The following is a 54,184-nucleotide window of genomic DNA, read 5'->3' as shown; positions in this document are numbered from 1 at the left end:
GCTCTATTAAATAGAGAAGCAGCTTTCCGAATTTTAAAATTTGCTTGGCGACCATAGCATTGTGGACCCACCTGATTCCATGCCGAACTCAGAAGTGAAACACAATAGCGCCGATGGTAGTGTGGGGTTTCCCCATGTGAGAGTAGGACATCGCCAGGCTTTAAATTAAATCTTTAGGTTGACCGACCTGGAGATATGGACGCTCACTTAGTGAGTTGACCACTGCGGAGTGGTAGTTCAGTTGGTTAGAATACCGGCCTGTCACGCCGGGGGTCGCGGGTTCGAGTCCCGTCCACTCCGCCACTTATTCGATAACCTCGCCTAGTGCGAGGTTTTTTCGAATCTGACGTAGTAAAAAATTTTAGGGGTGTAGCTCCAATTGGCAGAGCAGCGGATTCCAAATCCGCGTGTTGGGAGTTCGAATCTCTCCACCCCTGCCATCTTCAAAGTGCATTTTTATGCATGAAAAAAGGCCACTCATTGAGTGGCCTTTTTGCTATCTGCAATTTATTTTATCGACGTTTTTTTCGCTTCTTGGTGATGCTTTTTGCTTTCACAACACGCCCACCTTTGGCGAAGCGATACCCCTTTTTTAACGTGCCGTTTCTTTTGACCCCTGTTTTAGCCATTCTTTTTACCCTCTAAAATTGTTTCAATGATGGTCAAGCGTTTATCTTGCTTCCATAACACAACGAGTAACGCTATCCAGGTCGGCGATAAGCCCATGCTGTTCAGTGAGACGAGTAGCTCCATTACTTACCCCTGAATTTAAATGAAAAGAACTCCAGTAAGTAACGCACCATAGAGCGAAAACCAAACGTGTCGATGACCACTGCGCCCACTATGTACCAATAGTATTCGGGCACAAATTCCAACGCTTTGAAGCCTTCTTGCACATGCTCGGCATAGTCTGGAATAAACGACAAGATGAGAGGAACAAACACCACTAAGAGAATGAACTCATCTTTAAGGCCGCGATCTTTGAGGCTCACCCTATCTAAATCGGCGGCCTTTTCATCACCAGACTGTAAACGCTTCACTTGAGCTTGGTGACGCTCTTGTTCGAGCTCATCTTGTCGCTTGAGGGCATTCGCTTTATTGAGGCCATGCTGCTTATAGGCATCAATACCGCCGGTAATGAGGTTGGCGATGGCGCCTATCATGCGTAAACCCGTTTATCGAGTTCCACATGAGGCCCATCTTTAAAGCTAACCCAATCCCCACCCCAGACAATAGGGACATTCAGCTCTTGCGCCGCTTGTTTAAACGCCCAACTGACTTGCTCGTAATAACTAAAGCCCCATGTGACTTTGTTGTTTTCGTCATACACGACAAAATCGATGGCATGCCCCGTTTGGTGCCGGCTTTTTTTGCTGTAGCCGTCTAATTGGCTGGCGCCTTTTTTGAAGAGGGCGTTTTGCTCTTCGTCCGTTCGCTTTCCCGAGGTAATCCCAAAATCAAAAGGGGTTAACTCTATCGCCCTGCGAACCACGCGCTTGAGATCGCCATGAACCCCAATCATGCGTGACTCACTTCTTGCTGATAACGCAAACTGACTAAGTGCCTTATCCACGGTTTTTTTGTTCATGAAATACACTCCTAGTAAAGTGAAGAGCACAGCGAGCGCACTCAACTTTTTAATGGCCATTATTCGAAGTCCGGTAACTGGGTCACCAGTAGCGCTCTGGCTGTTGCTCGCTTGGAGAGAACCTCTTGAGGCACGTCAGCACCGGTTTCTACTTGGCGTACTAAATAAAAATCGGTGGCTTCAAGATAGTGCTTTGCGAGCTGTTGGCGAGCGTAGCTCATGTTTTCCCGTACAAGAGCCTCGTTAAGCACCACCTCTCCGTCTTGAACAAGGTAGTCATCCAAATTGCTTAAGACGTTGTCGGTTAACTCAATATCAAGCGTCTCACAATCCTCTCTAGGTTGCGGCGCATTAACGGAGACAATGAGTCCCATGCGATTAACTTGTACTTTCATTGAATGAAGCCTCACTCTCTTTCATTACCCTTAAATCGACGCCTGAGCCCATTCGAACTTTTATTTTTGTTGCTCCTTTGGGGACAACAATCGTGTGTATTGGGGAGGTTATGGCGTCTCTAGTGGTTGATTCACCTAACTGATAAGTGCATTGCTGATTCATTAGCATGTCATTCTCATCATTGAGAGCCTCAATGTTATACCTTAGATAGGTTCTAAACTTCTCAATCGTAGATCGTCTTGAAGTTTCAACGTTTAGAGTGACTAATGAAAGCTCACAGGGTTGCAAAGGAAACTCCACACTATGGATTTGCAAAGCACTGTCTGTGTATGCCACTGAAAGAGTGCCATCTACATCAACAGATAGACCTTTGCCGCCGAGCGATGGGTTATAAGTTGGGTTATAAACGCTAATCATACGAACTCACCTAGGCGAACCTTGTCACCTGCCAGACCTTCTAGCATCACGGCCTTGTTACTTTTAATCAGCACATGACCACCGGCGACAACCTCAATAAACCCTTGAACCAAAACAGAGCGATCATTATCTTGAGAGGCTTGAATAAAGAGTCCTTTTCGCTCTTCATTTCCCGCAATGCTTTGCTCGTCTCCCGTCAAATCCAGATGGCCCGTATCGACCTTTTGCAAGGTGTAAAGGTCAGCGAGCTTCTCCACAGTTAGCGTGTCATTTTGAATGCGCGTCTTCACTTCTGCTTGAACGGCACTGACAGTGATGGGGGTTAAGATTTCGCTAATCGCGACGGAATTATTAATGTCGATGTTTTGAGATTTGGTGCTGATGGGAATGTCTGCCACTTGATATTCAACCGTGACCGATTCCTCTTGATGGTTAAAAAGTTCAAGCTCATCAAAACGAGTGATATCCACCGTATCACCTCGCCCGATTTCTGTAGGACGTAACGCGTCTCCGCGAAGCATCAGGGAATGACTGGCTTCACGAATGATGAGATATTTGCCCGCCTGACCCGCGTTAAACTGAATGCTTTCGCCAGCGTTTAAGGTATGGAGTTGTTTCATTTCTTACGCCCCGAGACTAAATAGGCCATGGTCATTAACGTACCGAGAATACCTACCATAAGAGACACGTTTTTCAACAGCTCATTATTGCTTTCGTTCTCACCCGTTTGCTCTCTTGCTTTGGAAGCGTTTGCCATGGCAATCGCGGCTTTGGTGGTTTCCGTTTGTTGACCCGCCATGGATTTAATCGAATCTATCGCGTGCTCGCTCAGGTTCGTGTTTGCCCCTATCGCGTACTCACTCAGATCAGCATTGGCCCCTAATGCACTCTCACCAAAACTAAACGCGTCATCCAGTGCGTTTTCACCAAAATTAAGCGACGCATCCACGCTATCTGACGCCAGATCTAAGGCGTTATGACCAAAGTTAAACGCCTCTTCTGCGGTCTTACCCGCCACCGCCATGGCACCGTGGTCAGTCATGCTTAAATTAATGTCAGAGTTTTCTATCCCTGACAGAGCAAAGCCGTTGTTATCACCACCAATACCCAGACTGTTGTTTTTGTTGGTGGTCGTGGTGATGGTTTTCGCATTGCTATTTGATTTACTCCGTCCACCCATGTCATCAAACCTTATTTGTAATACGTGCTCATTCTTGTGGGTCTCAATCTCTCGCACGGGCAATTGCAATTTACGCTGAATGTAGCGATAAGCGCCGCGCTGATTAAAGTGAGCGCGAATAGAATCAAACCCATTCGCCACTCCGTGATTGAGAGCACTGAGCGTCCCGATGGCCATGTCACCCGCTAAAGCGACCACAACCAGCTCCTTAGTGCCGGAGGGGGATTGCTCACCGCGTAGCAACATAAACGTGTCTTCGACTCGATAGAGGAACTCTCGCCCCGCTTTCACTTCAATTTCAGCTTGCTTGAGGTAGTCACCAAGCGCTTTACTTAACTTCGGCTTAGCGTTTCCCCACGTTTCAGGAATTAAGTTACTTTCGAGTAAAAACATACAGCGCAAAAAGAGCGACGAGCGCTATTCCCCACCACGGTATGCCGTTATGACTGCCAAAGTTCATTGCGCCGGCCGTAAAGCCGCTGTTATTGGTAGTGTTGGAGGTGTTCCCAGACGTTGCTGGTCCCGAAGACCCGCCCGTCAAACCACCGCCACCCGTTAAAGAAGTCAATGAACCTAGCATTAGCGAAATACTCCCAATTTATAGGCAAGGTAGAGCAAAGCCATCACCGCAATCGCGGTTAGGGTTTTGTTAAGCCCCTGGCTCACACCAAATCCGAGTGCTGTTCCAAGCCCAAGACCGCCTAAACCGATAAAAAGTAATGGCATGCGCTAATCCTTGAATAGAACAATGAGAAGAACCACCACCAAGAGCGCCGCTATCCCGCCACCGATATAAAGCAAGGTGTTATCTTTCACTACGGCAGAGCTACCTTGTGGGCTCGTCACGGCATTGCCGTTATTGTCGACCACTGGGGTGTTTGGCTGCTGCGTGGTGTTGGGATTAGACGAATTTGCGTTGTGACCAAATAACCAATCGGCATTTTCTCCCACGCTATCGAGTGCCCCTTCACCAAACTCCAACAGGTCATCAAAAAAGCTCATGCGTGCTCCTTAGTATTTACCTGCGAGCATTTCAGGGCGAACCACTTTGACCGATTCAACCAAAATAGGAATTGAGCCGGCGACGTCACTCGTGGTCACTGAAAACTTCAGATTAGAGCTGTGCTGTGTTGGGAAGAGCTCATCAATAGAAAAGCCACGCACAATCGGATCAAAATGAAAATAGCCCGCTTGTGGCGTACGTTCGTTCCGTTTGGCGTTCGCATTATTGATGAACTTGTTGGCTTCGTACTCTTTCACAAAGTCACGTTCAATTTCGAGCTTGGTGATCCCCGCGTGCATAAAGTGTGCACGGCGCAAACTGATTAACGGACTTGATACTAAGCTCGTAAACTCGTTTACCCCTGCGGCGTTCGCTGGCATGGTTTCACGCTTTATCATTGGAACCAAGATACGGGCAGGTTGCGCATTGGTGACCCAAGCATGAACCTGGATAGACAATGGCTCACCGCTGGCTTTCGCTTTGAACTGAATATCCAAATGAATGTTATCGCCCGCCTCCGTCACGAGTCCTGTGTAGCGAACCCCATTTTTAGTGCGAGCGGTAATGTCACTGAATGGGATCACGTAATGGCCATTCGTATGAGCACGTTGCTTGTAGCGCTCTAACATCAGGATTTCACTGCCCGTTAAGACATAGATTTCCTCTGCATTCAGCGTAATCGACAAGCGTTCAATCTCGGCGGCCTCGGCATTCGTCTCTAGCACTAACTCATGGTAAGTCGGCCCAACAGGAATAGGCAGCGTGCCTTTTTGTCCCCAAGCGGCCCCGACCATGGAATTCAGTTTGATTGGTTTTACTGACATGTTTGTCTCCCCTTAAAACCAGCCACGTTTGCCGTTGATGAGTTGTTTGACTGCTTCTAACGTTGAGACGTTATTAATGATGGCAATCATCAGTAAGGTCAGTACAACAGCAATCAAGATGTTTTTATGCTGAGCTTTCATAAACTCCCCTGTCTCTCGACGTTGGATTTCGAACAGATACATTGAGTCTTTATAGAAGTGGAGTTGCGTTTAAAAAGAAAGGGGAGTTAACCTATAGGTTGGACGGGTAACCTATAGGTTAAAAAGGCTGATTATCGATAGTTCAAATTGAGTCTTGAGCCTGACTGACAGTTCAGCGCCTTATGCTCAATATTACCGATACCATCACGGATCAATAGGTATTCCGCGATCGGTTTTCCAATACGTTGCTTGTTGACCTTAGCGGATTTCAACGTCGCAATAGTATTCACATCCAACCCGCGTTTATCCGCGATCCATTGAGCATCACTCATGGAATTAACCGCGCCCACCCACCAAACGCTGGATTGTTCGGTCACGGTTTTCGGCACCTCTTGACCTCGTTGAAATATGGAGTGCACCACAAGGCCATACTGACGCCCGCCACGCAACAGCTCACCCGCACGACCTCGAAGTTTGCCAGAGGTTTCTACGCAGGAGGCTAACTCTTCAATCACCGTATAGAGCCGGCTTGCGCGGCCGTTACCGACCGACCACACCACTGACGCGAAAAATTCCAACTCTTCATAGGTTGCCCCATTGGCTGGAATGTACGCCAACTTAAACGAGCCGCCACGACGACGCGCCATCACCAGCGATTTCACAAACGCTAGACGTGACTTCGTGCCGTGGCACATTTGCCCTTGAAATTTACTCCCCGCGTAGTTGGTGTAGGGGTCAAAAAAGACCGCTTGTGCGGTTTTAGGGATTAACCCTAAATACTTAACGGCTGAGGTTTTCCCCCCTCCCGTTCCCGCTACATAAAGGGTGTGTTCAGCATCAAAGGATGGGTTAGCGTTAATGGGATTCGGTAGGGCTAGGGGGGTTGGTTTGTTCACTCTCGACCTCCTTGGCTTGCATCAATACGGCTATTTGTTGTTTAGACGAATAGATCAAGCCCAAAACAGCAAGCAGTAGCGTGGCCTCTTCAATGTAATCCCCAAACACTCCCATCAAGGTTGAACCATGCTTTGCAAAGACCGGTTGCGCGGCATCAATGACGGCTTGTTTACCTTTACCGTCAAATTCAAACTCAACCCCTGAAATAATGGACGTGGCTTGTTCGGTCAAGGCGAACACAATATCCAGTAACCCCGCCATGGCTTCGGTTTTATCTTCGGTGACGCTTTCGGTTGACTCGGTTAGGCTAACCGAGTCGGTCTCACCTTGCTCTTGCTGTTCGAGCTGATCAATGACCGCCCCAAAATCCCCCCAATCATCCACCGCCGCAGGCTCATCCAACAAGACTTCGTTAGTTTGCTTCATGCTCCCCCCCTTGCACTTGTTCGGTTGTGGCTTTCGGTTTGGGTAGCAGTTGAGAAAATGCCCAGAAGAGGAAGATAACCGACACCAACGCTGTTATGACTCGTTTAAAGGAAAACGTGCTTTGGGTGTTTTCAGCTTCTTCATCGTCGGCGGTTTCGGTTACCTCTCGGTTGGAAACCGCGTCTTTACTGGTTTCCTGTGTTTCTTCCTGTTCGGTTAACCCCTCGGTTAGCTCGGTTACCTCTGTTCGGTTAGGTTCGGTTATCAAAACCGGATCAACCACCAACGATTTCTCGGTGACCGTCTGTTGAAGTTCGGCTGAGTCAGCGACAAGATTCGCTTTAATGAACTTGGTCACTTCATGGCTATGTGAGCTGTTACCGCACTTCGGGCAACGGTAATACATCAATCCAATGTTGCGGCTGTTTTTAGGCGGCTCCCCTGTAGCGATGAGCTTCCCTTCCCCCACTTGATGGGCGCTGGCGACCGACTGACAAACTGGACAAGATATATACCCACGGATTGGGTTTTTATGTTCAGCCATGATCCACCTCTGCACTTTCAATCTCATCAAGCTGCTGCTTTTGAGCCTCTACAACTGAGCGGTATTTCAGGCGAGCCACCCCATTGAGCTTTTCGAGGTGTTCAAGCTGCTCAAACAAGTTAACGGGAAGGCCTAGCGCCTCCAGTGAAAGGTTGCCGCTCATCAACATTCCCATGGCTTTTTTCATGAGTGCGCCGGTGTCCATTTCTTTAAAACGGTCAATTTCCACTTTTAGGCTGGCTGTCAGCTTATCAGCCGCATCGAGGGCGGCTAAATCTCGTTGACACTCCTCAAGCGATAGTCTTTTCATTGTCTTCCTCTGTCTCTCGACGTTGGTATTGGATAAAGGCCCCTGATTCACATCGTTGGCGTGGGTTAAGTCACTCCCAGCCGTCCATTTATCAGGCTGAGAGTGGTGTGCTTATCAATGGGGATTTTCGCCCCCATCGATAACGGTTTAAGCAAGCATTGAACCCCTTTTACGCTCCAACCCGTCACGTCCATCAACGCTTTTTCGAGCGGGGATATCTCCATTTCCGGCGGTGGGTTACACTTATTTTCAGTGCTCCAAGGGACAGCGCTCCGCGCTTTTTTCCACGCGTCCACATCGCACTTCGCCACCACTGAAAAGTGATCGCGGCAGGTTTCAATCACGTGACCTAACCATTCCAATCCGATCACCCGCTTGGTGGTTTCGCCGTACTGGTTAATCTGCGTTTCATGGGCGAGGCGTAAATCCCCAATGTGCTGCGTAAATTCTTTCCATCGTGATTTATCCGCATGCTCATGCAGGTCGATTAATGCTTCATCAATCGCCACATCGGCTTTGTTTGCGCGTCGGAGTTGTCGCCATAGACCCACCGCTGGGGAGCCCGATTGAGAGAACTGTTTGATGCCCCACGCACTGGCCCAAGCGCGTACAGAAAGAGCCTTACTGGCCGCGTTACCCTCTGGGAGGTGCGCCCCGTTGATGTTCTTAGAGATGTATTTGATGATGTAGCCAGTAGCGCTGCCTTTCTTAGGGTTGCAAGGTTTCGCGTGAAAACGGGCTTTGCGTTTCTTTTTGTTGTAGAGCTCGTCGGCATCTTCACTTCGGGAAATCTTCGCACAAATACGCATGAGTTCGACTTTGTATTCTGCAGGGCAATAGACAAACGCATGCAGGTGAGGTGTGCCGTCTTTGTGGGGCTCGGCCACCCGTAGGCCAAACCAAGGAATGTCTTGTTTGGCGAAGTGGGCACGGGCGAGCCTCCATTGTTCCATCAGGTTTTGATGCGCTTCTTTGACGGTGCAGCCGTTCCACTTAGGCGAATTGCGGTGATATTGGGAGGGCAACGTCCAAGTGATGAAGACCCCTTCGAATCCCATATCGATGGCCCGCTCTTCATCCCCGCGACTGCGAACCACCAACTCAATGTATCGATTTTCTGGATTGGCGGTCGTACGAGAGGCCACCTCATCGAGATTGAATTCTTGCAGGGTCTCGTGGTTGATGACCACCATGCTTTTCATGAAGGCTTCGGACTCGCGTAATTGCTGCTTGAAGTTGGAGAGAGTCAGGCGCGACACATTGCAATGTTGGCTGGGTTTTTCCCCGACATTGCCAAGGGTGACTTGAGCGTGTTCAATGTAGCGCTTGCGAAGGCGTTTGAATTTACGTACTAAGTTTTTAGGGTCTATACAACGACGAATCGCGCACTCTAATAAGATCTCAGCGTCACGAACCGTGAGTTTTTTACCGATATCACGCGTGTCGGCACTCGGAGGCTCGATGAAGACCTTGAGCATCAAATCTCGGATTTGTTCAAAGGCATAGTGCAGGGCGTGATAGTAATCGGTGGGGCTCTCAGGAATGCCATCAATACGCGCTTCGGTGTCGGTCACGGCAATATCATTGATGATATCGACAAAGGCCACGGTGAGTTGAATGGCGAAATTTTTAAGCGCATCATCGCCCATCAAGATGTCGTGAGTCAGTTCGAGCGGTTTGGGCTCATGGCTGACGAAACCAAACGGGAATTTTTGGGTAAAGTGGTGGACGACGTTATCCACAAAGCTCACGCGTTCGGTGATGAATAAGGCGAGATTACGGTCGGTCGGATTGCTGCGCTTTTTCCTCAGCCCTAATTTAATTTCCAGATCTTGACGCATCATCACCGGCAGGTGCGCTGTGAGATTGGAGACATACTGACTTAACGACAGATTGATGTTGGGTTGATGGAATCGTTTGTAAGTACTCATAGTCCAACCTTAAGTTTTTCCTTTACTCACTGTTCCCCAAGGCTCGATACAACCTCGTTCGGTGCAGGTGTAATTCAAGGGTTTAGGTGTCGGTTTAACGCGCTTTTTAATGCCGTGCTTTTCTCTTAGCTTCGATATTAAGAAACGCGCTCTCTCGGTTTTTTCTGGGTCAAAGTTTTTGAGCCCTTCCATGTCGGGGCAGGGCTTGTGTATGGGGTCGGTGATAGGCAGCTCTGCGATAGACACTGCCTCTTTGTAAGTAACGTCACTCATACTTATTTTTCTAAGTGCTTTAGTACATTCATGGCTTCAAGCGATTGATTGCGAACATGCACCCAAAAGCTTTGATTTGCTCGCTTTTCAAGAGACAAGCAAGCGTTAACTTTTGGCGTGACTCTTCGTGTAGCGTAATCAAAAAGCTCTTTAGCTTCTTCGTAGGTGTTAGCGTCGATATTGATAGAGTAAATTTGTGTTTCCATGACTCCCCCTGCACAACAATGCGCAAATCATCTTCAAGCGGGATGATGGCAAGATGGTAAGTCAGGCCATGGACTGCCTGAATTCATGATGCGATAAACATCCGCTTCATTCTCTTTTTCATCAAGAGAGTCGGTATAGAATCCCCAGTAACGCTTAACCCTTTCCGCTTTACCGTCTAAGCCGGTATCGAGGCATTGAATAAACGCAAATCCGCGCCCGTGGGTTCGGGCAAAGTGGAGTTGGCATTTTGGGTGTTTGCTGTCATAGACAAGGTTGTTCTCGGTTTGGACTTTCATTGGGCTAACTCCTTGCAGGGTGCTTCGTTGAACAAGTACATCTTTGTGCAAGCGTTATCGATGGATTGGGCTAAGCGGTGTTCGCCGCTGGTTTCGGCGTAGACGCGCACTTCATGTAAACGCTCAAGAATCGATTCATGAATGAGCTCAGATTGCGCTTGAGACACCAAGCTCGATGGGGCACTTTCTTTTAGGCAGTGCATATCTTGGTGGTACGCCTCCACCCAAAAACGGTAAAGGTGTTGAGTGACGTCGGCGTGAGTCATGGGCTTATCCTTGTACGACTATGCGCAAATCACCCTCAAGCGGGATGATGGCAAGATTGGTTGCCATGAACGACGCAGGGTGACCGGCTCGGTCTTCCATTTCTGACACGGCATGCGAGAAATTCGAGGAGTGCTCATTGGCTGGCACGACTTCCACCGGTAGGCATTTTTGGTTTGAAAAGATTTGAATGAGAGGAGTCATGATTTCTTCCTCAATATCGACAGTTTGAATTGTCCTGCTTCCATACGAGCGGCGAGTTCAACGAGGTCGACATACCGCTTTCCTGCATCGAGTTCTTTTTCTATTTCGGGTAAATCAGCGTTATCAAGACGATCGAGTACCTGTCTTTCACTCATTCCGTGAGAACGTGCAAATAAAGGCACAGACATGAATAACGCGGGCAGCATTGGCATGTGATATCCTCGTATGTTTGATGATTTTCGTGAAATACACGGAAATAGAGTTACTTATTCTACTGCGTCATTTGTAGTAGTTAGTGTTTAAGCTACGTCATATGTAGTAGTGGGGTCAAGTGTGGAATTAGGAAAAAAAATCAAAGCGATACGAATTGCGGAGAGGTTAAGTCAGGAAGAAATGTCACAACTTATTGATATATCAGTAGGAGCTCAGCGAAATTACGAACAAGAAAGAAGAGAACCAAAAGGTGATTTTTTGATGAAGATCACAAAGCATGAGCGCTTCAAAAAATATACCTATTGGTTGATGACCGATGAAGTTCTCCCTGAGTCGGGCCAGATTAGTCCCGACTTCTCTATACTATCAGAGCTCGGAATTGTCGAAAAAACAACCAGCAACAAGAAGCTTGCCTAACGGTTTGTTTGCTTAAATATTACAGATGGAGGAAGAATGATTTTAAAGAAGAATGCGAATTATTATTCAAGTCTGGCCCCTAATCAGGTGTTTGAGAGTGAACGAAAGGCCATGCAACTTGATAAGCGGTTAGCCTTAAAACTTGAGCGAGAATGTGCGGGTAAGGACTTTCGGACGCTGGATGAATTGATCACGCTTTGGTATCGAATGCACGGTAAGACGCTACGCGATCATATTCGGCTGAGAAAGAGTCTTTATCGAATATCAGAGCGTTTGGGGAACCCCATTGCGAGTGATTTCACCAGTAAAGATTTTGCGCACTATCGAGAGCAACGAAGTATTGAAGTGACCACCACTACCATAAACCGAGAGCATGCCTATCTTAGGGCGATTGTCTTAAAAATCCGATGGGGTGTTAGTTATAAGGCTCTTATATATAGAGCTGCCAAACTCGGTTTGATAACTCAGGAAAAAGCTAAGTCCGGTTTTACATTTCTTAACCGAAGTGGTCAAACTAAAGTAGAGGATAATGATGAAAAAATAGCTATTGAGCAACCTCTTATTATACAAAATGCTATTAATATGCTTGATTCATATACTTGGGCTAAGATTCTAAGAGAGTGCGGCTTATCGGAAGATATTCTTATTAAAAAATATATGCTTAGTGTTCCGAAACCCCATTTAAAGTCGATTTGAATTAACTCAAGGCGAGAGAATAATTAGCCTTCCCCCCTTATCAATCAAAAGAAAGTTGTCGTTAGTTACGGAGATCTACCTCGGTTATACTCTGTACTATTTTATGGTGACTTGAGTCCACTAGGGCTGCATAGCTGTATCAAAAAGGTGGAATTATTATATTTATATCCTGGGTTCTGAGGGTTTGAGTTAAAATAAAATACTGAAATAAGCGGAAATACTTGTATTTACGTTTTACTTTAAGTCTAACAATCTGTTTTTAAAGCTAGTTTTTTAGAATTCCAAATCCGCGTGTTGGGAGTTCGAATCTCTCCACCCCTGCCATATTTAAGGCTCTAGCAGAAATGCTAGAGCCTTTTTGCTTTCTGAATCTAATTTACATACGCCATTAGCAAAGCAGCGGATTTTCCGACTTACCAAAACAGCGTGTGTTGGGAGTTCGAACCTCCCCACCCCTACCATATTTAAGTCTCTAGACTGCGCGCCCAGGTAGAATTACTATGCCTGTCACCTTTAACGTAACGCTAGAAATATTAAGTGTTCCTCTAGCTACACCTATTTAATCGAACCGCTTTAATACCTACTTAGTACAATCTTGTCGCATTTAAGTACTTAGTTGAAAACTAGAGCTTCCTGTTCAACACTCACCAAGCTCCGAAGTTTCCGCTAACGACAAAATCAATTACTGCTAGACGTTGAGTCTCATTATTTTTATTTCAATCATCGGATGCTGAAGCCTTGCGAGTTATGCTTATACAACTGAAGATTGGTCTATTGGGAGACTCGCTAGTACGTAGAAGAAAGGGTTTTTTACATGGTTTCAATTCCAGTGAAATTTCTGGCTAAGATCGCTATCGCTGTTTACATGTCGTCTTTATCAGGATTAAACATCCTTTGCCTTCACTTTGGTACTAACCAAATCCAGTGTTCAATCTACATAAGGTTTTTGATTACTCTAATAATAGTGCATCAAATGTCGAGATAGGCTCTATGTTTCACGTATACCTTTCAGCTAGAGCTTCAGTTAGGAAATTGGTGAACCTGACTTTCATCAGGCACAAAAAAGGCCACCTAAATTAGGCAGCCTGGTTAATCTTTTTAGATGCTAATCCAGCTCTTTCTCAGCTTGTTTCGCTTTCTCTATCATTGGAGTAATTGTTGAACCTTGAACTAAGATTGAGAACACAACAACAGCGTATGTCATGACGAGGATTATCTCTTTAACATCTATTGCCTTGTCTTCAATCACCCAGATACCTGAAGGGATTGAAAGTGCCATGGCTAGAGCTAGTCCACCACGCAACCCACCCCAAGTTAAGATCTTGATTGACCAAGGGTTGTAAGTTCTAAAGCGTTTGAATCCGATATAAGACAAGAAAACACTTAGGTAGCGTGCGCTTAGCACTAGAGGTACTGCGAACGCCATTAAGATCCAGTCTTCTTGGTGGAATTTGAATAACAACATCGACATACCGATCAATAAGAACAAGACGCCATTTAAGAATTCATCTATCAATTCCCAGAAGTGGTCTAGGTGATCCTCACTCTCTTTCGAGAATCCAATAAAGCGCGTCCAGTTACCAATCATGATACCTGATACCACCATTGCTAACGGTCCTGATACATGTAGGACTTCAGCAAAGGCATAACCAGCTGTCGGAATACCTATGGTTAATAGCAACTCCATCGAGTGGTCATCGGTGTTGCTGATTAGGTAATGGAATATTAAACCTAGAACAAAGCCATAGACGATACCACCGATAGCCTCTTGGACGAATAACATGGTCACGCTACCTACAGTCGGTGCTTCTGTACCGAACGCAATGGTAAATAGGGTAACGAAGATCACTAGGCCAAAACCATCGTTGAATAGAGATTCTCCCTCGATTTGAGTAGAGATTCGTCTGGGAGCATCGAGCTTCTTCACTATAGCTAATACAGCGATTGGATCGGTTGGAGAGATTAGAGAACCAAAAAGTAAGCAATAAATTAGGTCAAATTGAATACCGATAAACTGACAGAATCCATACAGTACAAAGCCAATAAAGAATGTCGAAAACAGTGTAGCGCCAAGAGCGAGTACCGTTATTTCCCATTTCTGATCTTTTAGATTAGGTAACTTAATCCCCAAACCACCTGCAAAGAGTAAGAATCCCAGTATTCCTTTCAGGAGGAAATCTTCAAAGTTGATACTGGCAACTGTTTCTGAGGCGATGTCAGCCAATTGGAACCAATTGTTTTGTCCCGCAATGATAATTAATAGAGATAACATCATCGAGCCAGCTGTAATGGCGATGGTTGTCTGCATTTTACCAATTTTGGTATTCACGAAAGCAATAAGCATGGCAGCTGCGGACAAGAAGCATAAGGTGTAATAGACCGACATTGGGATCCCAACATGTAACAAAGTATGAATATGAATTTTCGTTGTCTCATGCTCAAATAGCAAACATTTTTTTGTCATGACTTGGTAATCAATTTCATCTTTTAGACGTCTAGACTCCTTTTTAATGTGTGGTAGGATGGAGAGATAATTAAAGGAATGAGGTTGTACCGTGGGAAGTAATGTAAGGCAAAAGATTGACGCTCTGTTGAAGCAACGAATTTTACTGATTGATGGTGGCATGGGTACCATGATTCAGGATTATAAATTGGAAGAGCAAGACTATCGTGGTGAGCGCTTTGCTGATTGGCATAGTGATTTAAAAGGTAACAACGACCTTTTGGTACTTACACAACCTAAGCTTATCAAAGATATCCATATGGAATATTTGGAAGCCGGTGCTGATATCCTCGAGACTAATACCTTTAACTCTACAACCATCGCTATGGCCGACTACGATATGGAAAGCCTTAGCGAAGAAATTAACTTTACAGCTGCAAAATTAGCTCGTGAAGCGGCAGATGAATGGACGGCAAAGACCCCAGACAAACCCCGTTTCGTAGCGGGTGTGTTAGGTCCAACTAACCGAACGTGTTCTATCTCCCCAGACGTTAATGATCCGGGCTATCGTAATGTTAGCTTTGATGAGCTTGTTGAAGCTTACTCCGAATCGACACGAGCACTTATCAAAGGCGGCTCAGATCTTATTCTTATCGAGACTATCTTCGACACGTTAAATGCAAAAGCATGTTCTTTTGCGGTTGAATCTGTTTTTGAAGAGGTAGGCATCACGCTTCCTGTGATGATCTCCGGTACCATTACTGACGCTTCAGGTCGTACGCTTTCAGGGCAGACAACAGAAGCCTTCTACAACGCCCTTCGTCATGTTAAACCTATCTCATTTGGATTGAACTGTGCATTAGGCCCTGACGAACTGCGAGAGTACGTTGGTGAGATGTCTCGTATCTCTGAATGTAACGTTTCCGCTCACCCTAACGCGGGTTTACCTAATGCATTCGGTGAGTATGACCTTTCTCCTGAAGATATGGCTGAACACGTTAAGGAATGGGCCGAGAGTGGCTTCTTGAACCTAATTGGTGGTTGTTGTGGTACGACGCCAGAACATATACGTCACATGGCTGAGGCCGTTGAAGGCGTAACGCCACGTCAATTACCTGATTTGCCTGTGTCTTGCCGTTTATCTGGCTTAGAACCATTAACGATTGCCAAAGAATCTCTATTTGTGAACGTCGGTGAGCGTACTAACGTTACCGGTTCTGCTCGATTTAAGCGATTGATTAAAGAAGAGCTCTACGACGAAGCTTTGAGTGTTGCTCGAGAGCAAGTTGAGAACGGCGCTCAGATCATCGATATCAACATGGATGAAGGGATGCTAGACGCTGAGGCGTGTATGGTTAAATTCCTTAATCTATGCGCTTCTGAACCTGAGATCTCGAAAGTACCAGTCATGGTCGACTCTTCAAAATGGGAAGTTATCGAAGCGGGTCTGAAATGTATTCAGGGTAAAGGTATCGTTAACTCTATCTCATTGAAGGAAGGGAAAGAAAAGTTTGTCGAGCAAGCTAAACTGGTTCGTCGTTATGGCGCAGCAGTCATCGTGATGGCGTTCGATGAACTAGGGCAGGCTGATACTCGAGAGCGTAAAGTCGAGATTTGTACTAATGCCTACAATATTCTTGTTGATGAAGTAGGTTTCCCGCCAGAAGATATTATTTTTGACCCGAACATTTTCGCAGTAGCTACTGGTATTGATGAGCATAACAACTATGCGGTCGACTTCATTGAAGCAGTAGGGGACATCAAACGCGATCTTCCGCATGCGATGATCTCGGGTGGTGTGTCGAATGTTTCATTCTCTTTCCGCGGTAATAACTACGTTCGTGAGGCTATTCACGCGGTATTCCTATACCACTGTTTTAAAAACGGTATGGATATGGGCATTGTAAATGCGGGGCAATTAGAGATTTACGATAATGTGCCTGAGGATTTACGTGAAGCCGTTGAAGATGTGGTTCTAAACCGCCGAGACGACTCAACAGAGCGATTACTCGATATCGCGACGGAATATCTAGAGCGTGCAGTTGGAAAAGTTGAAGATAAATCGGCTTTAGAGTGGCGTACCTGGCCAGTAGAAAAGCGCTTAGAACACTCTTTAGTGAAAGGTATTACCGACTTTATTGTTGAAGATACCGAAGAAGCTCGTGTTAATGCCTCTCGCCCTATCGAGGTGATTGAAGGTCCATTAATGGATGGCATGAACGTAGTTGGTGACCTCTTTGGTGAAGGTAAGATGTTCCTTCCTCAAGTGGTGAAATCTGCCCGTGTTATGAAGCAAGCGGTAGCCCATCTAGAACCATTTATTAATGCAACTAAAGACGTTGGTGCAACTAACGGAAAAATCTTACTGGCGACCGTAAAAGGTGATGTTCACGATATTGGTAAAAACATTGTGGGCGTTGTCTTGCAGTGTAATAACTACGAAATTATCGATCTGGGCGTGATGGTTTCATGTGAAAAAATCCTTAAGGTCGCTAAAGAAGAGAACGTCGATATCATTGGCCTTTCGGGTTTGATCACTCCTTCATTGGATGAGATGGTTCATGTGGCTAAAGAGATGGAGAGACAAGGCTTTAAACTGCCTCTTCTGATTGGCGGAGCAACCACATCTAAAGCGCATACAGCCGTTAAGATTGAACAGAACTACTCTGAACCTGTGGTCTACGTAAACAATGCCTCACGTGCTGTTGGTGTGTGTACTTCTCTACTATCTAACGAACTGAAGCCTGCATTTGTTGAGAAGTTGGATATTGATTACGACCGTGTGCGAGATCAGCACAATCGTAAGAAACCACGTACCAAGCCTGTTACGCTTGAACGCGCTCGAGCTAATAAAGTGGCGATTGATTGGAGAGCTTATACGCCACCAGTACCCGCTAAGCCGGGAGTACACATCTTCAAGGACTTTGATGTGGCTACTTTACGTCAGTACATCGACTGGACTCCGTTTTTTATGACATGGTCATTAGTCGGAAAGTACCCAGCAATTCTTAATCATGAAGAGGTAGGTGATGAAGCGAAGCGTCTCTTCAAGGATGCTAACGATTTACTCGACCGTGTAGAAAGAGAGAAATTGCTTGAAGCTCGTGGTATGTGTGCCATGTTCCCAGCAAACAGTGTTGGCGATGATATTGAAGTGTATACCGATGAATCGCGTACTGAAGTATTAAAGGTTCTGCACAACCTTCGTCAGCAAACCGAAAAGCCAAAAGGATTTAACTACTGTTTGTCAGATTACATTGCGCCAAAAGACAGCGGTAAAGCGGACTGGATTGGTGGTTTTGCAGTAACGGGAGGTATTGGTGAGCGAGAGCTGGCTGATGAATACAAAGCCAATGGTGATGACTACAACGCGATTATGATTCAGGCGGTTGCAGACCGATTGGCTGAAGCGTTCGCTGAATACTTGCATAAAGAAGTGAGAAAGGACATTTGGGGCTACTCACCTGATGAGAATTTGTCTAACGACGATTTGATTCGAGAGAAGTACCAAGGTATTCGTCCAGCCCCGGGTTACCCTGCTTGCCCAGAGCATACAGAGAAAGGCACGTTGTGGGAGTTGATGGACGTTGAAAAAGCAATCGACATGTCACTAACCACGAGCTACGCAATGTGGCCAGGTGCCTCAGTGTCTGGTATGTATTTCTCACATCCTGATGCCCGATACTTTGCGATTGCACAGATTCAACAGGATCAAGTGGATAGCTATGCCGACCGTAAAGGTTGGGATATGTTGGAAGCTGAGAAGTGGTTAGGTCCAAACATTAACTAGTTTGAATCTATGACGGGCTTTGATTCGTAAAAATAAGAGGGTTGCTTAAGAGCAACCCTTTTTGTATCTGTCGTTTGGTGATTTTAACTAATCGAGCAACCGTCGTTTTATTCAAACAGCTCTTGATGCAGTTTTTGAATCGCTAACTTGGAGACAGATTCATCAAGCAAGAAGCACAGGTTGTGTGGGCTCGCTCCGTAACAAATCATACGTAGGTTGAAGTCTTCAAGCGTGCCGAATACTTGCTTCGCATAGCCTTTGCTTTCACTCATGTTGTTGCCAATAAGAGCAACAAGGCATAGGTCGTGTTCAATATCCACAGAACACAGCTCTTCAAGCTCAATTCGAGCGGCTTCTGGTAACTGAGGAGCACCACCTGATGTATCTGTTTGATCGAGTGTCAGTGAGACACTGATCTCTGAGGTAGTGATAAGATCGACAGAGATCTTATGCTTAGCCAGGATCTCGAACACTTTTGCGAGGAAGCCATAAGCATGGAACATATTGGCGCTGCGTAGCGTAACCATGGTTTGGTTGCAGCGTAGGGCAAGCGCTCTGAACAGAGGGGAGCTTTCAACTTGTTGACGAATCCATGTGCCACCGAGCTCTGGTGCTTTTGATGAGCCGACAAATACCGGGATTTGATGGCGTAGTGCCGGGACTAGAGTCGAAGGGTGTAATATCTTCGCGCCAAAGTTTGCCATTTCCGATGCTTCGCTGAAGCTGATCTCTGGGATAGGAGATGCTTTCGATGCGATACGTGGATCCGTGGTGTAGATGCCCGGAACATCAGTCCAGATTTCTAAACCAATCGCTTGTACAGATTCTGCAATCAGTGCCGCTGAGTAATCACTACCACCACGACCTAACGTTGTGGTGTTACCTTCGCTATCGGCGCCGATAAAGCCTTGGGTAACGACAACTTGCTGTTGGCATAGTGGAATCAATTTCTGTTGTGCTAAGGCTGCAATATCTTTTAACTGTGGTTCTGCTTTGCCGAAGTCACCATTGGTGCGCATCACTTCTCTGATATCAAAACGGACAGCGGGTGTGCCACGCTCGCGAATGATTTGAGCGAGGATATGTGTCGACATCAATTCGCCACATGCCACTAGGTGGTCAGTCAGCTTTGTGCTTACTTGGAACGATGCTGCTTCGGCTGCACTCGCAATGTCATCGAGAATGCAGTGCACATCTTTTTCAATGCTAATTGGGTCAGCTAGCTGATCAAGAATCGCGTTATGAATGTCAGTCAATTGCGTCAATAATTCCTGACGACGAGTTTTGTCTTGGACACCATTCGCTAGCTCAACCAGCAAGTTGGTGACGCCTGAGCACGCGCTGCTCACAACCAGTTTCGTATTCGAGTTATTTTCAATAATGGCAGCACAACGGCTCATTGCTTCAAAGTTGGCAACACTTGTTCCACCAAACTTAGCGACATTAAAAGAACCAGCTACATTAGATGCACTCACGATATATCTCCCACGACTTCCTAAAATAAAATTATGGTTGGGTAATCCAACGTCCGATGTTTTTCGAAGAGAGTATTTAGAGCAAAAAGAGAGGAATTATTAGAATAGTAACCTCAGAAGCTCTTCACCATATAGAAATGGCGACAGTTGCCGGGATTCAGCCCGCTCAACCGATAATAAAGGTCCTGCATCCTTTTATTATCTCGGCACTGCTCCCCCTTGATGCTTTGTATTGGAAATGCGGTTCCACAAAACATCTGCCTGGGCAGTGCTCCTCTTCTGCTAGATAGCCATTTCATTGAACGTGTTTGCGGTAATAATGTCAATCCGTAACTGGAGATATTTAAAAAATAATTTTAACAATTATGTGACACTGGTGTGACCTCAATACTTTTAGCTAATTGCTGACGGTATCGATTTGCTTTAGGGTGGATTGTTCACAACATTAACGTAAGGGATGTACATGTCTAATTTAACACTCACTACTGCTATCGAGAGCTTTTATCCGCCACACCGAACGTTAATGGGGCCGGGGCCTTCAGACATTTCTCCTCAAGTTTTACAGGCCTTAAGCCGTCCTACTATTGGTCACCTCGACCCGTTATTTATCGCGATGATGGATGAACTGAAACAACTTCTTAAGTATGCATTCCAAACAGAGAATGAATTTACTATTGCTGTTTCTGCGCCCGGCAGTGCAGGTATGGAAACCTGTTTTGTTAACTTGATTGAGCCCGGTGAGAAGGTGATTGTTTGTCGCAATGGCGTTTTTGGTGAACGTATGCGAGAGAATGTTGTGCGCTGTGGTGGTGAAGCGATCCTTGTAGATGACGAGTGGGGCAAGCCCGTTTCCGTTGAAAAGGTCGAAAAGGCATTGGCAGAAAACCCTGATGCTGTTGCCGTCGCATTTGTGCATGCAGAGACGTCTACTGGAGCGTTATCGGATGCTCAAGCGATTTCAGCAGTCGCTCGTCAGTTTGATGCGTTGTCGATTGTGGATGCGGTGACGTCATTAGGTGGTGTGCCATTGTTGGTTGATGAATGGCAACTCGATGCGGTGTATTCAGGTAGTCAAAAGTGTCTATCTTGCGTTCCTGGCCTGTCTCCGGTGACTTTCTCTCAACGTGCGGTTGAGAAGATGAAGGCGCGTCAAACGCCGGTACAAAGCTGGTTCCTAGATCAAAGCTTAGTACTGGGTTACTGGAGTGGAGAAGGCAAGCGTAGCTACCACCATACGGCACCCGTGAATAGCCTGTATGCTCTGCATGAGTCGTTGGTTTTATTGAAAAATGAAGGCCTGGATAATGCGTGGTCACGTCACCATGCGATGCACCAAGAGCTTAAAGAAGGTGTAGAAGCACTAGGATTAAAGTTTGTGGTTGATGAAGAGAGTCGTCTTCCGCAGCTCAATGCGCTTTATTTCCCTGAAGGAATCGATGAAGCCAAAATCAGAACACAACTTCTAGAAGAATATAACCTTGAAATTGGCGCGGGACTTGGTTCTTTGGCTGGCAAGGCTTGGCGTATTGGTTTAATGGGTTATGGCGCTCGAAAAGAGAATGTCGCTTTGTGCTTAAAAGCGTTGCAAGACGTTTTAAAATAGCGGTAATAAACTCAAGTTCAAAAGAAAAGCGCACGAGAGATCGTGCGCTTTTTTGTGTCTAGACTAAACGTCAATATGGTGAATTAACTCTAGATTTCTTGGCGTCATTTAGCAGAAGAAATGTTATTTTCAGCTTCTGATATTTTCTTATATTGAACCTTGGAAAAGTCTCTATTTGGGAACAAGAAGCTCGCTTCACTACGAATTTGTTCTGCTTTACTGTGATCGCCCAATCCTTGATATGCAAGAATCAGGTTGCTGTAGAAAGCAGGCCTTGGCTTTCGTTTTATGATCTCTAACGACCAATCTATATAAGGTTGGATCAAGCTAGGATCAGCTTTGTAGAGGCCGATATTTAGATAGGTGCTGTATACGTCCCAATCATAGCGATCTTTCCAGACTACAGGATTTGTTACCTGCTTAAGAATATCCGGGTTTCTGGGTTTAGAAAGTTCAAATTGAGTCAGGACATAATTGGTATGCAGCGCGCTCAACATATAGAAGCTCACCAAGATCGGAATCACTAAGCTAGACACTCTAAATAGGGTTTTACTGACGATACTAAACGACCGTTGATAGTGCCGAGAAGAGCGTTGATCAACCCAGTAAATCAATATGATGAATGTTATCCAATGAATCGCAGAATGATAAAAAGGATACTCGAGCTGAGAGTGTAAGAGTATAGGAATAAATAGCGCGAACAGTGCTAGACGTGTTCCCTTCGTTGAGCTTGCTATACGTGACATGACTAAAAACGCAGCAATCAAGATCCCGATGATTGGTACAATTCCCCCTTCTACTCCCCAAAAAAGGAACTCATTGTGAGGGTGATCCATTGAAGGAAGGCCGGGTTGATAATTTGGGTTGAGTTGATGCTGGCGAGCTGTGTATAGCGTGTACTCGGATTCGAACTTCCCGTAGCCATACCCTGTAAATGGCTTTTCTATCATCATGTCCAACGCTTGTGGGAATATATATCCTCGAGCATCTTCTAAATGAGAACGACTGGCTTTTTGGCTCGCTAAACTATCTACAGACTGTAAGCTAATGATGGTAAAACCAACAACAACCCCAAGTAGAACTGAACTGCACCATCCGTAAAATCGCTTCTTAGTCGAGAATTTGTATAGGTAAGGCAGAATGCAGACAAACCCGATTACGGCAGCCAACCATCCTGTACGTGATGCGATGATGATCAGCAAAGGTACGGTTAAGGTTGGTGTTAGGTATAGTAAGAACGACTCGCTAATTTTGTGATTATATTTAGCGGGCTGTCTCGCTAAAAGATACGCTGAAAGCACAAAACCAGTAGCTAAAAAGCTAGCCATTACATTCGGTTGTTGGAATATCCCATAAGGTCGATTAGCCGCAGTGTTGTAACCAAATAGATTGCCGGGTTCCAGTAAGAAATATTGCACGTAACCAAAGAGTGCTTGTATAACCACAGCAAGCACAATGAACCACAGCATGCGTTGCTTGTGTTTATTGCTGAACTTAAATTGCTGAAGTACGACGAATAAAGCGAAGCCCGCCCACAATCCCAGTAGTCGACCAGATGCTGCTTGAGGAAAGGCGTTACTGTAGAGCGTGGGTAGCGTAAGTATCACGCAACTGATCAGCAAGCCAACGGTTAACTTGGAATATTTGAGTACTCGGTTAGTCGCGAGTTGGTAGAAGCCAATTGCTAACGTAAAGCTAAGAGCTAACCAAGTGGTTGGGTTAAACGATAACGCAAGGCCTGAGCCTCCAGGATTCGGCATGAAAAAATGCATGGCTAACAAGAATACAACAGCTAAAGAAGCCAGAAATGCTTTATTGAGTGGTAGCTGAGTTACCTGATTTTCTAGTTGGGTACCACTAGTGTGTATTGTTGCCATAAATCCCTAACCTTATAAAAACAGAGCTTGTTCTTTCTGAAACAAGCTCTGTTACTTTAACATTTTTCTGTCTGCTCGCAGGGCGCTATTTTACACCTACTTCAAATTTAACATAGGCTTAAGGAAGCGAGCGGTGTGTGAACCTTCGACTAACGCCACATCTTCAGGTGTACCTTCTGCAACAATCTCACCACCACCTTGACCACCTTCAGGACCAAGGTCTAAGATCCAGTCTGCTGTTTTGACGACATCGAGGTTGTGCTCAATCACGACAACCGTATTACCGTGATCACGCAGCCTATGTAATACCGTCAATAGCTGCTGGATATCGTGGAAATGAAGACCTGTTGTTGGTTCATCAAGAATGTATAAGGTTTTTCCCGTGTCTCGTTTAGACAATTCACGCGCTAATTTAACACGCTGCGCTTCACCACCAGATAAGGTTGTCGCTGCTTGTCCGAGGCGAATGTAGGAAAGGCCAACATCCATCAATGTTTGCAGCTTACGAGCGATAACAGGAACAGGGTTGAAGTATTCTCGAGCATCTTCCACTGTCATCTCTAGAACTTCGTCAATGGTTTTGCCTTTGTAGCGAACTTCTAAAGTTTCACGGTTATAACGCTTACCTTTACACACATCACACGGCACATACACATCTGGCAAGAAGTGCATCTCTACTTTGATGACACCGTCTCCCTGACACGCTTCACAGCGACCACCACGAACGTTAAAACTGAATCGACCTGGCTTGTAGCCACGAGATCGTGATTCTTGGGTACCGGCAAATAACTCACGAATTGGCGTGAAAATACCAGTGTAGGTTGCAGGGTTTGATCTAGGGGTGCGACCGATAGGGCTTTGATCAATATCGATCACTTTGTCGAAATGCTCTAAGCCTTTTATCTTTTTGTGCTGCGCCGGAACTGCGGTTGTAGCACCGTTTAATTGAGTGTGGGCAACTTTAAAGAAGGTGTCATTGATTAGTGTGGATTTACCTGACCCCGATACCCCCGTAATACAGCTGAACAAGCCTACAGGGATCGTCGCAGTGACATTCTTTAGGTTGTTCCCCGTTGCGCCAACGATCTCGACGACCTTTTTCTTGTCGATAGGCGTTCTTTGTTTTGGTATCGCAATTTCTTTGGCGCCGCTCAGGTATTGCCCGGTTAAAGAATTCGGGTTTTCGATGATGTCTTGCATGGTGCCTTCTGCGACCACGTGTCCACCATGCACACCCGCACCTGGGCCGATATCGATAACATGGTCAGCACAACGGATTGCGTCTTCATCATGTTCAACAACAAGCACGGTATTTCCTAAGTCTCTGAGGTGAACCAAAGTTTGCAGTAGACGTTCATTATCACGCTGGTGGAGGCCAATTGATGGTTCATCGAGTACATACATAACACCCACTAAACCAGCACCAATTTGACTTGCGAGACGAATCCGTTGCGCTTCACCACCAGACAGTGTTTCAGCACTGCGTGATAGGTTCAGGTAATTCAAACCAACGTTCACTAAGAAATGCAGACGATCATTGATCTCTTTCATTACTTTATCAGCGATCTGACCACGCTGACCGCTGAGCGATAAGTTTTGGAAAAAATCTAGTGCATCAGCAATGCTGAGCTGAACGATTTCGGGCAGTGTGGTATCGCCAATGAAGACATTTCGAGCTTCTAATCTTAAGCGCGTACCATCACAGCTAGAACATGATTTCGTTGATATGTACTTGGCAAGATCTTCACGCACCGCGCTAGATTCAGTGTCGCGGTAGCGACGTTCTAGCGTATTTAAAATACCTTCAAATGGGTGACGCTTGACTCGGATATCACCACGATCATTGATGTATTTGAATTCCACTTCAGTACGCCCTGAGCCTTTAAGAATGATCTCTTGAGTCTTTTTAGGCAGAGAGTTGAATGGTACATACAGATCAAAGCCATAATGGTCTGATAGCGATGTTAGCATCTGAAAATAGTAATAGTTCTTCTGATCCCAGCCTTTTATCGCACCTTCTGCAATGCTTAGGTTTTCATCTAAAATCACTCGACTTGGATCAAAATATTGTTGAACACCAAGTCCATCACAAGTACCACATGCACCAGCAGGGTTGTTAAATGAGAATAGGCGCGGCTCAAGTTCTTGCATGCTGTAGCCACACTTTGGACAAGCGAAGTTTGCAGAGAAAACGATCTCTTCTTGCTCTGCGTCATCCATCCAACCGACAACAGCGATACCACCAGATAGCTCTAATGTGGTCTCGAATGACTCGGCTAAACGTTGTTGAAGATCAGGACGAACCTTGAATCTGTCTACCACGACTTCAATGGTGTGCTTCTTGTGCAGTTCCAATGTGGGTGGATCGGACAAATCACAGGTCTCTCCATCAATACGAGCTCGGATAAAGCCTTGCGCAGCTAGGTTTTCCAGTGTCTTTACATGCTCACCTTTACGTTCTTTGACGATCGGTGCCATCAGCATCATCTTTGAGCCTTCAGGCAGTTCTAATACCTTGTCGACCATTTGGCTGATGGTTTGCGCTGCGAGGGGGATATTGTGATCAGGGCAGCGTGGCTCGCCGACTCGCGCGTAAAGCAGTCTTAGATAGTCATAGACTTCAGTGATGGTACCGACGGTTGAACGAGGGTTGTGAGAGGTCGATTTTTGTTCGATGGAGATGGCTGGAGATAAACCTTCGATGTGGTCGACATCGGGTTTTTCCATAAGAGATAGAAATTGACGGGCGTAAGCCGACAAAGACTCAACATAACGACGTTGACCTTCCGCATAGAGGGTATCAAACGCAAGTGACGACTTTCCTGAACCTGATAAACCGGTGATAACCGTCAGCTTATCACGGGGTATGGTTAGGTTAATGTCTTTGAGGTTATGCGTACGAGCGCCTCTAATTTCTATTTTATCCATCTCAATAGACCATGTAATTTTAAGTGGCTAAAGTATTACATAGAGTGAGATTTGTGCAAAGTTTTACTGGATAAAAAAACAGTAAACAAAAAAAGGGCGACTCTTTTGAGTCACCCTTGGAATCATTTAATATGCTGTTAACCAACCGCTAATTGCTGTTAACTCAATAGCTCAATAGCTCAATAGCTAAATAGCTAAATAGTTAAACCGCTCAGTAGCTAAACAGTGAGTAAGCCAAAATTAGCGGTTAAGCTTCTTTTGTTGTTGAGTGCTTACCTAGCTCAATTTGTTGCTGGTCTTTTTTGTATAGGTTTTCAAAGCAGTAATTTGTTGCTTCGATGTAGCCTTCAACACTACCGCAGTCAAAACGTTGGCCTTTAAATTTGTAAGCTAATACACAACCTGCTTTTGCTTGTTTTAGCAATGCATCAGTGATTTGGATTTCGCCGCCTTTGCCTGGTTCAGTCTGCTCGATAAGCTCAAAGATATCTGGAGTCAGAATGTAGCGGCCAATGATTGCTAGGTTGCTTGGCGCAGTGCCTGGTTCTGGTTTTTCTACCATGTCATCAACACGGAAAAGGTCATCTTTAATCATTTCGCCAGAGATAACACCGTATTTGTGTGTTTCGTTTTCAGGTACTTCCTGTACAGCAACGATTGAGCAACGGAATTGTTTGTATAGTGCAACCATTTGAGCCAGTACACCTTGCTGTTCGTTAACACAAAGGTCATCAGCAAGCACTACTGCAAAAGGTTCATCACCCACAAGTTCGCGACCCGTTAAGATAGCGTGGCCAAGGCCTTTCATTTCACGTTGACGAATGTACGTGAAGTTTGCTGCTTCAATCGTCTCACGGATATTGATCAGCAAATCTTCTTTATTGGTGCCGCTGATCTGGTGCTCAAGCTCGTAGTTCTTATCAAAGTGGTCCATCAATGAATGCTTACCACGGCCAGTCACGATGCACATGCCGTCCATACCGGCTTCGATCGCCTCTTCAACGCCGTATTCAATCAGAGGTTTGTTTACGACAGGCATCATTTCTTTCGGCATTGACTTAGTTGCAGGTAAAAAACGTGTACCGTAGCCAGCTGCCGGGAAAAGGCACTTTTTGATCATGGTAAGACCCTTTATCTATAATAATTATGGATTCAACCTGAATGGTTGAAATTTCTGAGGGCAACTCTAGCATAAGTTATGTCGAAAATTCAGCAACAATCCGTATGGTTCACTAGAGTTTTCCTCAAAATTATCGTCAGTTTAAGAGGCTGATCAATTATGCAAGCAAGTTCTGGTTTGCCCATGCAATAGCTTGGACTCTATTCTTAACGGCTAACTTACGAAATATTTGATAAAGATGAGATTTGACGGTGAATTCGCTAATAAACAAGTCATCGGCTATTTGCGTGTTTGATGAGCCTGATTGAAGGCAGCGAATCACTTGCAGCTCTCTAATTGTTAAGTCGACATTAGTAGGGGTGGTATTGGTGCTCACGATATTTCGATAGTAGAAGAGTAATTGGCTTGCCACTTTTCTAGGTAGCCAGTTGTCTCCATTAATGACCTCTTCAAGTCCCTTCGCTATTTTGGCTTTCTCTTCAGAGTTGTAAAAGAGACCTTTTAATACGCCAAACGTAATCAACTCCGATGTGGGAAGAGCTTTGGGGACATTGAATAAAATGATCTCATGATTTTTCCACATCACAGGTAGATTTGGATGAAGGTTGATTAATCGAGGCACCTCTTTGTAATCAACCAGTAAAATTCGGTTGCTCTGCTTGCGATCAAATAACATCAAATCGTCCGGTGTCATTTTGTAGAGAATAATAGATAAGTGCTTTTCTATCTCTTTTACATGTAGATAGGTGTCGTTTGGGTCGATGCAAATAAAATGCAAAGTGCGAGCGTATCGAGATTTTCTCATTGAAATTCCTTGTTGAACTGGGATGAGATTCCACGTTGTCATGCAGGCCTTCGCTTCTCTACTGCCTTAATAGTGACTTGCGTTGAATATCAATTATCAAAGTAAATGAGTGGTTTGTAAGTGGAGAAAAAAGCAACATCGCTCTGAATATCATGATTTGTTACGTTTTTATTCTTTGTAGTGAGGCGAGAATAGGAATGCGATTTATCACTGCAGAAAAGCATGCTATTCTTGTGCGCTAAAATTTTTCTGAGACTATGAATTTAGACGGAGCAAATCATGGCTAGCCGTGGAGTTAACAAAGTTATATTAGTGGGTAACCTAGGTAATGACCCTGAAATTCGTTACATGCCCAATGGCGGTGCAGTAGCGAACATTACCATTGCAACGTCAGAGTCATGGCGTGATAAAGCAACTGGCGAACAGCGTGAAAAAACAGAATGGCACCGTGTTGCTCTGTTTGGCAAGCTGGCGGAAGTTGCTGGTGAGTACCTACGTAAAGGTTCTCAAGTTTACATTGAAGGTCAACTTCAAACGCGTAAATGGCAAGATCAAAGCGGTCAAGATCGCTACACAACAGAAGTCGTTGTTCAAGGCTTCAACGGTGTAATGCAAATGCTTGGCGGTCGTGCTCAAGGCGGTGCTCCTGCTCAAGGTGGTATGGGTAACAACCAACAGCAAGGTAGTTGGGGTCAGCCACAACAGCCACAACAGCAGCAACAAGCACAGCAACAATACAGTGCTCCAGCTCAACAGCAGCCGAAAGCACCTCAACAAGCTCCTCAGCAGGCTCAACCTCAATATAATGAGCCGCCAATGGATTTTGATGATGACATCCCATTTTAAGCCCTGTTTTTAATATATTATAAAGACAGTATTAAATTGGAAAAAGCCGCGTTTATCGCGGCTTTTTGTTACCTAGAATTCTTAACGCTTTATTTACAACGTCAATTTATAGTATAAGTAGCAATACGGTATAATGTGAGTTGAAAAGGATTTCGTTATTCATGAGATATACCCCGACACTAAAATTGAGCACTCGATTGGTCGCATTTGTCACTGTGATCGTGATCAGTGCGATGTTCATTCTTTTTATTGGTGGCACACTTTCCTTTAAGCGTATCGGACAAGAATATTTAGATCATTATTTGGTTGGTATTGTCGACGTTGTAGATAAAGAGATGGAAGATCCTGACGCCGCGTATTCGATGCAGCGTTGGATGCCTAAGATGTTACAGGCGAGCAATATTGTTGAGATGAAACTCTCGAACCAGACTGGCATCGTTTATCGCTTCAAAGATACCTCCCCACAAATTGATCCCAATCGTCTTTATGAAAGAAGCTTCATTCTAGAGCGCAATGAAGGTTATCGAATCGAGTTTAAAGCATTGCCTCCTTATATTGGTTATAGCTACTCAATGGAAGCAATGTGGTCAATTACTTTGGCGGTTGCATTGATCCTTTTCTGTCTGGCTCGTGGTGTTCGTTGGTTGAAGGAACAGTTGATGGGTTCTGAGATATTGGAAGAGCGAGGAAGAATGATCCTCGCTGGGCAAGTTGAGGCTCATGCAAAGGGAGATGAACTTGAATGGCCATACACGGCAAGTGAAGCCTTGGATGTCTTGATCGAAGAGCTGCAAGATGCTCGTCAAGAAAGAAGCCGCTTCGATACCTTTATTCGTACCCATACCTTCCTAGACAAACTCACAGGGACGGCAAACCGAGTCTTATTCGATAACAAGCTTGAATCGGCTTTGCATGAAAGCGGTGCTCGAGGTGGTGTGTTATTGATACGTATCGACGAATGGGAGCAAGTCCGTGATGCTAATGACAAGCAAATCACTGACGGCTTTATTATCGAAGTTGGCGAAGTATTGTCGAATATTGTTCAACGCTATCCTGATGTTATTTTTTCTCGTTATTACGATGCTGATTTTGCCGTATTTATTCCGCATCAAGGGGCTAAAGATATTGCTACCTTAGCGGCTCAGTGTTTAAGGCAGTTAGACAAGATAACCCCGCCGGAACCTTTAGATTCTGATAATTGGTGCCATATTGGCGTAACCATGTATACCGAAGGTGAGCGTCACAGTCAGATCATGGATGAAACGGAAACAGCATTAAAGAGTGCCCAGCTGGAGCGTATTAATAACTGGAGCCGTTACCCTAAGCAGAATACAAATGAGTTGGATAGAGGCAGTGTTCGTTGGAGAACATTATTGGATAAAGCGCTGCTTCCTGAAAATTTAGTAATCTTTGCTCAGCGATGTTATCTTATGCCGGAATCTGGTCAAGCCAATGAATTACATAGAGAAATATTCACTAGAATTCAGGACCCTGATAAAGGTTTATTGAAATCGTCTCGATTTATGCCTGCGGTAGAGCAAGTGGGTTATCAAGCTCAAATGGACCAATCGGTTCTAAAGGTTTTGTTGAAATCGCTGAAAGAGTCAACTCAGCCTCTCAACTATTCGGTGAATCTGAATGTTACTCCATTTGCGAATAAACAGCATTTTAAGTGGTTTAGAAGTGAGTTATTACAGCTCTCTGCTCAGCATCGCTCTCAGCTTGCGTTTGAGTTTCCTGAAGGGCACTTGATTGCCCACCTTGATTATATGAGACCGGTGGCAAAGATGCTGCGAGGTTTAGGGTGTAAAGTGGTGGTTGGCCAAGCTGGACGAACCATTGTTAGCACTCACTATATAAAGGACTTGAAGGTCAATTACATTAAGCTTCATCGAAGCTTAATAAAGAAAATCGATCAAAGGCATGAGAATCAACTGTTTGTCCGAAGCTTAATTGGGGCATGCGGTGATTCTCCAACTCAAGTTATTGCTGTTGGAGTCGAGACAAAACAAGAAAAGAACACCTTGATAGAGTTAGGCATTAACGGCTATCAAGGGAGATATTTCGACGAAGAACAACAGATTATCCCTTTGCCTAATCAAGCTGAAAAGGTCGCGAAAGCGGAATCTGTTGTGAAAGTTGGACGAAGAAATCGATGGCGTAAGAGTAGTAGTTAACAATGAATTTTAAAGCGATTTTAGACAAGATAAAGCCAACTAATAATAAAGGCAGCTCTCAAGTTGTCATGTTAGGCAACGATGCCATTTATATTTCATCGACAGAACAAGAACCTCAAGTAACTAGCATTCCTGTGGTTAATGGGGACTGGGAGAGTGCGCTAAAAAAATCGCTTAGCAGTGAGGCGTTTACTAGTAATAGCCTCCAGCTGATTGTCTGTGCTAACTACTACCAAACCTACCAAATTGATAAACCGGACATTCCAGAGAGTGAATGGTCGGTTGCCCTGCCTTTTTTACTCAAAGATCTTGTCTCTGAAAGAGTGACTGAAATTGTCGCGAGTGCGGTCGCGTTGCCGACGTCGAATAAGCTGCAAGTGTATGTTCTGCCTAAAAAGCTGTTAGACAAGCTTTTGAATATTGCTAATTCGGTTCAGGTTGAATTAATAGGTGTTGCTCCTGAAGATGAAATCTGGGGTTACAGTGCTGGCGAACTGTCTAATTTCATCCTTTTACAGCGCAGCGCCAATTCACACTTTAAGCTGGGTGCGTTTGTTGAAAATACCGTTTGCTTTCAAAGAACCATCCGTAGTGTTGTTCCACCTTTAACGGGTGTTGCATCAAGCGCTCTGCAGTTAGATGGCCTTGCTCTAGAACTCCAACGCTCGATTGATTACCTTTCTTCTCAAATTAAAGGTACTCAACTTCATCAGTTGAAAATCTGCTGTGATGAGGAAGATGAGTCTGAGTTACAAGGCGCGTTAAATAACACATTGAGTTCGACCGTTTCTCTGCTCGTTGAAGGTGAGCGTGATAATTCAGAGAGTTTGTTGGTTAAGCTTGCGGCTGAAAAAGAGGCTTTTAATGTCAATCTTTACCCTGAACACCTCAAGCCTAAGAAAGAATATTTTACGCTGACGAATGTTGTTGCGAGCTGGGGGCTCGTTTGTGTGCTGCTACTTGGTGGTTACTTTGTAATGCAGTATCAAGCTTCTAATCTAGATAAAACCCTAACAGCTTTGCAACATGACTCGAACCAGCTTAACAAGCAAGTTAACCAATTGAATAGTAAGTTAACTCAGCATAAACCGTCTCCAGAGAAAGTGGCGGCAGTTGCGCGTCTCAAACGTGAGACTCAGGCTAAAAAAGAGGCTTTGAAGGCGGTAGGACAATACGACGAATCACAACAAGTCGGGTATTCTGGCGTCATGAATTCCTTAGCTAAATTAGGCCGAAATGACATCTCTCTTTCGCACATCTACATGACTCACGAGACTTTAGATCTTAGTGGCTTTGCTCGTAACGCAAATGTGGTTCCTAACTGGATTGGTCAGTTTAAAAGTGAGCTTAATTTAGTTGGACGTGCTTTTGAAAAACTAAAAATTGGGCGCAATGATCAGGATGTGGTGACGTTTGAGCTAAGTACTCGCAGGGAGAGTAAATAATGCAGCAGTGGAACCAGCTTAGCGATAAGTTTCTTGCATTAAGTCAGAGAGAAAAATGGCTACTTTTCGTGTGTGGTTTTGTTGGCCTATCTATGTTGTTGTTCACCTTGTTGGTTGAGCCAGCGTATCTCGATTTACAGGCTAAAAATGCTAAGACGATGAATCTGACTCAGGCAAACCAGAGACAGCAAGGTGAGTTGCTCGTTCTTCAAGCTAAGTTAAACAAAGATCCAGACAAAGACATTAATCGAGAGTACAAAAAACTGCTGGTGGAGAGCCAAGATCTGTCACTTCAGCTTTCCCAGATTGTCGATGGACTGATCACGCCTTCTCAAATGTCTCAACTATTGGAGACTGTTCTTAATGCCGGAAATGGACTTAAGCTCGAATCGCTAGAGTCGTTAAAACCAGAAGCAATTTCGAATAATCAAGAGACCAGTGAATATTCAGGCTACTTTCTTCACCCTGTAAGAATGGAATTAACGGGCAGTTACTTTGATATTTCCGCTTATCTTCAAGCGCTTGAGTCTCTTCCTGTCAGTTATTACTGGCGCACATTTCAGTATTCGGTCGAAGAATACCCTAAAGCTCGACTGGTGTTTGAGGTTTACACACTAGGTACTAGACAGGAGTTTATCGGTGGTTAGAACTCTTTTGTTGTCATTACTTTTTAGTAGCCAAATGGCTTGGGCCGAACAGGATCCTACGGCGCCATTAGGCTGGTTGACGCCACAACAAAAAACAACGTCAGCTAAAAAGGCGCCAACTCGTTATCGCTTACCTTCTCTAGAAAGCATTGTGTGCAAAGGCGATACACCTTGCTATGCCATTATGAATGGTCAGATTCTCGGTCAAGGAGAAACGATCAGAGGGTACCGAGTTAAGAACATAGATCCAGAATACGTCACTCTGCAGAGAAGCTCTAAGCAGTGGAAATTAGAGATGTTCTCTTTAGATGTTAAGAATAATTAAGGTTAGAGTGAAGACATGCGTAAACTTGTAGTAGCAATCCTAGTGTCATCTTTAGTCGGCTGTTCGATGGGACATAGAGATCCCGTTGAGATCAAAGAGTCTTTAAACGAATCAATTAATGAAGCGAATAGCAAAGCGCTTCGTGATCTTCCTTCGTCGGTACAAGATGACCTGATGCCTCAGCTTAATTCGGATGCCATGTCTCCGGGTATGGAAACCGTTAAGCGTTTTCGTATTCAAGCTAAAGGTGTTGAAGCGAGAACCTTTTTTGCTAGCTTGGTAAAAGGCACTGAATACAGCGCGGCTATTCACCCAAGCGTTGCCGGGAAGCTGACTTTAAACCTGACAGATGTGACGTTAGATGAAGTGTTGGCTGTTGCTCAGGATATGTATGGCTACGATATAGAAAAACGTGGCAAAGTTATTCAGATTTACCCTGCTGGTCTACGCACAGTGACGATCCCAGTTGATTACTTACAAGTGAAGCGTTCAGGTCGTTCATTGACGACCATCACCACCGGAACGATCACGACTTCTGATTCGAATTCATCGAGCTCTTCAAGCTCGAACTCAAACTCGTCAAATTCATCTAACTCATCGAATTCGACATCGAATGGCGGTACAGAGATTGAAACGACCTCTGAAAGTGATTTCTGGCCACAGCTTGAAGCGGCAGTTGCTCACCTCATTGGTTCTGGTGATGGGCAAAGCGTAGTGGTAACGCCGCAAGCCAGTGTGATTACGGTTCGTGCTTACCCTGACGAAATTCGTGAGGTTCGAGAGTTCTTAGGTATTTCTCAGAAGCGTTTGCAGCGCCAAGTTATCTTGGAAGCCAAAATCATGGAAGTGACCTTAAGTGATGGCTATCAACAAGGCATCAACTGGACCAAGATGTTCTCGTCGAATGGTACTAACTATACGATAGGTATGGGCTCTATTGTTAAAGATGCCGCTGGTGCGATTATCCCAAGTACATTGCCAGGCATGGACCCAATCGGCGCTGCTTTAGGTGGTCAATCTAACCTTGTTGTCTCTGGTGGTAGCTTTGAGGCGGTATTGAGTTTCATGGGTACACAGGGTGACTTGAACGTCCTATCTAGCCCAAGGGTGACTGCTGCGAATAACCAAAAAGCAGTGATAAAAGTGGGTACCGACGAATACTACGTAACTGACTTATCAAGTGCAGTTGGTAGTGGTGATAACGCGAATGTGGCCCCTGAGGTTGAGTTAACCCCATTCTTCTCTGGTATTTCTCTGGATGTGACCCCTCAGATCGATGATAAAGGCAGTGTGTTTTTACATGTTCATCCTGCCGTTATTGAGGTTGCAGAAGAGGTGAAAGAGCTTAACCTTGGTTCAACTACAGGCATTGTTTCACTTCCATTGGCAAAAAGCTCTATTCGTGAATCTGACTCAGTGATTCGTGCGCAAGATGGTGATGTTGTGGTGATTGGTGGGTTAATGAAATCAAACACCAGTGATATCACGTCGAAAGTACCATTCCTTGGCGATATCCCAGCACTCGGTCATTTGTTCCGTAATACCAGTCAGTTGACGCAAAAAACTGAGTTAGTGATCTTACTAAAACCAACGATTGTTGGCGTGAATACTTGGCAAACTGAGTTAGAACGCTCTCGAGATCTGCTGCAGCAGTGGTTCCCTGATGAAGAGTAATCGCTTATTTTCTCAATGTAGATTGGCAGCATCTAACTAAGCTAGGTCACTTATGTATCAAGCTCACTTTGGTTTTGAACAACTGCCATTTACTTTAACGCCGAATACCGATTTATTTTATGGTTTAGCGCCTCATTTCGAAGCGATTCAAACGGTGATCTCGGCGTTAGAAATGGGCGAGGGCGTGATTAAGGTCACCGGAGAGGTTGGTACTGGAAAAACCATGGTTTGTCGGATGTTGGTCAATCACCTAAATGGTTGTACTGCTCTTATTTACCTACCAAACCCTGTGCTCTCTGGTGTTGATTTACGCCAAGCCGTTGCTAAAGAGCTGGGTTTGACTATCGATAATGAAGCAACCTTAGTTGATAACATTCAGCATAAGCTCATTGAGTTACACAACTCAGGTTTAAGAGTGGTAGCGATTCTTGATGAGGCTCAAGCTCTATCGGATGAAGCTCTCGAAACATTAAGGTTGTTCGGTAACCTTGAAACTGAAGATAAAAAACTGCTGCAAATTGTTTTATTAGGGCAGCCTGAGTTGGATGCTCGATTAGAGGCTTATCATCTTAGGCAGTTTCGTCAAAGAATTACGTTTAGTTCAACACTGAGGCCACTGACTCTCGATGAAACGGTAGCGTATATTGATAATCGGATTGCTAAATCTGGTGGTAATCCTGAATTGTTCAGTTTGAATCAAAAAAAGGCGATTTGTCGCTCATCGTTAGGTATTCCAAGATTGATAAATCAACTATGCCATAAGGCTCTTTTGCTCTCGTTCAGTGAAGATAAGAAAAGTATCGACAACCAGCACCTGTTTTCAGCCATGCATGAAACTTACGATGTATGTAAGCCTAAATTTAAAACGCCAATACTGTGGGGTTGGAATTAATTATGAGCGTCATAAATAACGCCTTGTCTGAATTGGCAAAGAAAAAGTCAGCGACTTCGATTGAAGCGGCAGTGGTGCCTAAAGTGAAAACACGGTCCCCATTGGTTTGGTTGGTGGCTGGTTTCACTCTGAGCTTAGCGATGGGCGGTTGGGCAATATCACAAGGCCCAGCCGTTGAACATTCAATCTCAACTCGAGATGCTCGAGTCCAGATCTCTGTCGTAGAGAGTTCTGGAGAAATGCAGGATGTTGTCACTCAAACACTCTCATCGCCAACCAAGAAATTAGTGACGCTAGATTTAACGCCCCGTTCAGCAGAAAACACAGTAGCGGCCAATAACGTTCAAGCTAAGCCAACGACAAGGTCGAGTACTTCTAAAACGACAACCCCTAACGTTACGCCTAAACCGTTAAGCACGGCTAAAGCGACTAATACTGACATTCCAAAGCCGATTTACGTTGCTAGCGTGGCAAAAAAAGATCCGGCTCCTATCACTAATGAGAAAGAATCTTCTGACAGTTCAGAAAATAGCGAAATGTTGATTGAGCAGGTAGAGCTATCGCCTGAGCAATTATCAGTGAATGCACAAGGGCGAGCTCAGAAAGCACTTGATGCGAATGATCTTACTGGTGCTTTGAAAGGTTACACCGAAGCCTTGCGTTATACGCCACGAAATGAAGAGGTTCGTCAGAAACTCGCGATTCTCTATTTTGGCAAGGGTGACACTCGCAAAGCCTACGAGCTGTTTCAATCTGGTATCAAACTTAATATCAACAGCGAAAAGCTACGGTTGGGTTTATCTAAACTGCTGGTTAAAGCTAACCAAGCAGAAGCGGCTTTAAGCCCGTTAATCCACATGCCACCAAATCCTACTCAAGATTATTTGGCAATGCGTGCTGCATTGAGTCAAAAATCTCAGCAAGAAGACATCGCGCTCGAGAGTTACCAAAAGTTAGTCGAGGTTGATTCAGATAATGCTCGCTGGTGGCTTGGCCTTGCGATTCAACAAGAGCGTCAACTTGATTTTTCTGCTGCAAAAGAGTCATACCAAGGTGCCTTAACCCGAGTGGGAATCTCATCTCAATCGCAAAACTTTGTGCGTGACCGCTTAAACATAATCAAAGCTTTAGAGGAGAGTGGCGATGCAAATTAGATTAAGAAAAAGGCTAGGTGATTTGCTCGTCGAAGAGGGAATCATCACTGAGGCCCAAGTTGAACAAGCTCTTGCTGCTCAAAAAAGTACAGGTCGTAAGCTGGGTGATGCGCTAATTGAACTTGGTTTCTTATCAGAACAACAGATGTTGAGTTTCTTGTCCCAGCAACTCGCTATTCCTCTCATTGATTTAAGTCGAGCGGTTGTTGATGTTGAAGCGGTGCAGCTTTTACCTGAAGTACATGCTCGTCGCCTTCGTGCATTGGTTATTGGGCGCCAAGGCGATACGTTACGTGTCGCAATGAGTGATCCTGCGGATCTGTTTGCTCAGGAATCATTACTTGGCCAACTAGGTGACTACGCGCTTGAGTTCGTTGTCGCTCAAGAAAGACAATTGGTGGATGGCTTTGATCGCTATTACCGCCGAACCAAAGAAATTGCGTCTTTCGCCGAGCAGCTTCATGCCGAACACCAAGTCAATGACGCCTTTGATTTTGATATTGCTGGTGAAGACAGTGACGAAGTGACGGTCGTTAAGCTGATCAACTCGTTATTTGAAGATGCAATCCAAGTCGGTGCATCTGATATTCATATTGAGCCAGATTCAAACGTATTGCGTCTTCGTCAGCGTATTGATGGCGTGCTGCATGAAACACTGCTGAATGAAGTCAATATTGCTTCTGCACTCGTACTGCGCTTGAAGTTAATGGCAAACCTCGATATCTCAGAGAAGCGTCTTCCTCAAGATGGTCGTTTTAATATTCGAGCCAAAGGCCAGTCGGTCGATATTCGTATGTCGACCATGCCAGTTCAGCATGGTGAGTCTGTGGTGATGCGTTTGCTTAACCAATCAGCAGGCTTACGTAAGCTAGAAGCGTCGGGTATTCCCAATGATCTTCTTATTCGTCTTCGCCAACAATTACGCCGTCCTCATGGAATGATCTTGGTTACTGGCCCGACGGGTTCTGGTAAAACGACAACCTTATATGGTGCGCTAAGCGAATTAAACGAGCCGGGCAAAAAGATCATTACCGCGGAAGACCCGGTGGAATACCGCCTCCCTCGAGTGAACCAAGTTCAGGTAAACCCTAAGATCAATCTCGATTTCTCTACTATCCTCAGAACTTTCCTTCGTCAGGATCCCGATATTATCCTTATTGGTGAGATGCGCGACCACGAAACCGTTGAGATTGGCTTGAGAGCCGCACTGACAGGTCACTTAGTCTTAAGTACGCTGCATACCAACGATGCAGTAGACAGTGCGTTACGTATGATGGACATGGGTGCTCCCGGTTATCTCGTGGCAAGTGCCGTGAGAGCGGTGGTGGCACAGCGATTAGTTCGTAAAGTGTGTACTGATTGTAAGGTTGAGGATGAATTGGATGAACCTCGTAAGCAGTGGTTGAGCGTACGTTTCCCTAATCAAGTGGCTGTGCCATTCATGAAAGGTCGTGGTTGCCAGAACTGTAACCTAACCGGTTATCGCGGGCGTATTGGTGTATTTGAAATGTTGGAGCTAGAGCAAGACATGATGGATGCCCTCAGAGCGAATGACGCGGTTGGCTTTGCTCAAACGGCAAGGCGGTCTAAAAACTACAAACCGTTGTTGGCTTCTGCGATGGAGTTAGCTTTGCAAGGTGTCGTGAGCCTCGATGAGATAATGCACCTTGGTGAAGGCGATGCTTCCGGTGCCACAGATCCAATTTATCTGTAGGGGTAGAGTGATATGCCAACGTATCGTTATGTAGGTCGCAGTTCTGATGGCAGCCAGGTTACGGGTCAGTTAGAGGCGAATAACGAAGATCTTGCCGCAGAAAGTTTGATGAGTAAGGGAATTATTCCCACCTCAATCAAGCTGGGTAAAAGTGGTGGTTCAGTCTTGGATATGGATGTATCTAGCCTGTTTTCACCCAATGTTCCGCTTGAAGTTTTGGTTCTGTTTTGTCGACAGTTATACAGCCTAACCAAGGCAGGCGTACCACTATTAAGGTCGATGAAAGGCCTGACTCAAAACTGTGAAAATAAGCAGCTGAAAGCAGCGCTAGAAGAAGTGGTTGCTGAGCTAACCAATGGCCGTGGATTAGCCGCATCGATGCAGATGCATCCCAAGGTATTTAGCCCGTTGTTTGTCTCAATGATTGGGGTTGGTGAAAATACCGGTCGTTTAGACCAAGCTTTGCTGCAATTGGCTGGATACTATGAGCAAGAAGTAGAGACTCGCAAACGAATCAAGACTGCGATGCGTTATCCAACCTTTGTGATCAGCTTTATTTTGGTCGCGATGTTCATTCTCAATATTAAGGTTATTCCACAGTTCTCTAGTATGTTTGCGCGCTTTGGTGTCGACCTGCCGCTCCCAACTCGTATCTTAATTGGTATGTCGGAGTTCTTTGTTAATTACTGGGTCTTAATGCTCGCGGTTATCTTTGGTCTTATTTTTGCTTTCAAAGCATGGGTTAAGACAGACAAAGGATTGGAGAAGTGGGACAGGTTACGCTTAAAAATACCCGTGATTGGCGGGGTAGTGAATCGAGCGCTACTTTCGCGTTTTTCACGCACATTCGCCTTGATGCTAAAAGCCGGTGTACCACTGAACCAATCACTGTCGTTGTCTGCGGAAGCGTTGGATAACCGATTCCTTGAGTTGAGAGTACAAGCTATGAAAGCCGCAATAGAAGCCGGTAGTACGGTTTCTTCAACAGCGATCAATAGCGAAATTTTCACCCCACTGGTGATACAAATGATTTCGGTGGGTGAAGAAACCGGCCGTATTGATGAGCTGCTACTTGAGGTATCCGATTTTTATGATCGAGAAGTCGATTATGACTTAAAGACCTTAACCGCAAGGATCGAACCTATTTTATTGGTGGTTGTGGCTGGTATGGTGCTGATCTTAGCTCTGGGTATTTTCCTACCTATGTGGGGAATGCTGGATGCAATCAAAGGCTAGGGAATGCTAAATAACCTACAACGCTCACGTTTTGTTATTTGGAGTGTCGTTATTCTTTTTCTTATTGTGGGGGTGCTCTCTGCCTTTAAAACGGTAGAAGAAGAAGCGACTAATACGGCATTGATCGTCGCGAGCAAGCGAATTTTAGAGCAAGCGAATTTGTTCAAGCAACAGTATTTGTTATCGGGTGCTGAGCAAGACAATGACTCGGAACATCCTAAAAATTATAGCCGAACAGGCTGGATAATGCCGATTCAAGGAGATGAGCGAGACTGTCAGTATTGGCTTGAAGAATTATACCCTCAAGAAAGCATTTTAGGGCTCAGTTCACCGAGTGTTGAAGATAAAAGTGATAACATACAGTTTCACTGTCGTTATCATTATAGTGATAAGTATCAGATAGATATATTACTCAAGAAAGAAAGATTTAGTGTAAAAGCCAATATTTTGGCTTTGTGAAAATATTGACAGTTTTTGTATGGTTTTATACGTGCGTGAATGTATAATGCGCGTTAATAATTAGATGAGTAGGTAGAAAATGCTTAAGAATCAAAAGGGTTTCTCCCTTGTCGAATTAGTCATAGTGATAGTGGTCGTTGGTTTATTGGCGGTAGCAGCTTTACCCCGCTTCCTCGACGTGACAGATGAGGCTAAAAAATCAAGCATTGAAGGTGTCGCTGGTGGTTTTGCAACCGCTGTTTTGTCGGCAAGAGCACAATGGGAAGCTGAAGCTAGACCATCTGAGAAGATTGGTGTTGAAACATACAATACTGTAAATTATGATGGTGTTGATTTTTGGTTAACAAGATCAAAGAACAGTAACAATGTAGACACCGATTTTAGAGATGGCTACCCATGGACTCTGAACAACGATTCGAGCACTGCACCACAAGATATTTCAGATGAAACCTGTTCTGAGTTGATGGAAAACTTACTGCAAAACCCACCTAAAGTAGGTGCGGTTTCAGATGTTGCTAGCGACTCAAATTACAAATATTCAGCGCAAGCGAATTCAGGTGATGCAACGTGTACTTACATTCAATTAGAAGGTAATACCGAGCACCAATTTGTTTACGAAATTAAAACTGGTCGTGTGACCGTAACTTTGCAGTAAGTCTGCGTAAAATTAAACATAGAGAGAGCTTAACTATGAAAAGACAAGGCGGTTTCACCCTAATCGAACTAGTGGTTGTAATTGTTATTCTGGGTATTCTTGCTGTAACTGCGGCACCACGTTTCCTAAACTTGCAAGATGATGCTCGTGAGTCTTCGCTTCAAGGCCTGAAGGGAGCAATTGATAGTGCTGCTGGTATCGTTTATGGCAAAGCTGCTGTAGAGGGAGTTGAGTCTCAAGAGTACACAGCAACCCCAGCTCCTGCAGTAGAAGGGATTACAACTTCTTTTGGTTACCCAACAGCGGACGTTGATGGTATTGGTGCTGCTGTTGTTGGCTTATCTACAGACTGGTCTGTAACGGCTAGTACTGCAAATACCAGCATTACATACTCATTTGTAGGCACTAATGCGAACGCAGCGGCATGTATTGTTACTTATACGCAAGCTACTGGTACAACAGCTGCAAGTGCTGCAACTACTACAGTAATTTTAGGCTCAGCAGCTGATGGTTGCGGTGGTAATTAGATTTATGCTTTAGACCAGCTTCGGCTGGTCTTTTCTTTTGTATTCAACATGTTTTAACTGCAACTTTATTCTTTATCCTTCCGCATAGTAATTTATAATCTAGATACCCAAATTAACCATCAAAGGCTTATATGAATACAAAGCCAAACAAAGGTTTCACTTTAGTTGAATTGATTGTGGTGATTCTTTTACTTGCTATTATTTCAGCGACAGCTTTTAGTCGGTTTGGTGGTCGTCAAGTTTACGAATTGTATGCTCTTCAAGAACAGGCATCTTCTGTCATTCGACAAATTCAGCTCAATAGAATGCAATCTAACATGAACATGTCTGTGTCAGGTGCTGAAAGCTTACGTTTAGTGGCAGCGAACAATTGCATCGGTGCACAATCTGCTTGTGACAACACATCTGAAACAAGAAGTGATGTTATTTCTAGTGATGATTATAATTTCTCGTCTATACCTGCCTCTAGCTACACTTCTCCAATTGAATTCAACCTTTTAGGTAACCCTGAAAATACCGCCTCATCTGGTGTTCAAATTACCATCTCATCCAATAATAGTTCCGACAGAGCTTGGGTTTGTATCAATTCTCAAGGTTTTGTTTATCCAAGTAATCAGGAATGCCCATGAAGTACGTAAATAGTGGCTTTACGCTTATTGAGTCGATCATTGTTATTGTACTACTTGGTTTTGCAATGCTCGCATTTTCTACTTTTCTCGCACCACAATCCGCACTTTCTGGGCAAGTGAATTATTCCAACCGAGCCTCAGCATTAGGTCAAAGCATTATGACAGATCTTCTCGCTCGTGATTACGGGTCAGTAAGCTCTGGAACACCTATAGAGCTTGGCAGTACTTACACTAATTTTGATGTGGCGTTGATAGTTACCAACGATACACCGACCACGTCGATGCAGAAATTTACGCTAACAATTACCGCGAGCAATAATCCCCCTATCACTTTAGTCGCCTTTAAAGGGGAGTATTAATGAAGGATAAAGGGTTTACTCTAATAGAGATGATTTTGGCTATAGTCGTATCAAGTATTGTGTTGCTTGGTGTTGCGAATTTTACAGAGCTTGGTATGAGGGGCTACTTTGGTTCCGTAGAGCGTTTTCGACTACAAACGGAAGCTAGGTTTGTATTGGAAAAGCTTTCTCGTGAAGTGAGGCATGCTGTACCTAATTTGTTTCCAGCTTCAGTGAGTAGCGGTTGTGTATCATTCTATCCAATTGTTGATTCAGGTTTTTATGCCATTTCTGGAGCTGATATTAACTTCTTGGTTAGTGATACCGGAGCAACGAGTAGCTCATTACAATCCATGTCATTAGTAATAAACCCGACGCGTCCTCACACTGATATCAACGAATTAAACAATATATACCCTCTTAACAATGTTACTCCTCCTAGTGTATCTGCCGCCTATTTTTCTATTCCAAATGGTGCTAACACTCTTATCAGTGAATCTGTAGGCAAAAGGCACTACATTTTTGACTCGAATAACCTTGTGGAATATTGCCTTGCGAATAGTAATTTACTAACTCGTAATGGTGTCACAATAAGCGATCGAGTTATGAGTGAGAATAGTACCCTGAGTTATCAGCCTGCGGATGTTCAGAGTAATGGTGTTGTTGAGTTGATTCTCGAGTTTGCAGAAAATAATGAGTCCACAGTGTTTGAGCAAGAGATACAGGTGATAAATGTCCCGTAAATCAACCCAAAAAGGCAGTGCGCTAATCATGGTCATCTTTGTTATCGTAGTGCTTGGTTTCTTAGCAACAAGTTTGAGTCGAACTAGTTGGTCTGATAATGACTCAAACACCCGAGTGGTGCTAGGCACGCAAGCTTGGTTACTCAGCCATTCTGTTAATGAGTATGTGATGACGCAATTCTATCCCGATCCTGACCCACAATCTTCATCTGCTATTTCAACTGTGTGCACTGACCCTATACCGAGTGCTGTGGCAAATGTTGCTGATTCAATAGTTTCTGAGTCATCGATGAATTGTTCGCTGAGTTCATTGCAATGTGCAAGCCGGGGGCAGCTCGATGGTTTTGTTTTTTATGTTTTAGAGTCCTCTGTTGTTTGTGGTTCTGGAGTGAGTGAAGTTCAACGTAATCAAGAGCTTTGGGTTAAGGAGACTGAATGAAACATCTTAGTATAATATTTGCGCTGCTATTTATTTCTTTTCCTTCTTTTGCTGATTTTTCTTCATCCCAATGTAGTTCTCTCCACGCTGGGGACGATTTCTCCGTATGGTTTAAATTAGCTCCATCGACTGGGGAAGATACTATATATGCGACTAAAAGAAATGGCGGTAGTCCGACCCCCATTTGGAGTAATAATAGTAGTGTTCAAAGCCCCGTAATTGATGATAACGAAACGTCGAATGGTGAGTTTTATGAGGTTTGGCTTGAATATCAAAGCGTCACGAATAAGTCAGGATGGTTAACTTACAATTTGTGGGAAGGAAGCTCTTGGCGACAAGTTGGAACTCGTCAATATGCTGATCTTTCAGGGCTTTCTGCAGCGATTGCGGTTTCAGGCGATGGGGCGAGTGAAATCAAGTGTGATGATGATATAACCGAACCCCCTCCAAGTTATTCACCGCAAGCGCTTTACCAGTTTGGTGTCATGCAATGCAATGGCTCAGAATGTAAGATTCCGCTAAACAAACCTTTTACGAATACTCCACTTGTGTTTGTAATGCCAACTATCGATCCAAGTAATCCGGATTCAGATGCTCCCGCAACGTTAGTTGTGACTAATGTTACGAAAACGGAAGCAACGATTGAGCAAATTAAAGCCCCGAAGAATGGAGGTGGCTCAGATTTAACTAGTCAGCCAATGACAGAGGTTAGCTATCTTGCTATTGAGCCCGGTGTTGCTGATTTTAATGGTCATGAAGTTATTGCTGGTTACTTGGATACGAATAGATATAAATCAAAAAATGGCACAAATGGTAATGCCGAGTCCGTTGCATATTCTACATTTGGAGCCCAACAAGCCTTTAATTCCCCAGTTGTTCTTCATCAACTTCAAACAAGGAATAATGGTAGTAGATGGGTGACATCCGGTAAACTTATTGGGGGCAATGACAATAATGAAGCGAGGCTATTTTTAGAGTTATCGGCGTCAAGAGTTGGTAATAATTACCAAGAAGAACGGGTGGGTTTTATTGCAACAAATTCCACAAGTGGTGCAACGCTTGAAGTCGATGGCTACAAGGTTCAATTTGCAAGAGGATATGATACACCAAGCCAAAATGGTAATGACCCAATGCTCGATGGCTGTGAAGACAAATTCGCCACGACCTCTCTAACGAATATTGATGGGATCATCGCCAATAAACAAGAAAGGGCCGGTGGACATGGTGGTTGGTTACGTAGGTGTAATATCAATAGTAACCAAGTTAGTTTTGCTGTTGATGAGGACTTTAGAGACCGCACGCATATCCCCGAAGAAGTGGGTTACTTTGCTTTTGAGCTAGAAGATGTACCATTAGATATATGCGATATTGCTCCATATGCGGTGCAGTCTTGGAGTAATAATAGTAGCTTAATATGGACCTCTAACACGGCCTCTATTCAGATTGAAGGTACTTATCAATCTAGTGGGCAAGTAGGTATTTGGGTTGACCCTACAAACCCAACGGTAGATCCAAAAGCACAATGCGATGGCAAGGAGTGTGTCGAGAACTCATCGCTATATGTAGCGGAACCTAATATCGTCGATCTAGATTTACCAATAGGTCAAAATGTGGATGCAGGTTGGCAAAATATTGAATTGAGTAGTGGTAAGTATAATACCGTATCCGCTGGAGGTTCAGGTACGATTAACTTGACTGGGGATACTTACTATATAGAACACTTGATTGTAGGTGCTAGTGGTAAAATAATCTTATCTCAAGATACTAAGATCTATGTGAATAGTTTTGAATTGTCCGGGACTGGGCTGGTCATTAATAACGATTTTAAACTATCTATATGGGCTGAAAATTATAAAGGTCATAGTGCGTCAGTCCAAGTAGAAAGGAATTTGAATGCGCTTATTTTTAGTCGCGATAAAGTCCTTGTAACTGGTGGTAACGGTCTTATAAATGGGCGAGTAACAGCGAAACATATAGAATTACGACCTGATGGGAAAATTATTGATGATGGTCAGTTTTGTCCTGTGCAGCCATCAGATTATCAACTGAGTTTGACTCCCAATAAAGACTTCTCTTTATTGTGTGAAACCCCACAAGTGACGGTAACAGTGACTGATACGCAAGGAAACCCTGCGACGGAGCAAGTTGAAGTTTACATTACGACACCTGCCGGTATGACTGTTAGAAGTGTTACTGAAGGGAGCTATAACGGGGGCGCTTCTTATTCGACAAGTTCATCGGGAATATTAACTCTTGAGTTAGATGCTGACTCAATTGGCACTTATAAAATTGAGGCTGAGTTAGCGTCTGACTCAAATCAAAATGACTCAGGTGATTTTTTAGTATCGCTGTATAAATTTGAAGCAAGTGACGTGTATGCTGTAGCCGATCAGACTGCGACCTTTGATTTGAAAGTCTTAGCTTGCAAAGATAATGAAGCAACATTAGTTTCTGGTTATCAAGGAGATAAAAACCTCAATGTCTCGGACTTTTCATTGGTGACCCCCACTTCTGCCCAGGGAGCCGTTGATGGAAACTTATTGGTAAAAAGTAAGAGCGATTGGAGCGATACTTCGGTAATTTTTGAATTTGATAGTTCCGCTCAAACTACAGGTTCCGTTATTTACAGTGAAGCGGGTAAGGTTAGCTTCAAACTTTCAGATCCGACTTTTGAATGCCCTGTGGGGTATGACTGTGAAGATAATGATGGTGAAAGTTGGGATGCATTAGAAGGTATCGTCAATGTCTATGTCAGACCTTGGCAATTTGCAATCTGCACGAATAGCAGGTCTGACGGTAACAGTAGCGGTAAGAGTGCGTTTGTTGCTGCGGGGGAAGAGTTTGATGTGTTTGCCAAACCAATTAAGTTCACGAATGACTCTAGTCAGCTGTGCAACAATAGCTTAGTGACGCAAAACTATTTGATTTCCACTGCGGGTGTTAGTGCTACACACACATTAGATACACCGACTAATACTGAGGCCGTGCTTGGGAGTTTGGAGCCAAACAGCCAACTTACTCAATCTAGTTCCGACATAGTGTCTGCTGATTACGGTTATAAATTTAATAACTTAAAATACTCAGAAGCGGGTAGTTTTAATTTTGAAGTGACTGAAGACTCGAACAGCTTTTATGGCAAAATTCTTGGTGGCTTCTCTGGAAGTAAATCAATTGGCCGCTTCTATCCGAAATACTTCCTACAAGAGAACCCTGAATGGAATGTCGCTAATCAAAACGACATTGCTTATTTAGGTCAACCTTACGACTCAACTGTTCATCAAGTGTACGCAATGGCATCAGGTGAAAGCAGTGTTGGTAACGCGCTTAACAACTATCAATTCTTTGCCCCGAGCCTACAAGCCAGTTTTGGTGTTCTAGATGATACAGCTGTCGATAATGGGTTCTTGCTGGATACTGAGGCAGGCACTTGGTCTAATGATCGTAAGCATTGGTTGTTGAATGATAGTGCCGCTGTTCTTCAGCGGGTTATGGATTCTGATGATGTTAGCCGCAGAGACACACCGTTTAATACGTCAGATGCTAACTCGACGATTACAAACTTTGGTTTAACAATCGAGGGAACAGATCCTGTGTCATTTACAGATTCTGACCCTGTTACCAGTTCGGCAGCATTCCCAGTTCAACCTCCTGCCCGCTATGGCCGAATGGCGCTTGATGATATTGGCGGTAACTCCGGTAGTACTTTGACGATTCCACTTCGTGCTGAGTTTTGGGATGGTAGTGACTTTGTTGTGAATGACGATGATGATCGCAGCACCTTTAATGGTTCAAATTTCTGTAAGCAAGTCATTTGGACCAGTAATACAGTCAAAACTACACTAGCTTCACTCAATGGCAGTGGAAGTGTTGATGATGGCGAAGAAGAAGTAACAGCGAATCAAAATACGCCTGCTGGTGCAGATGCGCCACGTGAGCAGGTACGATTGTGGTTAAGAATGGATGCGTCGACACCACAGGCTAAATCTGGCGAGAATCCTGTTGCATGCTCAGGCAGCGATCAAGATCAGCCATGGCTGCGCTACAACTGGAGACAGCTAGGTGATGAAGATCCCTCCACCGTCGTCACATTTGGCATCTACCGTGGTAACGATCGAGTGATCTACCGAGGTGAAAGTGGGTTAACAGGTCAGTAAAAATATAATTTTTGCCCCTTAAGTTAGGAATCTGTAAGAAATTGCGGGTTTCAGTCCATGTTTATACTTCAATGCCTTGCCGTGACAGCAAGGCATTGGTACATTTAGTGCAATTTTTGTCTTCTAATTCTTGCAGGATGAGCGAAGAATATGTTTAAAAAACTTCGTGGCATGTTTTCAAACGACCTATCGATTGATTTAGGTACAGCCAATACCCTTATATATGTAAAAGGCCAAGGCATTGTTCTTGATGAGCCTTCCGTTGTCGCTATTCGCCAAGATCGTACGGGGTCTGCAAAGAGTGTAGCTGCTGTTGGTCACGCTGCTAAGCAAATGCTTGGTCGTACGCCTGGTAACATTTCAGCGATCCGCCCAATGAAAGACGGTGTAATTGCTGACTTTTACGTAACCGAAAAAATGCTTCAGCACTTTATTAAGCAAGTGCATGACAACAGTGTGCTTAAACCAAGCCCTCGCGTTTTGGTTTGTGTACCTTGTGGTTCAACTCAGGTTGAGCGTCGTGCTATCCGTGAATCAGCATTAGGTGCTGGTGCTCGTGAGGTTTACCTAATCGATGAGCCTATGGCTGCTGCGATTGGTGCTGGCCTACGTGTATCTGAGCCAACGGGTTCAATGGTTGTTGATATCGGTGGTGGTACGACTGAAGTTGCGGTTATCTCACTAAACGGTGTGGTTTACTCGTCTTCTGTACGTATCGGTGGTGACCGTTTTGATGAAGCGATCATCAACTACGTTCGTCGTAACTACGGCAGCTTGATCGGTGAAGCGACAGCAGAGAAGATCAAACACGAAATCGGTTCAGCTTACCCTGGCGATGAAGTCGATGAGATCGAAGTACGTGGTCGTAACCTTGCTGAAGGTGTACCTCGTAGCTTTAGCCTGAACTCAAACGAAATTCTTGAAGCACTTCAAGAGCCGCTATCTGGCATCGTATCTGCAGTGATGGTTGCACTTGAACAGTGTCCGCCAGAGCTTGCTTCTGATATCTCAGAAAACGGTATGGTACTGACAGGTGGTGGTGCACTGCTTAAAGACCTTGATCGTCTGCTTACTGAAGAAACGGGTATCCCTGTTGTTGTGGCAGAAGAGCCATTAACGTGTGTTGCTCTAGGTGGCGGTAAAGCCCTAGAGATGATCGACATGCACGGCGGCGACCTGTTCAGCGAAGAATAATATCTAGTGTTAGGCTCTTTTCTTATCTAGTTTTATGTAAAGAGCCTAGGACCTTGTCTATAGGATCAAATGTAGCTCTAGGACCAAATATAGAATGAAGCCAATTTTTGGTAGAGGTCCCTCTCTACAATTGCGCCTGTTTTTTGCTGTAATTTTATCAGCCAGCCTTATGCTGGCTGATAGTCGTTTAGATGCTTTCTCAAATGTACGCTATCTATTGAACAGCATGGTTGCACCTATTCAATATGCAGCCAATTTACCTCGTACTATGTTCGATGGTGTCTATGACCGTTTTAGTACACGTAAAGGCCTTATCGAATCCAACCATAATATCAAACGAGAAGTCTTGCGCCTGAAGAGCGAGCTGATTCTGCTTGAGCAATATCAAGAAGAAAACAAGCGCCTCCGTAAGCTGTTAGGATCTCCGTTTATCCGTGATGAAAAGAAAGTCGTCACAGAAGTTATGGCGGTAGACACTTCACCATATCGTCATCAAGTTGTGATCGACAAAGGTCAGATTGATGGGGTGTATGAAGGTCAACCGGTGATCAACGAAAAAGGCATTGTCGGCCAAGTGACTTTTGTTGCTGCTCATAATAGTCGTGTCCTGTTACTGACTGACGCAAACAACGCAATTCCTGTTCAGGTTATTCGTAATGATATTCGAGTGATCGCTTCGGGCAATGGCATGATTGATGAGATCCAGCTAGAGCACATTCCAACCAGTACCGATATACAAGAAGAAGATCTATTGGTGACATCTGGACTCGGTGGAGTATATCCAGAAGGTTACCCAGTCGCCTACGTTACTGCCGTTGATTACGACCCGAAACGTGAGTTTGCCGTTATCAAAGCGGAGCCTGTGGTTGAGTTCGATAAGCTCAGATACTTGCTGCTAGTATGGCCTGATGAAAACAAACAGATGCAAGCGGATCAATCCAGCATAGAACAAGCATTGTTAGAGGGCGAAGATGGCCAATAGCGTTTTAAGAAGTAAGGTAGTCATTGGCTGCTCATTTTTAGTAGCACTAATTCTGCAAACGATCCCTTGGCCTGGTAGTTTGGATCTATTTAGACCATCTTGGTTACTACTGGTTACCTGTTACTGGGTTTTGGCTCTACCTCACCGTGTTAACGTGGGTAGCGCTTTGATTCTTGGCTTATTGTGGGATTTGTTGATAGGCTCGACGTTAGGTATTCGAGGCATGATGATGGCAATCGTTATGTACATTATTGCGATGAATTTCCTAGTCATTCGTAATATGGCGCTATGGCAACAAGCGATGATTATTGCCGCGTTAACGGTATTGTTTGAGGTGTTGATCTTCTTTGGTGAATATTTGATCCAAGATGTCGTTTTCAATCCATTATCGTTATGGAGCGCATTGATTAACTGTATACTTTGGCCTTGGATGTTTCTATTAATGAGACGCGTACGTCGTCATTGGCATGTAAGGTAGAGTGACAATGGAAAAGAAGCATTTAGTTTTGGCATCCGGTTCACCACGCCGCAAAGAACTGCTATCTCAACTTGGTTATGAGTTTTCTGTCCTGGTAACTGATGTTGAAGAGTGTAAACACGCCCAAGAAACCGCCGAAGAGTACGTTAAGCGACTATCTTTAGATAAAGCCTTAGCTGCGTTGTCTTTATTGAAAGATAACCCTTCTGAAAAGCAGCATGTCGTTCCTAGTTCTGATAATGTAGTTTCTAGTGTTGATAATGTAGCTGTTGGCTCTGGCATCGTAGCTCTTGGCTCTGATGCTATTTCTCTTGATTCTGAAACAGTCGTTCTTGGTTCTGACACAGTTGTCGTAAGCCAAGGGCAAGTGCTCGAGAAGCCCACCGATTTTGCCGACTCTAAGCGCATGCTTACTCAGTTAGCAAACGAGAGTCACCAAGTGATGACGGCAGTTTCTGTGGTTTCAGAAGAAAAACAAAGAACAGAAATCATTATTACCGACGTATGGTTTAAACCCCTCAGTGAACAAGAAATAGAACAATACTGGCAAACAGGGGAGCCATGCGATAAAGCCGGTAGCTATGGGATCCAAGGTTTGGGTGGGCGCTTTGTTACCCGAATCGAAGGTAGTTATTACGCCGTTGTCGGCTTGCCTTTATATGAAACGGACCAGCTACTGCAAGAATTCTTATAATTACTAATCTGAGGTGCACCATGAGTGCTGAATTGTTGCTGAACGTGACCCCGAGTGAAACTCGCGTGGCCATGATTGAAGGGGGGGCTCTTCAAGAGATCCATGTCGAACGAGATGCTCGACGCGGTATCGTAGGAAATATCTATAAAGGACGTGTAAGCCGTGTTCTTCCGGGAATGCAGGCGGCTTTTGTGGATATAGGCCTTGAGAAAGCAGCTTTTCTACACGCCTCTGATATTGTTCCACACACTGAATGTGTCGCTGAAAACGAAAAGAAGCAATTTCAGGTTCGTGACATCTCTGAGCTTGTTCGCCAAGGACAAGACATTGTGGTTCAAGTCGTCAAAGATCCTCTTGGTACCAAAGGTGCCCGCTTAACGACTGATATTACTTTACCGTCTCGTTATTTGGTCTTTATGCCGGGGGCAAGCCATGTCGGCGTTTCTCAACGTATCGACAGTGAGTCTGAACGTAACCGCCTTAAAAAAGTCGTGTCTCGTTACTGTGACGAACATGGTGGCTTTATTATCCGTACTGCAGCAGAAGGTGCAGACTCGAATGAGTTGGCACAAGATGCGGCATTCTTGAAGCGATTGTGGCTAAAAGTGTTAGAGCGTCGTGGTAAACACAAAGCTCGTACTCGTCTATACGGTGAACTTTGCCTAAGCCAACGTATCTTACGTGACTTTGTTGGTACTGAGTTGAGCCGAATCCAGGTCGATTCGCGTTTAGAATATGAAAACCTAAAAGAATTTACTTCTGAGTACGTGCCAGAGCTGACTGAAAAGCTTGAGTTGTACGAAGGCGACAAGCCTATCTTTGATATGTACGATACCGAGAACGAAGTTCAACGCTCTTTGGATCGTAAAGTCGAATTAAAATCGGGTGGATATCTGATTATCGACCAAACGGAAGCGATGACCACTGTCGACATCAACACCGGTGCCTTTGTCGGTCGTCGTAATCTAGAAGAGACAATTTTCAACACCAACGTAGAAGCGACGCAAGCCATTGCTCGTCAGCTGCGTTTGCGTAACTTAGGTGGCATCATCATTATCGACTTTATCGATATGCTGTCTGAGGAACATCGTAAGCGAGTACTAACTTCTTTAGAGGCGGCGCTAGACAAAGATCGTGTGAAAACCAATATCAATGGCTTCACACAGCTTGGCTTGGTTGAGATGACGCGTAAACGTACTCGTGAAAGTATTGAGCATATTCTGTGTTCGAGTTGTCCTGCCTGTGAAGGCCGCGGCAGTGTGAAAACAGTTGAAACCGTTTGTTATGAAATACTTCGAGAAATCACACGTGTGAATCGTGCGTATGACGCTGACAAGTTTGTTGTGTATGCGGCAGCCGCTGTTGCTGAAGCGTTAGAGGGCGATGAATCTCACGCGCTCGCTGAGCTTGAAGTGTTTATTGGTAAACAAGTTAAAATCCAGGCTGAGCCTCTGTACATACAAGAGCAGTTTGATGTTGTTATGATGTAATGGATATTTTGTGAGCTCAAGCGTTACTCTGATTCTTCGTGCATGTTTATGGTTAGTGGTTACTCTCTTAGTAACGCTAGCCATTGCCGTTACTACACTGCGTGTAGCCTTACCCAATTTAAACAAGTATCAATCTGAAATTGAAGTTTGGGTAAATCAACATTCCGGTTTTGAATTTTCTATTCAAGACGTGGGTGGTTTTTGGCGCAACACTCACCCCTCTATTGCCCTACAAGGCGTTAAAGCCAGCCTTCCAAATGCTGAAGATGTGACCTTCTCTGTTGAGCGTGTTGAAGTCGAGTTTGACTTGATTCAATCGCTTGTTCAGATGCGTCCGGTTGTGGCCGATCTGGTCATGAATCAAATGTACCTTGATATCCGCTCTATTGATTTGTTTGCTGGGCAAAACGGCAAAGATAAACCTAAAGAATCGAACTCTTCAAAGCGAATTATGCAAGAGCTGGATAACTTGTTGTTGAAAACGTTAGTGGATGTTACCGCTAAAAATTCAACCCTTGCCTATCGGACTATTTCTGACGAAGACCGCCAACTCGACATTGAAACTTTAAAATGGCAAAACTCAGGTAAACATCACCTTGCGGAAGGTGTGGTGAGTATTAAAGATGCCAACCTAAATTCCTTGTCAGTGAGTGCTAACTTTGTTGATGGTGGATCGTTGACCGATATGACGGGCGAGTTCTATGTGAGCGCGGATAATATCTCGGTGAAGCCTTGGTTAACCCGCTACATGCAGGCGGAGTCAGGTGTTGAAACCGGTACGGTCAGCCTTAATAGCTGGTTAACGTTGAAAAACAGTAAGCCAGTTAATGCTTATGTTGAGGTATTACCTTCTGAACTGACTTGGAACGAGGATGGCCGCCACGATTTGATGATTGAATCTGGTGTGTTTAAGCTTTCTCCATTGGAAGATGGTTGGCAAGTAAATGGTCACTCACTTAATTTGAGAACCGATGACACGCCTTGGCCTGAACTTGATGTCGCATTTAAGTGGAACAAAGGTCCG

The 54,184-nt window shown here is 44.6% G+C and carries 57 protein-coding genes, 2 tRNA genes, 1 rRNA gene and 1 riboswitch (1 of these 61 cut by a window edge); of the genes, 31 read left to right on the top strand and 29 right to left on the bottom strand.

Annotation, left to right across the window (positions count from 1 at the left end):
• The first annotated feature begins 43 nt into the window (after positions 1 to 43).
• The 3 genes from rrf (at position 44) to L3V35_RS21150 (ending at position 440) form a co-directional block, all read left to right on the top strand.
• Positions 44 to 159: ribosomal RNA gene (gene rrf / locus L3V35_RS21160) — 5S ribosomal RNA — on the top strand.
• 67 nt (positions 160 to 226) lie between these two features.
• A tRNA-Asp gene (locus L3V35_RS21155) sits at positions 227 to 303 on the top strand.
• Between the two features lie 60 nt (positions 304 to 363).
• A tRNA-Trp gene (locus tag L3V35_RS21150) sits at positions 364 to 440 on the top strand.
• A 181-nt stretch (positions 441 to 621) separates the two neighbouring features.
• On the opposite strand, the gene L3V35_RS25485 is transcribed toward L3V35_RS21150, so the two are convergent.
• The 23 genes from L3V35_RS25485 to L3V35_RS21045 all read right to left on the bottom strand — a co-directional run bounded on the left by L3V35_RS25485 (position 622) and on the right by L3V35_RS21045 (position 11,113).
• Entirely contained in the window at positions 622 to 753 is a 132-nt protein-coding gene (locus tag L3V35_RS25485; protein ID WP_258166914.1) for a hypothetical protein, read from the bottom strand.
• Positions 753 to 1,163, bottom strand: coding sequence for a hypothetical protein (locus L3V35_RS21145; protein ID WP_192854173.1), 411 nt, complete (start codon positions 1,161 to 1,163; stop codon positions 753 to 755). The genes L3V35_RS25485 and L3V35_RS21145 overlap by 1 nt, the downstream gene beginning before the upstream one ends.
• Positions 1,160 to 1,588, bottom strand: coding sequence for a M15 family metallopeptidase (locus tag L3V35_RS21140; RefSeq protein WP_237300583.1), 429 nt, complete (start codon positions 1,586 to 1,588; stop codon positions 1,160 to 1,162). Before L3V35_RS21140 ends, L3V35_RS21145 begins: the two co-directional genes overlap by 4 nt.
• Before the next feature lie 59 nt (positions 1,589 to 1,647).
• Positions 1,648 to 1,983: a hypothetical protein gene (locus L3V35_RS21135; protein ID WP_132715534.1), complete on the bottom strand. Its 336-nt coding sequence runs from the start codon at positions 1,981 to 1,983 to the stop codon at positions 1,648 to 1,650.
• Complete coding sequence (locus L3V35_RS21130) at positions 1,967 to 2,401, bottom strand: hypothetical protein (protein WP_237300582.1); 435 nt, start codon at positions 2,399 to 2,401, stop codon at positions 1,967 to 1,969. The genes L3V35_RS21135 and L3V35_RS21130 overlap by 17 nt, the downstream gene beginning before the upstream one ends.
• Positions 2,398 to 3,021 carry a hypothetical protein gene (locus L3V35_RS21125; RefSeq protein ID WP_237300581.1) on the bottom strand — a complete coding sequence of 208 codons (624 nt, stop codon included), beginning with the start codon at positions 3,019 to 3,021 and terminating at the stop codon, positions 2,398 to 2,400. The genes L3V35_RS21130 and L3V35_RS21125 overlap by 4 nt, the downstream gene beginning before the upstream one ends.
• Positions 3,018 to 3,974 carry a hypothetical protein gene (locus L3V35_RS21120; RefSeq protein ID WP_237300580.1) on the bottom strand — a complete coding sequence of 319 codons (957 nt, stop codon included), beginning with the start codon at positions 3,972 to 3,974 and terminating at the stop codon, positions 3,018 to 3,020. Before L3V35_RS21120 ends, L3V35_RS21125 begins: the two co-directional genes overlap by 4 nt.
• Entirely contained in the window at positions 3,955 to 4,161 is a 207-nt protein-coding gene (locus L3V35_RS21115; protein WP_048658788.1) for a hypothetical protein, read from the bottom strand. Before L3V35_RS21115 ends, L3V35_RS21120 begins: the two co-directional genes overlap by 20 nt.
• Complete coding sequence (locus L3V35_RS21110) at positions 4,161 to 4,307, bottom strand: hypothetical protein (protein WP_237300579.1); 147 nt, start codon at positions 4,305 to 4,307, stop codon at positions 4,161 to 4,163. Before L3V35_RS21110 ends, L3V35_RS21115 begins: the two co-directional genes overlap by 1 nt.
• Positions 4,308 to 4,310: 3 nt before the next feature.
• Entirely contained in the window at positions 4,311 to 4,583 is a 273-nt protein-coding gene (locus L3V35_RS21105; RefSeq protein ID WP_132715530.1) for a hypothetical protein, read from the bottom strand.
• Between the two features lie 9 nt (positions 4,584 to 4,592).
• Positions 4,593 to 5,408, bottom strand: a complete 816-nt coding sequence (locus tag L3V35_RS21100; RefSeq protein WP_192854169.1) for a major capsid protein P2 — start codon at positions 5,406 to 5,408, stop codon at positions 4,593 to 4,595.
• A gap of 12 nt (positions 5,409 to 5,420) precedes the next feature.
• Entirely contained in the window at positions 5,421 to 5,549 is a 129-nt protein-coding gene (locus L3V35_RS25480; RefSeq protein WP_017081565.1) for a hypothetical protein, read from the bottom strand.
• 131 nt (positions 5,550 to 5,680) lie between these two features.
• The gene (locus tag L3V35_RS21095; protein WP_048669412.1) at positions 5,681 to 6,445 is read right to left on the bottom strand and encodes a hypothetical protein; all 765 of its coding nucleotides are present in this window, start codon (positions 6,443 to 6,445) and stop codon (positions 5,681 to 5,683) included.
• Positions 6,405 to 6,872 (bottom strand): hypothetical protein, encoded by a 468-nt coding sequence (locus L3V35_RS21090; RefSeq protein WP_237300578.1) that lies wholly within the window; start codon positions 6,870 to 6,872, stop codon positions 6,405 to 6,407. The genes L3V35_RS21095 and L3V35_RS21090 overlap by 41 nt, the downstream gene beginning before the upstream one ends.
• Positions 6,859 to 7,416, bottom strand: a complete 558-nt coding sequence (locus tag L3V35_RS21085) for a hypothetical protein (RefSeq protein WP_237300577.1) — start codon at positions 7,414 to 7,416, stop codon at positions 6,859 to 6,861. Before L3V35_RS21085 ends, L3V35_RS21090 begins: the two co-directional genes overlap by 14 nt.
• Entirely contained in the window at positions 7,409 to 7,726 is a 318-nt protein-coding gene (locus L3V35_RS21080; RefSeq protein ID WP_132715526.1) for a hypothetical protein, read from the bottom strand. The genes L3V35_RS21085 and L3V35_RS21080 overlap by 8 nt, the downstream gene beginning before the upstream one ends.
• A 65-nt stretch (positions 7,727 to 7,791) precedes the next feature.
• Positions 7,792 to 9,657 (bottom strand): replication endonuclease, encoded by a 1,866-nt coding sequence (locus tag L3V35_RS21075; RefSeq protein WP_237300576.1) that lies wholly within the window; start codon positions 9,655 to 9,657, stop codon positions 7,792 to 7,794.
• Between the two features lie 9 nt (positions 9,658 to 9,666).
• On the bottom strand, positions 9,667 to 9,930 hold the full coding sequence (locus L3V35_RS21070) for a hypothetical protein (protein WP_237300575.1): 264 nt from the start codon (positions 9,928 to 9,930) through the stop codon (positions 9,667 to 9,669).
• Between the two features lie 2 nt (positions 9,931 to 9,932).
• Complete coding sequence (locus tag L3V35_RS21065; protein ID WP_237300574.1) at positions 9,933 to 10,136, bottom strand: hypothetical protein; 204 nt, start codon at positions 10,134 to 10,136, stop codon at positions 9,933 to 9,935.
• Positions 10,137 to 10,169: 33 nt separating this feature from the next.
• On the bottom strand, positions 10,170 to 10,433 hold the full coding sequence (locus L3V35_RS21060; RefSeq protein ID WP_237300573.1) for a hypothetical protein: 264 nt from the start codon (positions 10,431 to 10,433) through the stop codon (positions 10,170 to 10,172).
• On the bottom strand, positions 10,430 to 10,699 hold the full coding sequence (locus tag L3V35_RS21055; RefSeq protein WP_237300572.1) for a hypothetical protein: 270 nt from the start codon (positions 10,697 to 10,699) through the stop codon (positions 10,430 to 10,432). The genes L3V35_RS21060 and L3V35_RS21055 overlap by 4 nt, the downstream gene beginning before the upstream one ends.
• Positions 10,700 to 10,703: 4 nt before the next feature.
• A complete protein-coding gene (locus L3V35_RS21050) occupies positions 10,704 to 10,901 on the bottom strand; it encodes a hypothetical protein (RefSeq protein ID WP_102502830.1) in 198 nt (65 codons plus the stop codon).
• The gene (locus tag L3V35_RS21045) at positions 10,898 to 11,113 is read right to left on the bottom strand and encodes a hypothetical protein (protein WP_192854163.1); all 216 of its coding nucleotides are present in this window, start codon (positions 11,111 to 11,113) and stop codon (positions 10,898 to 10,900) included. The genes L3V35_RS21050 and L3V35_RS21045 overlap by 4 nt, the downstream gene beginning before the upstream one ends.
• Positions 11,114 to 11,234: 121 nt before the next feature.
• Here L3V35_RS21045 and L3V35_RS21040 point away from each other — a divergent pair, with 121 nt between their 5' ends.
• Positions 11,235 to 11,531, top strand: a complete 297-nt coding sequence (locus L3V35_RS21040; protein WP_048669588.1) for a helix-turn-helix transcriptional regulator — start codon at positions 11,235 to 11,237, stop codon at positions 11,529 to 11,531.
• Positions 11,532 to 11,567: 36 nt separating this feature from the next.
• A complete protein-coding gene (locus tag L3V35_RS21035) occupies positions 11,568 to 12,227 on the top strand; it encodes a hypothetical protein (protein WP_237300571.1) in 660 nt (219 codons plus the stop codon).
• Between the two features lie 1,105 nt (positions 12,228 to 13,332).
• Here the strand turns inward: L3V35_RS21035 and L3V35_RS21030 are convergent.
• Entirely contained in the window at positions 13,333 to 14,613 is a 1,281-nt protein-coding gene (locus L3V35_RS21030) for a sodium:proton antiporter (RefSeq protein ID WP_017078851.1), read from the bottom strand.
• A 169-nt stretch (positions 14,614 to 14,782) separates the two neighbouring features.
• Here L3V35_RS21030 and metH point away from each other — a divergent pair, with 169 nt between their 5' ends.
• Positions 14,783 to 18,460, top strand: a complete 3,678-nt coding sequence (gene metH / locus L3V35_RS21025; RefSeq protein ID WP_054547889.1) for a methionine synthase — start codon at positions 14,783 to 14,785, stop codon at positions 18,458 to 18,460.
• Between the two features lie 107 nt (positions 18,461 to 18,567).
• Here metH and lysC read toward each other — a convergent pair whose 3' ends face one another.
• Positions 18,568 to 19,935, bottom strand: coding sequence for a lysine-sensitive aspartokinase 3 (gene lysC, locus L3V35_RS21020; protein ID WP_054547888.1), 1,368 nt, complete (start codon positions 19,933 to 19,935; stop codon positions 18,568 to 18,570).
• Between the two features lie 109 nt (positions 19,936 to 20,044).
• Positions 20,045 to 20,222, bottom strand: a riboswitch (Lysine riboswitch).
• Between the two features lie 176 nt (positions 20,223 to 20,398).
• On the opposite strand from lysC, the gene L3V35_RS21015 reads away from it, so the two are divergent.
• Positions 20,399 to 21,538: an alanine--glyoxylate aminotransferase family protein gene (locus L3V35_RS21015; RefSeq protein WP_004735978.1), complete on the top strand. Its 1,140-nt coding sequence runs from the start codon at positions 20,399 to 20,401 to the stop codon at positions 21,536 to 21,538.
• A 104-nt stretch (positions 21,539 to 21,642) separates the two neighbouring features.
• On the opposite strand, the gene L3V35_RS21010 is transcribed toward L3V35_RS21015, so the two are convergent.
• From L3V35_RS21010 to L3V35_RS20995, 4 genes are all read right to left on the bottom strand, one after another.
• The gene (locus L3V35_RS21010) at positions 21,643 to 23,415 is read right to left on the bottom strand and encodes a PglL family O-oligosaccharyltransferase (protein WP_054547887.1); all 1,773 of its coding nucleotides are present in this window, start codon (positions 23,413 to 23,415) and stop codon (positions 21,643 to 21,645) included.
• 96 nt (positions 23,416 to 23,511) lie between these two features.
• Positions 23,512 to 26,343 (bottom strand): excinuclease ABC subunit UvrA, encoded by a 2,832-nt coding sequence (gene uvrA, locus L3V35_RS21005; RefSeq protein ID WP_237300570.1) that lies wholly within the window; start codon positions 26,341 to 26,343, stop codon positions 23,512 to 23,514.
• Positions 26,344 to 26,590: 247 nt separating this feature from the next.
• Positions 26,591 to 27,463, bottom strand: a complete 873-nt coding sequence (galU, locus tag L3V35_RS21000) for a UTP--glucose-1-phosphate uridylyltransferase GalU (protein WP_004735975.1) — start codon at positions 27,461 to 27,463, stop codon at positions 26,591 to 26,593.
• Between the two features lie 157 nt (positions 27,464 to 27,620).
• Positions 27,621 to 28,268, bottom strand: coding sequence for a LuxR C-terminal-related transcriptional regulator (locus L3V35_RS20995; RefSeq protein WP_054547885.1), 648 nt, complete (start codon positions 28,266 to 28,268; stop codon positions 27,621 to 27,623).
• Positions 28,269 to 28,547: 279 nt separating this feature from the next.
• On the opposite strand from L3V35_RS20995, the gene L3V35_RS20990 reads away from it, so the two are divergent.
• The 24 genes from L3V35_RS20990 to L3V35_RS20875 all read left to right on the top strand — a co-directional run.
• Positions 28,548 to 29,114: a single-stranded DNA-binding protein gene (locus L3V35_RS20990; RefSeq protein ID WP_017078845.1), complete on the top strand. Its 567-nt coding sequence runs from the start codon at positions 28,548 to 28,550 to the stop codon at positions 29,112 to 29,114.
• Positions 29,115 to 29,275: 161 nt separating this feature from the next.
• The gene (csrD, locus tag L3V35_RS20985) at positions 29,276 to 31,291 is read left to right on the top strand and encodes an RNase E specificity factor CsrD (RefSeq protein ID WP_054547883.1); all 2,016 of its coding nucleotides are present in this window, start codon (positions 29,276 to 29,278) and stop codon (positions 31,289 to 31,291) included.
• Between the two features lie 2 nt (positions 31,292 to 31,293).
• A complete protein-coding gene (locus tag L3V35_RS20980) occupies positions 31,294 to 32,736 on the top strand; it encodes a hypothetical protein (RefSeq protein ID WP_054547882.1) in 1,443 nt (480 codons plus the stop codon).
• Positions 32,736 to 33,383, top strand: a complete 648-nt coding sequence (gene pilO / locus L3V35_RS20975; protein WP_054547881.1) for a type 4a pilus biogenesis protein PilO — start codon at positions 32,736 to 32,738, stop codon at positions 33,381 to 33,383. Before L3V35_RS20980 ends, pilO begins: the two co-directional genes overlap by 1 nt.
• Positions 33,376 to 33,708, top strand: a complete 333-nt coding sequence (locus tag L3V35_RS20970) for a hypothetical protein (protein ID WP_004735948.1) — start codon at positions 33,376 to 33,378, stop codon at positions 33,706 to 33,708. The genes pilO and L3V35_RS20970 overlap by 8 nt, the downstream gene beginning before the upstream one ends.
• Positions 33,709 to 33,723: 15 nt before the next feature.
• A complete protein-coding gene (gene mshL / locus L3V35_RS20965; RefSeq protein ID WP_054547880.1) occupies positions 33,724 to 35,382 on the top strand; it encodes a pilus (MSHA type) biogenesis protein MshL in 1,659 nt (552 codons plus the stop codon).
• Between the two features lie 52 nt (positions 35,383 to 35,434).
• Positions 35,435 to 36,274: an AAA family ATPase gene (locus L3V35_RS20960; RefSeq protein WP_054547879.1), complete on the top strand. Its 840-nt coding sequence runs from the start codon at positions 35,435 to 35,437 to the stop codon at positions 36,272 to 36,274.
• Positions 36,275 to 36,276: 2 nt separating this feature from the next.
• Positions 36,277 to 37,428, top strand: a complete 1,152-nt coding sequence (locus L3V35_RS20955; protein ID WP_237300569.1) for an MSHA biogenesis protein MshN — start codon at positions 36,277 to 36,279, stop codon at positions 37,426 to 37,428.
• Positions 37,418 to 39,142 carry a GspE/PulE family protein gene (locus L3V35_RS20950; protein WP_237300568.1) on the top strand — a complete coding sequence of 575 codons (1,725 nt, stop codon included), beginning with the start codon at positions 37,418 to 37,420 and terminating at the stop codon, positions 39,140 to 39,142. Before L3V35_RS20955 ends, L3V35_RS20950 begins: the two co-directional genes overlap by 11 nt.
• Positions 39,143 to 39,154: 12 nt before the next feature.
• Positions 39,155 to 40,378 carry a type II secretion system F family protein gene (locus L3V35_RS20945; protein ID WP_054547876.1) on the top strand — a complete coding sequence of 408 codons (1,224 nt, stop codon included), beginning with the start codon at positions 39,155 to 39,157 and terminating at the stop codon, positions 40,376 to 40,378.
• Positions 40,379 to 40,381: 3 nt separating this feature from the next.
• Complete coding sequence (locus L3V35_RS20940; protein ID WP_054547875.1) at positions 40,382 to 40,837, top strand: hypothetical protein; 456 nt, start codon at positions 40,382 to 40,384, stop codon at positions 40,835 to 40,837.
• A gap of 79 nt (positions 40,838 to 40,916) precedes the next feature.
• The gene (locus L3V35_RS20935) at positions 40,917 to 41,492 is read left to right on the top strand and encodes a prepilin-type N-terminal cleavage/methylation domain-containing protein (protein ID WP_054547874.1); all 576 of its coding nucleotides are present in this window, start codon (positions 40,917 to 40,919) and stop codon (positions 41,490 to 41,492) included.
• Between the two features lie 35 nt (positions 41,493 to 41,527).
• Positions 41,528 to 42,019: a type II secretion system protein gene (locus L3V35_RS20930; RefSeq protein WP_054547873.1), complete on the top strand. Its 492-nt coding sequence runs from the start codon at positions 41,528 to 41,530 to the stop codon at positions 42,017 to 42,019.
• A 131-nt stretch (positions 42,020 to 42,150) separates the two neighbouring features.
• Positions 42,151 to 42,648 carry a type II secretion system protein gene (locus L3V35_RS20925; RefSeq protein WP_054547872.1) on the top strand — a complete coding sequence of 166 codons (498 nt, stop codon included), beginning with the start codon at positions 42,151 to 42,153 and terminating at the stop codon, positions 42,646 to 42,648.
• The gene (locus tag L3V35_RS20920) at positions 42,645 to 43,007 is read left to right on the top strand and encodes a type II secretion system protein (RefSeq protein WP_054547871.1); all 363 of its coding nucleotides are present in this window, start codon (positions 42,645 to 42,647) and stop codon (positions 43,005 to 43,007) included. The genes L3V35_RS20925 and L3V35_RS20920 overlap by 4 nt, the downstream gene beginning before the upstream one ends.
• A complete protein-coding gene (locus L3V35_RS20915; protein WP_054547870.1) occupies positions 43,007 to 43,729 on the top strand; it encodes a prepilin-type N-terminal cleavage/methylation domain-containing protein in 723 nt (240 codons plus the stop codon). The genes L3V35_RS20920 and L3V35_RS20915 overlap by 1 nt, the downstream gene beginning before the upstream one ends.
• Positions 43,719 to 44,168 (top strand): hypothetical protein, encoded by a 450-nt coding sequence (locus tag L3V35_RS20910; RefSeq protein ID WP_054547869.1) that lies wholly within the window; start codon positions 43,719 to 43,721, stop codon positions 44,166 to 44,168. The genes L3V35_RS20915 and L3V35_RS20910 overlap by 11 nt, the downstream gene beginning before the upstream one ends.
• Positions 44,165 to 48,322, top strand: a complete 4,158-nt coding sequence (locus L3V35_RS20905) for a DUF6701 domain-containing protein (protein ID WP_237300567.1) — start codon at positions 44,165 to 44,167, stop codon at positions 48,320 to 48,322. Before L3V35_RS20910 ends, L3V35_RS20905 begins: the two co-directional genes overlap by 4 nt.
• A 150-nt stretch (positions 48,323 to 48,472) precedes the next feature.
• Positions 48,473 to 49,516, top strand: a complete 1,044-nt coding sequence (locus tag L3V35_RS20900) for a rod shape-determining protein (protein ID WP_004735928.1) — start codon at positions 48,473 to 48,475, stop codon at positions 49,514 to 49,516.
• 94 nt (positions 49,517 to 49,610) lie between these two features.
• Positions 49,611 to 50,498 carry a rod shape-determining protein MreC gene (mreC, locus tag L3V35_RS20895; RefSeq protein WP_004735927.1) on the top strand — a complete coding sequence of 296 codons (888 nt, stop codon included), beginning with the start codon at positions 49,611 to 49,613 and terminating at the stop codon, positions 50,496 to 50,498.
• Positions 50,488 to 50,976, top strand: coding sequence for a rod shape-determining protein MreD (gene mreD, locus L3V35_RS20890; protein ID WP_004735926.1), 489 nt, complete (start codon positions 50,488 to 50,490; stop codon positions 50,974 to 50,976). Before mreC ends, mreD begins: the two co-directional genes overlap by 11 nt.
• A 7-nt stretch (positions 50,977 to 50,983) precedes the next feature.
• Complete coding sequence (locus L3V35_RS20885; protein ID WP_171329024.1) at positions 50,984 to 51,670, top strand: Maf family nucleotide pyrophosphatase; 687 nt, start codon at positions 50,984 to 50,986, stop codon at positions 51,668 to 51,670.
• Positions 51,671 to 51,690: 20 nt separating this feature from the next.
• Positions 51,691 to 53,160, top strand: coding sequence for a ribonuclease G (rng, locus tag L3V35_RS20880; protein ID WP_004735923.1), 1,470 nt, complete (start codon positions 51,691 to 51,693; stop codon positions 53,158 to 53,160).
• Between the two features lie 10 nt (positions 53,161 to 53,170).
• Positions 53,171 to 54,184: the start of a YhdP family protein gene (locus L3V35_RS20875; RefSeq protein WP_237300566.1), read on the top strand. The gene runs 2,859 nt beyond the window's last position; only the first 1,014 of its 3,873 coding nucleotides appear in the window; it begins with the start codon at positions 53,171 to 53,173; the stop codon falls past the right edge of the window.

The sequence above is a fragment of the Vibrio sp. L5-1 genome (assembly GCF_021728315.1).
GTDB classification, from domain to species: domain Bacteria; phylum Pseudomonadota; class Gammaproteobacteria; order Enterobacterales; family Vibrionaceae; genus Vibrio; species Vibrio splendidus_K.
This window is presented reverse-complemented; position numbering and strand designations above follow the sequence as displayed.

Excerpts from the sequence above, each read along its gene's own strand:
- L3V35_RS25485 (WP_258166914.1), bottom strand. The coding sequence starts at position 753 with ATGGAGCTACTCGTCTCACTGAACAGCATGGGCTTATCGCCGACCTGG.
- L3V35_RS21145 (WP_192854173.1), bottom strand. The coding sequence starts at position 1,163 with ATGATAGGCGCCATCGCCAACCTCATTACCGGCGGTATTGATGCCTAT.
- L3V35_RS21140 (WP_237300583.1), bottom strand. The coding sequence starts at position 1,588 with ATGAACAAAAAAACCGTGGATAAGGCACTTAGTCAGTTTGCGTTATCA.
- L3V35_RS21135 (WP_132715534.1), bottom strand. The coding sequence starts at position 1,983 with ATGAAAGTACAAGTTAATCGCATGGGACTCATTGTCTCCGTTAATGCG.
- L3V35_RS21130 (WP_237300582.1), bottom strand. The coding sequence starts at position 2,401 with ATGATTAGCGTTTATAACCCAACTTATAACCCATCGCTCGGCGGCAAA.
- L3V35_RS21125 (WP_237300581.1), bottom strand. The coding sequence starts at position 3,021 with ATGAAACAACTCCATACCTTAAACGCTGGCGAAAGCATTCAGTTTAAC.
- L3V35_RS21120 (WP_237300580.1), bottom strand. The coding sequence starts at position 3,974 with ATGTTTTTACTCGAAAGTAACTTAATTCCTGAAACGTGGGGAAACGCT.
- L3V35_RS21115 (WP_048658788.1), bottom strand. The coding sequence starts at position 4,161 with ATGCTAGGTTCATTGACTTCTTTAACGGGTGGCGGTGGTTTGACGGGC.
- L3V35_RS21110 (WP_237300579.1), bottom strand. The coding sequence starts at position 4,307 with ATGCCATTACTTTTTATCGGTTTAGGCGGTCTTGGGCTTGGAACAGCA.
- L3V35_RS21105 (WP_132715530.1), bottom strand. The coding sequence starts at position 4,583 with ATGAGCTTTTTTGATGACCTGTTGGAGTTTGGTGAAGGGGCACTCGAT.
- L3V35_RS21100 (WP_192854169.1), bottom strand. The coding sequence starts at position 5,408 with ATGTCAGTAAAACCAATCAAACTGAATTCCATGGTCGGGGCCGCTTGG.
- L3V35_RS25480 (WP_017081565.1), bottom strand. The coding sequence starts at position 5,549 with ATGAAAGCTCAGCATAAAAACATCTTGATTGCTGTTGTACTGACCTTA.
- L3V35_RS21090 (WP_237300578.1), bottom strand. The coding sequence starts at position 6,872 with ATGAAGCAAACTAACGAAGTCTTGTTGGATGAGCCTGCGGCGGTGGAT.
- L3V35_RS21085 (WP_237300577.1), bottom strand. The coding sequence starts at position 7,416 with ATGGCTGAACATAAAAACCCAATCCGTGGGTATATATCTTGTCCAGTT.
- L3V35_RS21080 (WP_132715526.1), bottom strand. The coding sequence starts at position 7,726 with ATGAAAAGACTATCGCTTGAGGAGTGTCAACGAGATTTAGCCGCCCTC.
- L3V35_RS21075 (WP_237300576.1), bottom strand. The coding sequence starts at position 9,657 with ATGAGTACTTACAAACGATTCCATCAACCCAACATCAATCTGTCGTTA.
- L3V35_RS21070 (WP_237300575.1), bottom strand. The coding sequence starts at position 9,930 with ATGAGTGACGTTACTTACAAAGAGGCAGTGTCTATCGCAGAGCTGCCT.
- L3V35_RS21065 (WP_237300574.1), bottom strand. The coding sequence starts at position 10,136 with ATGGAAACACAAATTTACTCTATCAATATCGACGCTAACACCTACGAA.
- L3V35_RS21060 (WP_237300573.1), bottom strand. The coding sequence starts at position 10,433 with ATGAAAGTCCAAACCGAGAACAACCTTGTCTATGACAGCAAACACCCA.
- L3V35_RS21055 (WP_237300572.1), bottom strand. The coding sequence starts at position 10,699 with ATGACTCACGCCGACGTCACTCAACACCTTTACCGTTTTTGGGTGGAG.
- L3V35_RS21050 (WP_102502830.1), bottom strand. The coding sequence starts at position 10,901 with ATGACTCCTCTCATTCAAATCTTTTCAAACCAAAAATGCCTACCGGTG.
- L3V35_RS21045 (WP_192854163.1), bottom strand. The coding sequence starts at position 11,113 with ATGCCAATGCTGCCCGCGTTATTCATGTCTGTGCCTTTATTTGCACGT.
- L3V35_RS21035 (WP_237300571.1), top strand. The coding sequence starts at position 11,568 with ATGATTTTAAAGAAGAATGCGAATTATTATTCAAGTCTGGCCCCTAAT.
- L3V35_RS21030 (WP_017078851.1), bottom strand. The coding sequence starts at position 14,613 with ATGTCGGTCTATTACACCTTATGCTTCTTGTCCGCAGCTGCCATGCTT.
- L3V35_RS21015 (WP_004735978.1), top strand. The coding sequence starts at position 20,399 with ATGTCTAATTTAACACTCACTACTGCTATCGAGAGCTTTTATCCGCCA.
- L3V35_RS21010 (WP_054547887.1), bottom strand. The coding sequence starts at position 23,415 with ATGGCAACAATACACACTAGTGGTACCCAACTAGAAAATCAGGTAACT.
- uvrA (WP_237300570.1), bottom strand. The coding sequence starts at position 26,343 with ATGGATAAAATAGAAATTAGAGGCGCTCGTACGCATAACCTCAAAGAC.
- galU (WP_004735975.1), bottom strand. The coding sequence starts at position 27,463 with ATGATCAAAAAGTGCCTTTTCCCGGCAGCTGGCTACGGTACACGTTTT.
- L3V35_RS20995 (WP_054547885.1), bottom strand. The coding sequence starts at position 28,268 with ATGAGAAAATCTCGATACGCTCGCACTTTGCATTTTATTTGCATCGAC.
- L3V35_RS20990 (WP_017078845.1), top strand. The coding sequence starts at position 28,548 with ATGGCTAGCCGTGGAGTTAACAAAGTTATATTAGTGGGTAACCTAGGT.
- csrD (WP_054547883.1), top strand. The coding sequence starts at position 29,276 with ATGAGATATACCCCGACACTAAAATTGAGCACTCGATTGGTCGCATTT.
- L3V35_RS20980 (WP_054547882.1), top strand. The coding sequence starts at position 31,294 with ATGAATTTTAAAGCGATTTTAGACAAGATAAAGCCAACTAATAATAAA.
- pilO (WP_054547881.1), top strand. The coding sequence starts at position 32,736 with ATGCAGCAGTGGAACCAGCTTAGCGATAAGTTTCTTGCATTAAGTCAG.
- mshL (WP_054547880.1), top strand. The coding sequence starts at position 33,724 with ATGCGTAAACTTGTAGTAGCAATCCTAGTGTCATCTTTAGTCGGCTGT.
- L3V35_RS20960 (WP_054547879.1), top strand. The coding sequence starts at position 35,435 with ATGTATCAAGCTCACTTTGGTTTTGAACAACTGCCATTTACTTTAACG.
- L3V35_RS20955 (WP_237300569.1), top strand. The coding sequence starts at position 36,277 with ATGAGCGTCATAAATAACGCCTTGTCTGAATTGGCAAAGAAAAAGTCA.
- L3V35_RS20950 (WP_237300568.1), top strand. The coding sequence starts at position 37,418 with ATGCAAATTAGATTAAGAAAAAGGCTAGGTGATTTGCTCGTCGAAGAG.
- L3V35_RS20945 (WP_054547876.1), top strand. The coding sequence starts at position 39,155 with ATGCCAACGTATCGTTATGTAGGTCGCAGTTCTGATGGCAGCCAGGTT.
- L3V35_RS20940 (WP_054547875.1), top strand. The coding sequence starts at position 40,382 with ATGCTAAATAACCTACAACGCTCACGTTTTGTTATTTGGAGTGTCGTT.
- L3V35_RS20935 (WP_054547874.1), top strand. The coding sequence starts at position 40,917 with ATGCTTAAGAATCAAAAGGGTTTCTCCCTTGTCGAATTAGTCATAGTG.
- L3V35_RS20930 (WP_054547873.1), top strand. The coding sequence starts at position 41,528 with ATGAAAAGACAAGGCGGTTTCACCCTAATCGAACTAGTGGTTGTAATT.
- L3V35_RS20925 (WP_054547872.1), top strand. The coding sequence starts at position 42,151 with ATGAATACAAAGCCAAACAAAGGTTTCACTTTAGTTGAATTGATTGTG.
- L3V35_RS20920 (WP_054547871.1), top strand. The coding sequence starts at position 42,645 with ATGAAGTACGTAAATAGTGGCTTTACGCTTATTGAGTCGATCATTGTT.
- L3V35_RS20915 (WP_054547870.1), top strand. The coding sequence starts at position 43,007 with ATGAAGGATAAAGGGTTTACTCTAATAGAGATGATTTTGGCTATAGTC.
- L3V35_RS20910 (WP_054547869.1), top strand. The coding sequence starts at position 43,719 with ATGTCCCGTAAATCAACCCAAAAAGGCAGTGCGCTAATCATGGTCATC.
- L3V35_RS20905 (WP_237300567.1), top strand. The coding sequence starts at position 44,165 with ATGAAACATCTTAGTATAATATTTGCGCTGCTATTTATTTCTTTTCCT.
- L3V35_RS20900 (WP_004735928.1), top strand. The coding sequence starts at position 48,473 with ATGTTTAAAAAACTTCGTGGCATGTTTTCAAACGACCTATCGATTGAT.
- mreC (WP_004735927.1), top strand. The coding sequence starts at position 49,611 with ATGAAGCCAATTTTTGGTAGAGGTCCCTCTCTACAATTGCGCCTGTTT.
- mreD (WP_004735926.1), top strand. The coding sequence starts at position 50,488 with ATGGCCAATAGCGTTTTAAGAAGTAAGGTAGTCATTGGCTGCTCATTT.
- L3V35_RS20885 (WP_171329024.1), top strand. The coding sequence starts at position 50,984 with ATGGAAAAGAAGCATTTAGTTTTGGCATCCGGTTCACCACGCCGCAAA.
- rng (WP_004735923.1), top strand. The coding sequence starts at position 51,691 with ATGAGTGCTGAATTGTTGCTGAACGTGACCCCGAGTGAAACTCGCGTG.